The sequence below is a fragment of the Nitratireductor mangrovi genome (assembly GCF_007922615.2).
Lineage (GTDB): Bacteria > Pseudomonadota > Alphaproteobacteria > Rhizobiales > Rhizobiaceae > Mangrovimarina > Mangrovimarina mangrovi.
The window spans coordinates 1349342-1403022 of record NZ_CP042301.2 but is presented as its reverse complement, the minus strand read 5'-3'; the positions used below and the strand labels follow the sequence as shown (position 1 = coordinate 1403022).

Annotated in this window: 62 protein-coding genes (2 of these 62 running past the window's edge); 14 read left to right on the top strand and 48 right to left on the bottom strand. The window is 65.5% G+C overall.

All coding sequences use genetic code 11. The annotated features are described in order from the left end of the window. On the bottom strand, positions 1–242 hold the 5' portion of the coding sequence (locus FQ775_RS06895) for a DUF4031 domain-containing protein (protein WP_146301113.1). It extends 43 nt beyond the left edge of the window; 242 of the gene's 285 nt are visible here — the first part of the coding sequence; its start codon is at positions 240–242; its stop codon lies beyond the left edge, outside the window. 14 nt (positions 243–256) lie between these two features. Further along, complete coding sequence (locus FQ775_RS06890) at positions 257–1069, bottom strand: cell envelope integrity EipB family protein (protein ID WP_146301114.1); 813 nt, start codon at positions 1067–1069, stop codon at positions 257–259. 146 nt (positions 1070–1215) lie between these two features. On the opposite strand from FQ775_RS06890, the gene FQ775_RS06885 reads away from it, so the two are divergent. The 3 genes from FQ775_RS06885 (at position 1216) to FQ775_RS06875 (ending at position 3688) form a co-directional block, all read left to right on the top strand. Beyond that, positions 1216–1680 carry a RidA family protein gene (locus FQ775_RS06885; RefSeq protein ID WP_146301115.1) on the top strand — a complete coding sequence of 155 codons (465 nt, stop codon included), beginning with the start codon at positions 1216–1218 and terminating at the stop codon, positions 1678–1680. Between the two features lie 12 nt (positions 1681–1692). Beyond that, positions 1693–2415: a glycerophosphodiester phosphodiesterase gene (locus FQ775_RS06880; RefSeq protein WP_146301116.1), complete on the top strand. Its 723-nt coding sequence runs from the start codon at positions 1693–1695 to the stop codon at positions 2413–2415. 112 nt (positions 2416–2527) lie between these two features. After that, positions 2528–3688, top strand: a complete 1161-nt coding sequence (locus FQ775_RS06875; protein WP_246730351.1) for a GNAT family N-acetyltransferase — start codon at positions 2528–2530, stop codon at positions 3686–3688. Between the two features lie 98 nt (positions 3689–3786). Here the strand turns inward: FQ775_RS06875 and FQ775_RS06870 are convergent, their stop codons facing one another. After that, positions 3787–4116 carry a DMT family transporter gene (locus tag FQ775_RS06870; RefSeq protein WP_146301118.1) on the bottom strand — a complete coding sequence of 110 codons (330 nt, stop codon included), beginning with the start codon at positions 4114–4116 and terminating at the stop codon, positions 3787–3789. 93 nt (positions 4117–4209) lie between these two features. Between FQ775_RS06870 and FQ775_RS06865 the strand changes: the two genes are divergently transcribed. Then, complete coding sequence (locus FQ775_RS06865) at positions 4210–4644, top strand: HIT family protein (protein WP_146301119.1); 435 nt, start codon at positions 4210–4212, stop codon at positions 4642–4644. A 9-nt stretch (positions 4645–4653) separates the two neighbouring features. Here FQ775_RS06865 and FQ775_RS06860 read toward each other — a convergent pair whose 3' ends face one another. From FQ775_RS06860 to FQ775_RS06835, 6 genes are all read right to left on the bottom strand, one after another. After that, a complete protein-coding gene (locus FQ775_RS06860; RefSeq protein WP_146301120.1) occupies positions 4654–5001 on the bottom strand; it encodes an AzlD domain-containing protein in 348 nt (115 codons plus the stop codon). Then, a complete protein-coding gene (locus FQ775_RS06855) occupies positions 4998–5747 on the bottom strand; it encodes an AzlC family ABC transporter permease (RefSeq protein WP_146301121.1) in 750 nt (249 codons plus the stop codon). The genes FQ775_RS06860 and FQ775_RS06855 overlap by 4 nt, the downstream gene beginning before the upstream one ends. A 44-nt stretch (positions 5748–5791) precedes the next feature. Then, entirely contained in the window at positions 5792–6319 is a 528-nt protein-coding gene (locus FQ775_RS06850; protein ID WP_146301122.1) for a hypothetical protein, read from the bottom strand. A 9-nt stretch (positions 6320–6328) separates the two neighbouring features. After that, a complete protein-coding gene (gene clpA, locus FQ775_RS06845) occupies positions 6329–8800 on the bottom strand; it encodes an ATP-dependent Clp protease ATP-binding subunit ClpA (RefSeq protein WP_146301123.1) in 2472 nt (823 codons plus the stop codon). 8 nt (positions 8801–8808) lie between these two features. Next, on the bottom strand, positions 8809–9159 hold the full coding sequence (clpS, locus tag FQ775_RS06840) for an ATP-dependent Clp protease adapter ClpS (RefSeq protein ID WP_146301124.1): 351 nt from the start codon (positions 9157–9159) through the stop codon (positions 8809–8811). A 249-nt stretch (positions 9160–9408) separates the two neighbouring features. Then, on the bottom strand, positions 9409–9738 hold the full coding sequence (locus FQ775_RS06835) for a phasin family protein (RefSeq protein WP_167812794.1): 330 nt from the start codon (positions 9736–9738) through the stop codon (positions 9409–9411). Between the two features lie 332 nt (positions 9739–10070). On the opposite strand from FQ775_RS06835, the gene FQ775_RS06830 reads away from it, so the two are divergent. Further along, entirely contained in the window at positions 10071–11402 is a 1332-nt protein-coding gene (locus FQ775_RS06830) for a D-alanyl-D-alanine carboxypeptidase family protein (RefSeq protein ID WP_246730286.1), read from the top strand. A 63-nt stretch (positions 11403–11465) separates the two neighbouring features. On the opposite strand, the gene FQ775_RS06825 is transcribed toward FQ775_RS06830, so the two are convergent. The 6 genes from FQ775_RS06825 to FQ775_RS24105 all read right to left on the bottom strand — a co-directional run bounded on the left by FQ775_RS06825 (position 11466) and on the right by FQ775_RS24105 (position 16220). Further along, positions 11466–12161: a DnaJ domain-containing protein gene (locus FQ775_RS06825; protein ID WP_146301126.1), complete on the bottom strand. Its 696-nt coding sequence runs from the start codon at positions 12159–12161 to the stop codon at positions 11466–11468. Between the two features lie 12 nt (positions 12162–12173). Further along, entirely contained in the window at positions 12174–12905 is a 732-nt protein-coding gene (locus FQ775_RS06820) for a VWA domain-containing protein (protein WP_146301127.1), read from the bottom strand. 59 nt (positions 12906–12964) lie between these two features. After that, positions 12965–13900, bottom strand: a complete 936-nt coding sequence (locus FQ775_RS06815) for a division plane positioning ATPase MipZ (protein ID WP_146301128.1) — start codon at positions 13898–13900, stop codon at positions 12965–12967. Positions 13901–14018: 118 nt separating this feature from the next. Next, the gene (locus FQ775_RS06810; protein WP_146301129.1) at positions 14019–14456 is read right to left on the bottom strand and encodes a DUF1489 family protein; all 438 of its coding nucleotides are present in this window, start codon (positions 14454–14456) and stop codon (positions 14019–14021) included. Between the two features lie 73 nt (positions 14457–14529). Then, a complete protein-coding gene (locus tag FQ775_RS06805) occupies positions 14530–15930 on the bottom strand; it encodes an L-serine ammonia-lyase (protein ID WP_146301130.1) in 1401 nt (466 codons plus the stop codon). Between the two features lie 161 nt (positions 15931–16091). Further along, on the bottom strand, positions 16092–16220 hold the full coding sequence (locus tag FQ775_RS24105; protein WP_256378210.1) for a hypothetical protein: 129 nt from the start codon (positions 16218–16220) through the stop codon (positions 16092–16094). A 290-nt stretch (positions 16221–16510) separates the two neighbouring features. Here FQ775_RS24105 and FQ775_RS06800 point away from each other — a divergent pair, with 290 nt between their 5' ends. Further along, positions 16511–17215, top strand: coding sequence for a DUF599 domain-containing protein (locus FQ775_RS06800; protein WP_146301131.1), 705 nt, complete (start codon positions 16511–16513; stop codon positions 17213–17215). Positions 17216–17221: 6 nt separating this feature from the next. On the opposite strand, the gene FQ775_RS06795 is transcribed toward FQ775_RS06800, so the two are convergent. The 7 genes from FQ775_RS06795 to FQ775_RS06765 form a co-directional block, all read right to left on the bottom strand. Continuing rightward, positions 17222–18019 carry a YdcF family protein gene (locus FQ775_RS06795; protein WP_146301132.1) on the bottom strand — a complete coding sequence of 266 codons (798 nt, stop codon included), beginning with the start codon at positions 18017–18019 and terminating at the stop codon, positions 17222–17224. Between the two features lie 6 nt (positions 18020–18025). After that, positions 18026–18655 carry a hypothetical protein gene (locus FQ775_RS06790; protein ID WP_146301133.1) on the bottom strand — a complete coding sequence of 210 codons (630 nt, stop codon included), beginning with the start codon at positions 18653–18655 and terminating at the stop codon, positions 18026–18028. Between the two features lie 106 nt (positions 18656–18761). Continuing rightward, on the bottom strand, positions 18762–20243 hold the full coding sequence (gatA, locus tag FQ775_RS06785) for an Asp-tRNA(Asn)/Glu-tRNA(Gln) amidotransferase subunit GatA (RefSeq protein WP_146301134.1): 1482 nt from the start codon (positions 20241–20243) through the stop codon (positions 18762–18764). Positions 20244–20254: 11 nt separating this feature from the next. Further along, positions 20255–20740: a GNAT family N-acetyltransferase gene (locus FQ775_RS06780; protein ID WP_146301135.1), complete on the bottom strand. Its 486-nt coding sequence runs from the start codon at positions 20738–20740 to the stop codon at positions 20255–20257. A gap of 4 nt (positions 20741–20744) precedes the next feature. Beyond that, complete coding sequence (gatC, locus tag FQ775_RS06775) at positions 20745–21032, bottom strand: Asp-tRNA(Asn)/Glu-tRNA(Gln) amidotransferase subunit GatC (protein WP_146301136.1); 288 nt, start codon at positions 21030–21032, stop codon at positions 20745–20747. Positions 21033–21110: 78 nt separating this feature from the next. After that, positions 21111–21518 carry a hypothetical protein gene (locus tag FQ775_RS06770; RefSeq protein ID WP_146301137.1) on the bottom strand — a complete coding sequence of 136 codons (408 nt, stop codon included), beginning with the start codon at positions 21516–21518 and terminating at the stop codon, positions 21111–21113. 110 nt (positions 21519–21628) lie between these two features. Then, a complete protein-coding gene (locus tag FQ775_RS06765; protein ID WP_146301138.1) occupies positions 21629–22336 on the bottom strand; it encodes a metal-dependent hydrolase in 708 nt (235 codons plus the stop codon). 72 nt (positions 22337–22408) lie between these two features. On the opposite strand from FQ775_RS06765, the gene ruvX reads away from it, so the two are divergent. Further along, entirely contained in the window at positions 22409–22894 is a 486-nt protein-coding gene (ruvX, locus tag FQ775_RS06760; RefSeq protein WP_146301139.1) for a Holliday junction resolvase RuvX, read from the top strand. On the opposite strand, the gene FQ775_RS06755 is transcribed toward ruvX, so the two are convergent. Together FQ775_RS06755 and FQ775_RS06750 are read right to left on the bottom strand one after the other, a co-directional pair. Then, entirely contained in the window at positions 22861–23172 is a 312-nt protein-coding gene (locus FQ775_RS06755) for a DUF6105 family protein (protein WP_146301140.1), read from the bottom strand. The two genes, ruvX and FQ775_RS06755, sit on opposite strands and share 34 nt — an antisense overlap. After that, positions 23172–23729, bottom strand: coding sequence for a hypothetical protein (locus tag FQ775_RS06750; RefSeq protein WP_146301141.1), 558 nt, complete (start codon positions 23727–23729; stop codon positions 23172–23174). Before FQ775_RS06750 ends, FQ775_RS06755 begins: the two co-directional genes overlap by 1 nt. Before the next feature lie 166 nt (positions 23730–23895). Between FQ775_RS06750 and FQ775_RS06745 the strand changes: the two genes are divergently transcribed. After that, complete coding sequence (locus tag FQ775_RS06745; RefSeq protein ID WP_146301142.1) at positions 23896–24834, top strand: AEC family transporter; 939 nt, start codon at positions 23896–23898, stop codon at positions 24832–24834. On the opposite strand, the gene FQ775_RS06740 is transcribed toward FQ775_RS06745, so the two are convergent. Beyond that, positions 24816–26444 carry an acyl-CoA dehydrogenase family protein gene (locus FQ775_RS06740; protein ID WP_146301143.1) on the bottom strand — a complete coding sequence of 543 codons (1629 nt, stop codon included), beginning with the start codon at positions 26442–26444 and terminating at the stop codon, positions 24816–24818. The two genes, FQ775_RS06745 and FQ775_RS06740, sit on opposite strands and share 19 nt — an antisense overlap. Positions 26445–26637: 193 nt before the next feature. Between FQ775_RS06740 and FQ775_RS06735 the strand changes: the two genes are divergently transcribed. The 5 genes from FQ775_RS06735 to FQ775_RS06715 all read left to right on the top strand — a co-directional run bounded on the left by FQ775_RS06735 (position 26638) and on the right by FQ775_RS06715 (position 31334). Next, the gene (locus FQ775_RS06735) at positions 26638–27600 is read left to right on the top strand and encodes an aspartate carbamoyltransferase catalytic subunit (RefSeq protein WP_146301144.1); all 963 of its coding nucleotides are present in this window, start codon (positions 26638–26640) and stop codon (positions 27598–27600) included. Next, a complete protein-coding gene (locus tag FQ775_RS06730) occupies positions 27597–28883 on the top strand; it encodes a dihydroorotase (protein WP_146301145.1) in 1287 nt (428 codons plus the stop codon). The genes FQ775_RS06735 and FQ775_RS06730 overlap by 4 nt, the downstream gene beginning before the upstream one ends. 31 nt (positions 28884–28914) lie before the next feature. Continuing rightward, on the top strand, positions 28915–29529 hold the full coding sequence (gene plsY / locus FQ775_RS06725; RefSeq protein ID WP_146301146.1) for a glycerol-3-phosphate 1-O-acyltransferase PlsY: 615 nt from the start codon (positions 28915–28917) through the stop codon (positions 29527–29529). Continuing rightward, on the top strand, positions 29526–30665 hold the full coding sequence (dprA, locus tag FQ775_RS06720) for a DNA-processing protein DprA (protein WP_146301147.1): 1140 nt from the start codon (positions 29526–29528) through the stop codon (positions 30663–30665). Before plsY ends, dprA begins: the two co-directional genes overlap by 4 nt. Before the next feature lie 126 nt (positions 30666–30791). Then, complete coding sequence (locus tag FQ775_RS06715) at positions 30792–31334, top strand: BA14K family protein (RefSeq protein ID WP_246730285.1); 543 nt, start codon at positions 30792–30794, stop codon at positions 31332–31334. A gap of 60 nt (positions 31335–31394) precedes the next feature. Here FQ775_RS06715 and FQ775_RS06710 read toward each other — a convergent pair whose 3' ends face one another. From FQ775_RS06710 to FQ775_RS06625, 18 genes are all read right to left on the bottom strand, one after another. Then, positions 31395–31727, bottom strand: coding sequence for a hypothetical protein (locus FQ775_RS06710; RefSeq protein ID WP_146301148.1), 333 nt, complete (start codon positions 31725–31727; stop codon positions 31395–31397). A gap of 34 nt (positions 31728–31761) precedes the next feature. Further along, positions 31762–32454: a L,D-transpeptidase gene (locus FQ775_RS06705; RefSeq protein ID WP_246730284.1), complete on the bottom strand. Its 693-nt coding sequence runs from the start codon at positions 32452–32454 to the stop codon at positions 31762–31764. After that, the gene (locus FQ775_RS06700) at positions 32454–33407 is read right to left on the bottom strand and encodes an ABC transporter substrate-binding protein (RefSeq protein ID WP_432420048.1); all 954 of its coding nucleotides are present in this window, start codon (positions 33405–33407) and stop codon (positions 32454–32456) included. The genes FQ775_RS06705 and FQ775_RS06700 overlap by 1 nt, the downstream gene beginning before the upstream one ends. Before the next feature lie 146 nt (positions 33408–33553). Further along, positions 33554–35041 (bottom strand): glycerol kinase GlpK, encoded by a 1488-nt coding sequence (glpK, locus tag FQ775_RS06695; RefSeq protein WP_146301150.1) that lies wholly within the window; start codon positions 35039–35041, stop codon positions 33554–33556. Positions 35042–35140: 99 nt separating this feature from the next. Next, positions 35141–36871, bottom strand: coding sequence for an ABC transporter substrate-binding protein (locus FQ775_RS06690; RefSeq protein ID WP_146301151.1), 1731 nt, complete (start codon positions 36869–36871; stop codon positions 35141–35143). A 160-nt stretch (positions 36872–37031) separates the two neighbouring features. After that, a complete protein-coding gene (locus tag FQ775_RS06685) occupies positions 37032–37313 on the bottom strand; it encodes a DUF2160 domain-containing protein (protein WP_146301152.1) in 282 nt (93 codons plus the stop codon). A gap of 21 nt (positions 37314–37334) precedes the next feature. Then, the gene (locus FQ775_RS06680) at positions 37335–38135 is read right to left on the bottom strand and encodes a carbohydrate ABC transporter permease (RefSeq protein ID WP_146301153.1); all 801 of its coding nucleotides are present in this window, start codon (positions 38133–38135) and stop codon (positions 37335–37337) included. Beyond that, positions 38132–38995 (bottom strand): carbohydrate ABC transporter permease, encoded by an 864-nt coding sequence (locus FQ775_RS06675; RefSeq protein ID WP_146301154.1) that lies wholly within the window; start codon positions 38993–38995, stop codon positions 38132–38134. Before FQ775_RS06675 ends, FQ775_RS06680 begins: the two co-directional genes overlap by 4 nt. Position 38996: 1 nt before the next feature. Then, positions 38997–40067, bottom strand: a complete 1071-nt coding sequence (locus tag FQ775_RS06670) for an ABC transporter ATP-binding protein (RefSeq protein ID WP_146301155.1) — start codon at positions 40065–40067, stop codon at positions 38997–38999. Between the two features lie 11 nt (positions 40068–40078). Then, positions 40079–41155, bottom strand: coding sequence for an ABC transporter ATP-binding protein (locus tag FQ775_RS06665; protein ID WP_146301156.1), 1077 nt, complete (start codon positions 41153–41155; stop codon positions 40079–40081). 13 nt (positions 41156–41168) lie between these two features. Further along, the gene (gene glpD / locus FQ775_RS06660; RefSeq protein ID WP_146301157.1) at positions 41169–42698 is read right to left on the bottom strand and encodes a glycerol-3-phosphate dehydrogenase; all 1530 of its coding nucleotides are present in this window, start codon (positions 42696–42698) and stop codon (positions 41169–41171) included. A 109-nt stretch (positions 42699–42807) separates the two neighbouring features. Beyond that, positions 42808–43572: a DeoR/GlpR family DNA-binding transcription regulator gene (locus tag FQ775_RS06655; protein ID WP_146301158.1), complete on the bottom strand. Its 765-nt coding sequence runs from the start codon at positions 43570–43572 to the stop codon at positions 42808–42810. A 98-nt stretch (positions 43573–43670) separates the two neighbouring features. After that, entirely contained in the window at positions 43671–45089 is a 1419-nt protein-coding gene (locus FQ775_RS06650) for a pyridoxal phosphate-dependent decarboxylase family protein (RefSeq protein ID WP_146301159.1), read from the bottom strand. A 103-nt stretch (positions 45090–45192) separates the two neighbouring features. Continuing rightward, positions 45193–45579, bottom strand: a complete 387-nt coding sequence (locus tag FQ775_RS06645; protein ID WP_146301160.1) for a 5-carboxymethyl-2-hydroxymuconate Delta-isomerase — start codon at positions 45577–45579, stop codon at positions 45193–45195. A 204-nt stretch (positions 45580–45783) separates the two neighbouring features. Next, positions 45784–46515 (bottom strand): proteasome-type protease, encoded by a 732-nt coding sequence (locus tag FQ775_RS06640; protein ID WP_146301161.1) that lies wholly within the window; start codon positions 46513–46515, stop codon positions 45784–45786. 32 nt (positions 46516–46547) lie between these two features. After that, positions 46548–47342: a transglutaminase family protein gene (locus tag FQ775_RS06635; RefSeq protein WP_146301162.1), complete on the bottom strand. Its 795-nt coding sequence runs from the start codon at positions 47340–47342 to the stop codon at positions 46548–46550. A 14-nt stretch (positions 47343–47356) separates the two neighbouring features. Beyond that, positions 47357–48298 (bottom strand): alpha-E domain-containing protein, encoded by a 942-nt coding sequence (locus FQ775_RS06630; RefSeq protein ID WP_146301163.1) that lies wholly within the window; start codon positions 48296–48298, stop codon positions 47357–47359. A gap of 41 nt (positions 48299–48339) precedes the next feature. After that, a complete protein-coding gene (locus FQ775_RS06625; RefSeq protein WP_167812793.1) occupies positions 48340–49755 on the bottom strand; it encodes a circularly permuted type 2 ATP-grasp protein in 1416 nt (471 codons plus the stop codon). 275 nt (positions 49756–50030) lie between these two features. Here FQ775_RS06625 and FQ775_RS06620 point away from each other — a divergent pair, with 275 nt between their 5' ends. Continuing rightward, positions 50031–50450, top strand: coding sequence for a DUF4864 domain-containing protein (locus FQ775_RS06620; RefSeq protein WP_146301164.1), 420 nt, complete (start codon positions 50031–50033; stop codon positions 50448–50450). 18 nt (positions 50451–50468) lie between these two features. Here the strand turns inward: FQ775_RS06620 and FQ775_RS06615 are convergent, their stop codons facing one another. From FQ775_RS06615 to FQ775_RS06595, 5 genes are all read right to left on the bottom strand, one after another. Next, positions 50469–50873, bottom strand: a complete 405-nt coding sequence (locus tag FQ775_RS06615; protein WP_146301165.1) for a DUF2177 family protein — start codon at positions 50871–50873, stop codon at positions 50469–50471. Positions 50874–50941: 68 nt separating this feature from the next. After that, a complete protein-coding gene (gene tgt, locus FQ775_RS06610; RefSeq protein WP_146301166.1) occupies positions 50942–52072 on the bottom strand; it encodes a tRNA guanosine(34) transglycosylase Tgt in 1131 nt (376 codons plus the stop codon). Next, the gene (gene queA / locus FQ775_RS06605; protein WP_146301167.1) at positions 52069–53148 is read right to left on the bottom strand and encodes a tRNA preQ1(34) S-adenosylmethionine ribosyltransferase-isomerase QueA; all 1080 of its coding nucleotides are present in this window, start codon (positions 53146–53148) and stop codon (positions 52069–52071) included. Before queA ends, tgt begins: the two co-directional genes overlap by 4 nt. Further along, on the bottom strand, positions 53145–53540 hold the full coding sequence (locus FQ775_RS06600) for a hypothetical protein (RefSeq protein WP_146301168.1): 396 nt from the start codon (positions 53538–53540) through the stop codon (positions 53145–53147). Before FQ775_RS06600 ends, queA begins: the two co-directional genes overlap by 4 nt. Further along, positions 53540–53681: the final stretch of a peptidylprolyl isomerase gene (locus FQ775_RS06595; protein WP_146301169.1), read on the bottom strand. The gene runs 371 nt beyond the window's last position; 142 of the gene's 513 nt are visible here — the last part of the coding sequence; its start codon lies off the right edge, out of view — the gene reads right to left on this strand; its stop codon occupies positions 53540–53542. Before FQ775_RS06595 ends, FQ775_RS06600 begins: the two co-directional genes overlap by 1 nt.

Sequence of the window (53681 nt, the reverse complement as noted above, 5' to 3'; positions counted from 1 at the left end):
CGAAACACCTCGACGATCTCCTGGCGACCGCAGGCGATCGCGCCCAGCGACAGCGCCCGGCTGCGTTCGAAGCCGGTGATGTCGTAATGCGGCGCCGACGTCTTGGGCGGACCCTGATAGGAAAAGCGCGTGATGCCGAGCCGTGCGGCGAAGCGGTGCAATTCCGCGGTGTCGTCAGCCAGGAGATGGCACCATTTGCGGCCCGCAAGTGGCCACATCGGCCGGTCGACATAGACAGCCACCCTGCCCGCGCCCGTCAGTTGGGGCAGCCTTTCGGCTGCTCGAAGACGGACAGGTCGACCAGCTTGCCGGTCATGGAGAAGTCGCCGTAATCCATGACGAGATCGCGGGTGATCCCGTTCTCGTGCAGCTTGAAGTCGATGCGGTAGTCGGGGATTTCCTCGCCCTCGCTGAGGTCGAAATAGGCGATCGACACCGGCCAGAAGGCTTGCGGCTCGATCGCCTTGGCGACCTGCAGTTCCTCGTCGCCGACATCCGGCATTTCCTCGCGGCCGATGATGACGGTTGTCGTCATGATCCGGTCGGCATCCTCCGAACCGTCGAACAGGCTGGTCTCGTAGAAGGTCTCGCCTGCCCTCGCCTTGCCGATCAGCTCTGCCAGGTGCTGGGTGGGAAACTGGGTCGGCTCCAGTTCGACCGTGTTTTCCTGCGGCTTGTCGATCTCGACCACGATCGCGTCCGCCTGCCGCGTCGCGTGCCCCTTCACCTCGCGGTCGAGCGCCTGATCGACATAGGCCTTGGTGACGAAGTTGAAGGTCTTGCCGTCGGCGTCCTCGTAAGTGGAGGTCTGCTGGTCGGTGAGCCGCGAGGCGTCCGCGGTGTCGATCCGCGTGACGAAGCGGAAATTCACCGTGTAGCCCTCGCAGGCCGAGCCGTTGAACTCGTAAACCATGCGGCCCTTGATCGCCGTGATACCCGAGCGGTCGGACGCCTCGTCCAGGAAGATGTCGTAGACGGCGCGGTGCGGCGCCAGTGACGGCTGCGCGAGCGCCGCCGGCACGAAGGCAAGAGCTGTTGAGGCCAGGAGGGCGGCGCGCGTCAGGCGCATATGGGAAACTCCGTCTGCCGGACCCGTACGGACATGCCGGGCGACCGATTCACGGTCACACTAGTAAAAAAGTCGTGGCGTAAGCGAGACGAAAATAGCACATTCCCGCGCGATCCGCGCCGCATGCACCATCTGGAAGGAACGAGATGAGCGAGACCGCAGAAGAACGCCTGGCCGCGATGGGCATCGAACTGCCGCAAGCCGCCGCACCAGCCGCCAACTATCTGCCCTGGGCGCGGACCGGAAAGCTGCTGCTCACTGCCGGCCAGTTGCCGCTCAGGGACGGCAAGCTGATTGCAACCGGGTTGCTCGGGCGCGACCTGACCACCGAACAGGGCCAGGAAGCGGCGCGCTGGTGCGCGGTCAACCTGCTTGCACAGGCCAGGGCCGCCACCGGCGACCTCGAAAAGGTCGCGCGTATCGTCAAGATCACTGTCTTTGTCGCCTCGGCTGCCGATTTCACGGAACAGCACCTGGTCGCAAACGGCGCCTCCGACCTGCTCGCCACGGCGCTCGGCGAGCGCGGCAAGCATGCCCGCTCGGCCGTCGGTACCGCGTCGCTGCCCCTCAATGCGCCGGTGGAAATCGAGGCGATCTTCGAACTCGCCTGAGCGGAGCGCACAATGTCGGGCCTTTCCTGGCTGGTCGAGCGGCCGATCGCCCATCGCGGCCTTCATGACCTCAACCAACGGAAATGGGAGAACACGCTCTCCGCCTTCGCGGCGGCGGCCGACAAGGGCTACTCGATCGAGTGCGATGTGCACCTTGCCGCCGACGGCGTGCCCATGGTCTTCCATGACCGCGATCTGGAGCGCCTGACCGGACAAAAGGGCAAGGTCTTCGACAAGACCGCGACCGAACTCGGCGCCATGACTGTCGGCGGAACCGGAGATCGCATCCCCACTCTTGCCGAGAGTCTGGCCGAGATCGCCGGACGGGTTCCCGTCGTGATCGAACTCAAGGGTGTCGAAGGCAAGGATGACCGCCTGGTCGCTGCGGTCGCTGCCGATCTCGCCGGCTATCGGGGTCATGCCGCCATCATGTCGTTCGACCATTGGCTGGTGCGCCGCTTCGCCACCGACGCGCCGGGCATCACGGCCGGCCTGACGGCCAGCGGCAACGAAACGGCCGAACTGGAGGCGCATTTTTCCATGCTCGCCCACTCGCCGGATTTCGTCTCCTGGGGCGTCGCCGACCTGCCCAGCCCGTTCGTCGCCTTTGTGCGCGGACGGCTTGGCCTCCCGGTCATCACCTGGACGGTGCTCGAGCCTGCCGACATCCAACGCACATTCGCGCATGCCGACCAGATGACGTTCGAGGGTTTCGAACCGCCGCTCGCGCGCTAGTGACAGGAATTATGCGTCCGGCGCGCCTTGCATCGCTTCCGCCACTTTATATCTTTCGGACATGGCGATGGATGACGGCTGCACCGATGACGTTTCGAGCGATGCATTCGTCATGCGCGTGGCGCCATCCCTCGACGCGTTTTCTTCCGCCGAATGGGCGAACCTCGCCGGCGCTTCCCGCGAAAATCAAGCCACTCCCTATAACCCTTTCGTTTCTCATGCCTTTCTCTCCTCGCTGGAGGATTCGGGTACCACGTCGCCGCAGACCGGCTGGCAGCCGCAGCATCTGCGCCTGGAAAACTCGGACGGCGCCCTGCTCGGCGCGGTGCCCTGCTATCTGAAATCGCACAGCCAGGGCGAATATGTCTTCGACCACGGCTGGGCCGACGCCTTCGAGCGCGCCGGCGGCCGCTACTACCCCAAGCTGCAGGTGTCGGTACCGTTCACGCCGGCGACCGGCCCTCGCCTCCTCGTCGCCCCCGGCCGCGATGCCGGCGCGGTGCGCCAGGCGCTGGGTGCCGGGCTGAAAACCCTGTGCGAGCGGCTCGGGGTTTCGTCGGCGCATGTGACCTTCGCGCCGGAGACCGAGGCGGCGGCGCTGGAAGAGATCGGCTATCTGCGCCGCACCGACCAGCAATTCCACTTCTTCAATCGCGGCTATGCCGGTTTCGAAGATTTCCTCGCCTCGCTCGCATCACGCAAGCGCAAGGCGATCCGCCGCGAACGGCGCGAGGCGCTTGGCGAGGACATCACCATCGAGCGCCTGACGGGTGCCGACCTGACCGAGGCCGTGTGGGACGATTTCTTCCGCTTCTACATGGACACGGGCGGCCGCAAATGGGGCCGGCCTTATCTCAACCGTCGCTTCTATTCGCTGATCGGCGAGCGCATGGCCGACGATATCATGCTGGTGATGGCCCGGCGCAACGGCCGCAACGTTGCCGGCGCGATCAATTTCATCGGCGGCGACACGCTGTACGGCCGCAACTGGGGCTGCATCGAGGATCATCCCTTCCTGCATTTCGAGGTCTGCTATTACCAGGCGATCGAGTTCGCGATCGAGAAGGGCCTGAAGGTGGTCGAAGCGGGTGCCCAGGGCCAGCACAAGCTGTCGCGCGGCTACGTACCGGTGACCACGCATTCGGCGCATTTCATTACCCATCCGGGCCTGCGCGACGCCGTCGCCGACTATCTGGTGCGCGAGCGCGCCGAGGTCGCCCAGATCGGGGCTTACCTGGAAGAGCACGCGCCGTTCAGGAAAGCGCGGGACTAGAGCAATTCCAGGAAAAGTGGACGCCGGTTTTCCGTGCGGAATTGCGGAAAAACAAATGTCTGGAGGCGTTCGGCGATGCTGTGCAACGATGAACGGCTCTAATGCGCCAGCGTCTTCGAGAACAGATTTATCACCAGCACACCGGCGATGATCAGCACGATGCCCGCGACGGCGGCGACGTCCAGTGACTGGCGGAACCACAGCCAGCCTATGGCGGTGATGAAGACGATCCCGACCCCCGACCAGACGGCATAGACCACGCCAACGGGCAGCACCCGCAAGGGCAGCGACAGGAAGTAGAATGCGAGCGCGTAGCCGACGACCGTCGCCAGCGACGGCCACAGCCGCGTCAGACCGTCCGACTGCTTGAGCGCCGTCGTCGCCAGCACCTCGAAGACGATCGCCACCGACAGAAAGAGATAGTTCATGCCGTCCTCCGACGCGGGGCGCGCTGGCCTGTTGACGCGGCCAAGCCTAGCGCCGAAACATGATCGGGACTTCGTGCAGCCTTCGAGGAAGAAATGAGCCAGCCCGCCTACGATCCCGACAACGTCTTCGCCAAGATTCTTCGCGGCGAGTTGCCGTCGCACAAGCTTTACGAAGACGGCGGCACCTTCGCCCTGATGGACATCATGCCACGCGGCGACGGTCACTGCCTGGTAATCCCGAAAAAACCGTCGCGCAACATCCTCGATGTCGAACCCGACGACCTCGCCGCCGTGATGGTGACGACTCAGAAGCTCGCAAGGGCGGTGGTCAAGGCGTTCGGCGCGGACGGCGTCACGATCCAGCAGTTCAACGAGCCGGCCGGCGGCCAGGTGGTGTTCCACCTGCATGTCCACATCATCCCTCGCTTCGACGGCGTCAAGCTGCGCCCCCACACTGGCGAGATGGCCGACCAGGGCGAACTCGCAGCGAATGCTGAGAAGATCCGCGCCGCGCTGGCTGAAATGTAGTCGCGGTCCCTACCCGGCCAGCATGCCGGCCAGCAGCACCGCCTCGCCGGCGAGAATGCCGACAATGACGCGCTTGCCCCCGGCAAGGTAGGCCGCGAAACCGATCGCCGCCGCGCCGACCCGCAGCCAGAGCGGGGTCTCGGCCAGCGCGCCATTCGGGAACACCACCAGATTGGCGATGACCGCTGCAACCAGCGCCGTCGCCACGGCTCTCACCAGCACCAGGATGTCGGCGTCCTCGGAAATCCTGCCGCCCAGGAACACGCCGAGGAAGCGCCAGACATCGGTGGCCAGCCAGCCCGCGACGAGGATGAAGAGATAGGGCCACCACCAGGCGTCGATCGCGTCGAAGGTCATGCGCGGCGGTTCCTGCCGGCGAACCGGTGCCAGCAATAGGCAAGGCCGCCGCCGATGACGCCGGCGGCCAGCAGGTCGACGCCCGGCAGCAGGACATGGAAAAGCGGCCCCAGCCCCAGGCCCAGCACCATCGCGACATGCGCTGCCTTCTCGCGCGCTGAGCCCCATAGCGAAGTGAGGAAGTACATCGGGGTCAGCAGGAACAGCGCCGCCGAGGCGGTCGGCGGCAGCGAAGGCGCGACAAGATAGACCGCCGACACCACCAGCATGTTGCCGGCGACCAGTGTTCCGCCGAGGCCTGCGTAGAAGCTGGTGCGCATCTCGCGCGGAACGTTGCGGAAGCGCTCCAGCGCCACCACCCAGGACGTCACCGCCACGAAATGCGCCAGCGCATAGGGCACCCATCTGCGCGTCTTCGGCGTGCGCATCTCCGGCACCAGCGCCACCACCATGGGCATCAGCCGGACCGACGACAGCGCGACGGCGAAGGCTGCCGCGAACAGACCGGTGTTGGAGAGGATCGCGCCGACCAGCACCACCTTGGCCGGCAGGGCCCAGACGATCGCCACCATGAATACGGTCTCGGCCATCGACAAGCCGGCCTCGCGCGCCAGCCCGGCGAAGCCGACAAAGGCGCTCGCGAGGATCAGTCCGGGGATCGAGAACGCGGCCAGCGCGCCGCGCCCGAACCAGCGGCCAAGACTGCGGCCACCCCTGCCCGCCTGCTCGTTCTCGTCATCTGTCATCGGATGGCGACTAGCACAGCGGGGCCCGTTTCACGACGCCAGTTTCACGCCAGCCGTTGAACCAGCTTCGTGAGCCGCCGCGCCCTTGCTGACAGCGCCTTGCGCGACGAATCGAGCGCGGTCTGATGCAACGCACGGATGCGCTCTGCCGGCACCAGCCCCTTGCCGGCAAGATCGACCAGTGCGGAAAGCGCCGAAGCGGCGGCAATATTCGAGCGGTCGTCCAGCTTCGCCGCCAGGATGTCGGTCAGTTCCTCGGCCTGTCGCCCGGTCAGTCGAAGCCGCGCCAGGATCTTCGGCAATTGCTCGCCCAGTTCCCATGCCGCGCCTTCGCGCAGGATCGCGATCAGGCGGTCGGCCATCTCGTCGAAGTAATCGATCCTGTCGAGCGAGACCTGCATTGCCGCGTGCGCGGCATGCGCGACCACGGTCGGATCGTCGTCTTCGAGGCCGTCGATCAGCGGCAGCAAAAGCCCGGGATGGTCGATGACCTCCCGGGCGATTTCAGTCGCGTTGGCGATTTCGCCGCGCGCGCCTGTTGCGAGGCGCCGGCGCAACGCGTCGGCCGCCATTTCGGCGCGTCAGCCCTTGCGCGGCATCTGTGGCACGAGGCTGCGCTTCGGCGGCTCCTTGCCTTTGGGCGAAGATTTCGGCTTCTTCGCCGCCGGCTGGCTGGTGCGCGCCGCCTTGGCTTTGACCTTTTTCGCCGGCTTGCGCTTCGGCGGCTCTTCCTTCTTCGGCTTCACCGGCACGGTATCGGCAATCGCCTCGAGCTTCAGGCCGGGCTCGCCGTCCTCCTTGCTCTCGACCGTGACGCGCACCGTACCGCCCTTCTTGAGCTTGCCGAACAGCACTTCCTCGGCGAGCGGCTTCTTGATGTGCTCCTGGATCACGCGGGCCAGCGGCCGCGCGCCCATGCGCTCGTCATAGCCCTTGTCGGCAAGCCAGGCGACCGCCTCGTCGGAAAGGTCGAAGGTCACGCCACGCTCCGAAAGCTGGGCTTCGAGCTGCATGACGAACTTCTGCACCACCTTGTGGATCACCGGCACCGGCAGCGAGCCGAACGGGATCACCGCGTCGAGCCGGTTGCGGAACTCCGGCGTGAACATGCGGTTGATCGCCTCGGTATCGTCGCCCTCGCGCTTGGAGGAGCCGAAGCCGATCGCCGGCTTGGCAAGGTCGGCCGCGCCCGCATTGGTGGTCATGATCAGGATCACGTTGCGGAAGTCGATCTGCTTGCCGTTGTGGTCGGTCAGCTTGCCGTGGTCCATCACCTGCAACAGGATGTTGAACAGGTCCGGATGCGCCTTCTCGATCTCGTCGAGCAGCAGCACGCAGTGGGGATGCTGGTCGACGCCGTCAGTCAGAAGCCCGCCCTGGTCGAAGCCGACATAGCCGGGAGGCGCGCCGATCAGCCGCGAGACGGTGTGGCGTTCCATGTATTCCGACATGTCGAAGCGCAGCAGCTCGACGCCGAGCGAGGACGCGATCTGGCGCGCCACCTCGGTCTTGCCGACGCCGGTCGGACCGGAGAACAGATAGGCCCCGATCGGCTTTTCGGGTTCGCGCAGGCCGGCGCGGGCGAGCTTGATCGACGACGCCAGCGCGCTGATCGCATTGTCCTGTCCGTATACGACGCTCCTCAGCTCGGTCTCGAGATTGGCGAGCACCTTTTCGTCGTCGGCCGACACCGTCTTCGGCGGAATGCGCGCCATCGTGGCGATCGTGGCCTCGATCTCCTTGACCGAGATCGTCTTCTTGCGCCGCGTCTCCGGCAGAAGCATCTGCGAGGCGCCGGTCTCGTCGACGACGTCGATCGCCTTGTCCGGCAGCTTGCGGTCGTTGATGTAACGCGCCGAGAGCTCGACGGCGGCCTTGATCGCGTCGTTGGTGAAACGGACCTTGTGGAACTCCTCGAAATAGGGCTTCAGCCCCTTCATGATCGCGATGGCATCATCGACCGACGGCTCGTTGACGTCGATCTTCTGGAACCGGCGCACCAGCGCCCGATCCTTCTCGAAGAACTGGCGGAACTCCTTGTAGGTGGTCGAGCCGATGCAGCGGATCGCCCCCGACGACAGCGCCGGCTTGAGCAGGTTCGACGCATCCATCGCGCCGCCGGAGGTCGCCCCGGCGCCGATCACGGTGTGGATCTCGTCGATGAACAGGATCGCGCCGGGATAGTCCTCGAGCTCCTTGACGACCTGCTTCAGCCGCTCCTCGAAATCGCCGCGATAGCGGGTGCCGGCCAGCAGCGTGCCCATGTCGAGGGCGAAGATCGTCGCGTCCTCAAGCACGCTGGGCACGTCGCCCTCGACAATTCGCTTCGCAAGGCCCTCGGCGATGGCGGTCTTGCCGACGCCGGGATCGCCGACATAGAGCGGGTTGTTCTTGGAACGACGGCACAGCACCTGGATGGTGCGGTTGATCTCGCTCTCGCGGCCGATCAGCGGGTCGATCTTACCCGAGCGCGCCTTGGCGTTGAGGTTGACGCAATAGGCACTCAGCGCATCCTGCTGCTGTTGCTTCTTCTTGCCGCCCTCCTCGGCCTCGCTGCCGGGTTGGCCCTGCTCTTCCTCCGCTCCGCGCGGCGCGCGCGTCTCGGTGGCGCCGGGGCGCTTGGCAATGCCGTGCGAGATGTAGTTGACCGCGTCGTAGCGCGTCATCTGCTGTTCCTGGAGGAAATAGGCGGCGTGGCTTTCGCGCTCGGCGAAGATCGCAACCAGCACATTGGCGCCGGACACCTCCTCGCGACCCGACGACTGCACGTGAATCACCGCGCGCTGGATGACTCTCTGGAAGCCGGCCGTCGGCTTGGAATCCTCGCCGTAGCCGGTGACCAGATTGTCCAGTTCGGTGTCGACGTAGCCGAGCACGGTCTGCTTGAGTTCGTCCAGATCGACATTGCAGGCGCGCATGACGGCGGCCGCATCCGGATCGTCGATCAGGGCGAGCAGCAGATGTTCGAGCGTCGCATATTCGTGGTGGCGCTCATTGGCGTATGTGAGCGCCTGATGCAGCGCCCGCTCGAGGCCTTGCGAGAAAGCCGGCATTCAGAACCTCACTTCTTCTCCATCACGCATTGTAGCGGATGCTGATGCTGACGGGCAAAATCCATCACCTGTGATACCTTGGTCTCTGCCACCTCGAACGTGAAAACGCCGCATTCGCCCACGCCGTGATTGTGCACATGAAGCATGATGCGTGTGGCAGCTTCGCGATCCTTCTGGAAAAAACGCTCCAGCACGTGAACGACGAACTCCATCGGGGTGTAGTCGTCGTTCAGGATCAGCACGCGATAGAGGCTCGGCTTCTTGGTCTTGGGCTTGGTGCGGGTGATGACCGCTGTGCCGCGACCCGGGGTCCCGGTGCCGCCTTCATCGCCCTGCATCCGCCTCGCCTGGTCTCGCATGGCTGGCCCACCCATACCCAACTTCGAATTTTCCTTTCCCGGTCGCCGCAGAGAACGCCCAATGTAGTCACTCATCGTGCGATTTTAAGGCCTTCTGTAGCGCTGACAATACGAGCCTGCCCGTAAGAGCAGGCATTTTCGGTCACGATTGCACCGCGCACGCCGCACAAAAGAAAAACCCGGCCGCACTTTAGCGACCGGGCCTTTCGGCAGGCTGGTGGCCCGCGAGAAATTTCGTATCGAAGGGGCTCAGGCAGCCTTGGCCACGATCGATTCGAACGGCTTGTAGGCGTCCTTGGCCATGTCGGCATAAAGATCGCCGAGCTTGGTCGCCTCGGCGACGAACGATTCGTAGGCCTGCTTGGCGTAGTCCGACTGGACCTCGACGGCCTTGTCGAGCGACTTGGCGGCGACCAGGCTCTCGAACGCGGCGGTGGCGGTTTCGAACTGCTTCTTGGAATATTCGGTCGCCTCGGCGGCGATCGCCTGGAAGCCCTTGGACAGCGCGGCGGCGCTCTTCAGGCTGGTGTCCATATATTCCTTGCCGAATTTTCCGGCGTCTTCGAAGGTGTTCATCATCGTGGTTTTCCCGGGGAAGTTGGATGCGCGGGCAGCGCGGTTGTGCAATGCACAAAATTAGTTTGCACCGCAACCAGTGTCAAGACGGCGTCCGGTTCGGGAGGCAACCGTGACGCCCGGCAGACACACGGCCCGCACAACCGAACCTGCGCTGCTGGCTTCCAGATTGCTCAGCGGCATTGATCGCTCGCATTCAAAACAAAAGCGACCGGGACGGTGAAGATTCCGGTTACCATAAACGGATTGGTAACGGCGGCGCCGATACTCTTTCTGGAATTGCAATGCGGGCGGGGGCGCTCCGTACATCCGTTGCAGAACCAGAAGGTAAGACAGTGCGTAGGGCGAGTTTCGGTTCTTCTTCGTTCGGGATTGTTTCCCGGTTCCTCACCATCACCCTGATAGCGTTCGCCTTTTGCGGGGCCACCTCCGCCAGCGCGTCGAAATACGCCGCGATCGTGGTCGACGCGAATACGGGCAAGACGCTGTTTGCGTCCAATGGCGATGCGCCGCGCTATCCGGCGTCGCTGACCAAGATGATGACGCTCTACATGATCTTCGAGGCGATGGATGCCGGCAAGGTCAACAAGAACACGCGCATCCCCTTCTCCGCCCATGCTGCCTCGCGCCCGCCAACCAAGCTCGGGGTCAGGGCCGGCGGCTCGATCACGGTCGAAACCGCGATCTATGCGCTGGTCACCAAGTCGGCCAATGACGCCTCGGCGGCGGTCGCCGAATATTTTGGCGGCACGGAATCGGGCTTTGCCCGCAAGATGACAGACAAGGCGCGCGCGCTCGGCATGAGCAAGACCACATTCCGCAACGCTTCCGGCCTGCCCGATTCGGGCCAGCGCACGACGGCACGCGATATGGCCACGCTGGGCATCGCGCTCCGCGAGCACTTCCCTCACCATTATCACTATTTCGCGACCCGCTCGTTCAAGTTCGGCAAGTCGCGCATGGGCAACCACAACAAGCTGCTCGGCCGAATCAAGGGCGTCGACGGCATCAAGACCGGCTATATCCGCGCCTCGGGCTTCAACCTTGTCTCGTCGGTGAAGACCGGCGGCCGCAGCATCGTCGCCGTCGTCATGGGCGGGCGCACCGGGCGCAGCCGCGATGCGCACATGGCCGAACTGATCCGCGAATATCTGCCGAAGGCGTCGACGCGCGACCGCGGCCAGTTGATCGCGCGCCCGTCGGGCAGTAAGGGCGCAGTCGTCGCCGGCATGATCACGTTGCCGCGCCGCGATATCCCCACCCCGAAAGCGCGGCCGGAGGAAGAGGTCGAAGTCGCCGCTTTCGCGCCCGAGCCGGCCAAGCGGCCGCGCGCCGAGGTGGCGCAGGCGTCGGACGCCGCCACCGAAATCCGCAACTCGGTCAACGGTGTCGATCCGGTCAAGACCGCGTCGACCGTGGTGCCCGGCTGGACAGTCCAGGTCGCGTCGTCGCCGAACCAGCAGGAAGCACTCTCAGCCCTCTCCCGCACCCGCGAAAAGGCCGGCGATATCCTGTCAAAGGCCTCGCCCTTCACCGTGCCGTTCGAACTTGACGGCGTCGTCTATCACCGCGCGCGCTTTGGCGGCTTCAACACCAAGACCGCTGCCTGGAACGCCTGCGCGGCACTCAAGAAAAAGAAGATCGACTGCTACGCGGCAGAGCAGTAGCCACCAGCCGCCGCCCGTGGTCGGCGGGCGGCCCTCCCGGAATGTAACGTGTCGACGGAGACCTCATTCATGACCATCCAAGAGAACGTCGCGAGCTTCGTTGATACGCGCGGCAAGAAAGGACGAACCGCCGAGGTCGGGGTGCAGGCGCTGCATCAGGCGGCGATGCGCCTCGCGGATGTCCGCCGCGCTGGCACCCGCTTCAAGACCAAGGACCTTGTAGGCCTCCTCCTCAGTCATGGGGCCAGAGCGTGGCGAAGCTCGCTGCCGCCGGTCCGTGTCACCGTCCGTGCTTTCACGCCAACCGGGGAACCGGCCGTCAAGATAGGTTTCAAGCAACTGTAGGCTCTCGCCGTCCTCGCCCAGCGCGGTGTGAAGTTCCAGAAGTTCGTCCCTGTCAAGCGCCGACAGCATGCGGCCCTCGAAGCGGCCTGCCAGCACCATGCCCTCCAGCCCGCCCGAATCGTGATCGAGTTCCATCTCGAGAGCGGCCGTGCGCACGGTCGAGATGCGGCCGGGTGAGCGCCGCACCGCGCGCCGGTTGCGGTAGGAAAGATACCAGGCGGCGGCCATCGAGAAGGCCACGCCGGCAAGCCCGACGCGCCCCATCACCAGAAGCCCGATGCCGGCAAGCCCCGCCAGCAGCGGTCCCGTGGCATGAATGGCGGCAGCAAGCCGCGCCGGGCTGGCGCGCACGAAAACCAGCGTGCCGAGAGCACCAAGCAGCACCAGCGCGGCCAGATAGAAGGGCACGGTCATGGCGTTTTCCTGCTACCGCCCCTTGCCGAGATGTTCGATCAAGAGCCGGTCGCCGGCACGGTCGCGCGCCTTGAGCGCCTTCAACCCGCCGGTCGCGTAAATCGCGATCGAGGACAGGAGTTCGGCGAGCTTGCCGGCGGCGTTGCGATCGAAGCGGAACCAGGCGCCGCGCGAAAGCCGGGCGATTTCGCGAAAGGCGGTCTCGGCCGCGCCGTCCCCGCCCTCCTGGAACAGGAACACCGGCACGCCGTGAAGGCCGAGTTGCCCAGCCTTGTCCGCCAGTTCGTCGACATCCTCTTCCATCGCATCGCCGATATAGACCAGCGCGTCGATCTTCTCGCGCTCGTTCTCCTTGATGGCATGGGCGAGCACCTTGCCGATCTGCGTCCGCCCGCCACGGCAGTCGATCCGCGTCATCAGCCGCGTCAGTTCGTCGGTGTCGAGCACGAATTTCGACGCACGGCATTCGCCGAAGCCCCGGAAATAGACCAGTTGCACCCGTAATTTGCCGGTCTTGCCGGCGGCCGCGAACATCTCGCCTTGCAGCCGGCAGGCCAGATCCCAGGTCGGCTGGCGGCTCATCGTCGCGTCGAGCGCCAGCACCAGCCGCCCGCGCGCGGTGCCCGACACGGCGCGCAGCGCCTTGGCGTGTTTCAGGAAGGCGTCAACCTCGCCGCGCGAGGATTGCGCGTCGCCGGTCGGCGCGACCTCGTTGCGCGCACGTGGTGTGTCCGGTTTGCTCATCAATGTGGAAAATGTGGCCCGGAAGCGAAACTTGCAAGTCCGCCGGCGGCCGCGCGCGCTCAGTTGGCGAAAATGTCCGGCAGGTCGAGCGGCTTTTCGGTCGCCTCGGCGAACTTGCGGCGCATGTCCATGCGCCGGCGTCCATGGTCGCTGGTCGGCAGGCGCAGCGCGGCGAGCAGTTGCCGGATTTCCTGCCGTGCGGCCAGATGCGACAGGGTCGGCTGCGTACCGAGCACGTGCTCGTCGAAATCGTCGAGCGCGGTCAGGCCGATCGGGAAGAACTCGCGGAAGATGACGCGTTCGGAAATGCCGTCGGCGATACGGAAACCGAGCTTCATGGCAAGGTTCTTCAGGCTGGCATCGACCTTCTGCTCGTTGCGCGAGGTGAAGGACGACATTCGGTTGCGCACCACCACCCAGTCGAGGATCGAGTTGTCGGCCTGGCGTCGTTCGCGGCGCGCGTCGCGCACGGCCGAGGCATATTGCGAAAGCTCGATGATGTCGTGGCTCAGCGGATCGATGCGGGCCAGCACGTCGAAATCGATGAAGCTGTCGTTCATCGGGGTGACCAGCGTGTCGGCGATGCGGTGCGCCAGACGGTTGAGGAAGGTATCGGAGCCGGGCGTGTCGATGACCACGAATTCGTGGTCGTTCTCGATGTCGCCGAGACCTTCGGTGAACTTGCGGAACTCTTCGCTTTCGGCGTCGCTGATCGTGTCCCGGCGTGCCGGCGGCACCGAAAAGTGGTGCGGCGCGGCCAGCGAGATGCCCGCCTTGCGCGCCCAGCGGCGGCGGTTTTCGACATAACGGGTCAGTGAAAGCTGGCGGCCGTCGAGGTCGACGGTAGCGACCGAGTAGCCGGAACGAAGCAGCGCGACGGCGATGTGCATGGCCGTCGTCGACTTGCCCGAGCCGCCCTTTTCGTTGCCGCAGACGATGACGTGGGCGCCATGTTCGCGCCGCCCGTCCGGGCCTTTCAGTCCCGACAAGAACATCGTCGCCACTCCCCACGGCCAAATTGCCGCTTTTCGCCCAAAGCATCAAGCTTCACGCGATTTGTAGCGGAAAAACCGTTCTTTTTGGTAAAGCGCCTTGGTAAAGGCCTCGCCGTTACTAGAGCAGGCCAAGCTCGGCGAGTTCGCGGCGCAGTTCCGGCGGCAGCGCCTGCCAGCCGGCGCTGGCGTCCTTGATGTCGCGCGGCGCGTCCTTGCCCTGCAGGTAGCGCCAGCCCTGGAAGGCGCGGCGCGGCTGCCACTCGGTCGGGACAATTTCCGGCTCGAACACCAGATGGCAGCGATCGATGCCCTCATTGTCGGTGAACGGCCGGATATCGGCCAGCACCTGCCGGCACTGTACATTACCCTTGATTACCCAGTAGAGCGAACCGCCGTCGAGCAGTTCCTCGCGCCGTCTCGGTGTCATGCGGGTGGTGTGGAAATGCTCGGGCGTCTCGCCGGCGCGGCGCATGCGCTCAAGGCGGGCCGCGATCCAGCCCTGAAGGTCCTCGACGCTCTCGGCGCCCACGCACAGCTTGACCAGGTTGAGGGTCATGGTTTTGGTGTAGCGCGTGGAAGGCGCCGGTCAAGACGGCGCCGCGCTTCTCCACAGCGTGCCGGGCGCCGGCTCAGCACTCCACCACGTTGACGGCCAGCCCGCCCTGGCTGGTTTCCTTGTAGCGCTCGTTCATGTCGAGGCCGGTCTGGCGCATGGTCTCGATGCAATTGTCGAGCGGCACGAAATGCTTGCCGTCGCCCTTGATCGCCAGCGAGGCTGCCGTCACCGCCTTGACCGCGCCAAGCGCGTTGCGTTCGATGCAGGGCACCTGGACGAGTCCGCCGACAGGGTCGCAGGTCATGCCGAGATGATGTTCGAGCGCGATTTCTGCCGCGTTCTCGACCTGCTCGGGGGTGCCGCCCATGACTGCGGCAAGGCCCGCCGCCGCCATCGCCGACGCCGAGCCGACCTCGCCCTGGCACCCGACCTCTGCCCCCGAGATCGAGGCGTTGTGCTTGATGATGCCGCCGATCGCGGCTGAGGTGAGCAGGAAATCGCGGATGCCATGCTGGTCGGCATCGACGTGGAACTTCAGCCAGTAGCGCAGCACCGCCGGCACCACGCCGGCAGCGCCATTGGTCGGCGCGGTGACGACACGACCGCCGGCGGCGTTTTCCTCGTTGACCGCCATGGCGAAGACCGCCAGCCAGTCATTGGCCAGCAGCGGGTTGGGACGGTTCTCGCGCCAGTCGCTCTCCAGCCGGTCATGCAGCACGCGGGCGCGGCGGCGCACCTTCAGCCCGCCCGGCATGATGCCGTCCTTCGACAGGCCACGCTCGATGCAGCCGTCCATCGCCTTCCAGATTCGGTCGAGCCCGTCGACCAGTTCTGCTTCCGGCATGCGGGTCGCCTCGTTGGCAAGCTTCATCTCGGCGATCGACAAGCCGCTCTCGGCCGCCATGCGCAGCATTTCGGCGGCGGACCTGAAAGGATAAGGCACGTCCGGACCGGGCGGCGGTACGCCCTTCGCCTTCAGCCGCTGCAACTCCTCCTCCGACACCACAAAGCCGCCGCCGATCGAATAATAGACGCGGCGCAGCAGCACCCGGTCATCGGCATCGAGCGCCGAAAACGCCATGCCGTTGGCGTGGCCGGGCAGCGGCGCCGATTTGTCGAGCACCAGGTCGGTGGCCGGGTCGAACCGGTATGCCGGGTGGCCGGGCGGGCGCACCGTCTTGTCGGCTGCGACCTGCGCAAGGATCGCCTCCATCCCGTCCGGGTCGACCGTCGTCGGGTTTTCGCCGGCGAGCCCGAGGATCACGGCGCGGTCGGTGCCATGACCGACCCCGGTAAAGGCCAGCGATCCGTGAAGGCTCGCCGCAAGTCGTGTCACCTGCGTGCCCGTCGGGCGTGGCCAGTCGCCGTTCAGGATCTCGTCCAGAAAGCGCCCGGCCGCGCTCATCGGGCCCATCGTGTGCGAACTCGAAGGGCCGATGCCGATCTTGTAGAGGTCGAAAACGGAAAGGAACATGATCGCCACCAGGTCTTTCGCAGCGTTGTCGGCCCTTTGCCGCCAGCCGGCTTTTCGTACGCCGACGTTAAACCGTCCCGGCGCGACATGCACCCGCGACAAACGAAAAGGGCGCGGCCTTTACGCCGCGCCCCTTGAAGGTCTCAGGATTGTTCTCTTCGTCAGCCGGACGTCACGACGGCGGCGGTTTCAGCGCCACCGACCAGCCATGCAACGAGAATGACGAACGCAAAACCCGCTATTGCCTTGGCAGTTACGCCCCAGCACGACTTCTGAACGCTGTCGTCCATGTTTATCCGTATTTTTCCGAATCTCGATGTTGCCCCCGGCGCGCCCCAGACGGGTGTCCCGCACGCCGCTTCACGGGCAGGGGATGTAGCGCTTCCCCTTTCGCACCGCAACAGGAAAAGCGGCATAAATGCGGCAGAATGCGCCACTGACACCCCATCGACGCATCTAAACGACGTGATTTCAATGGGTTGCGCCCCGACTATAGATAACCGGTTTTCAACTGTTTTGTCGAAAGCAAGACCAAACCCATCGCTCTGGCAATCGCCTGCGCGGCGCCTATCCTGTCGCCATGGGAACTGATTCCTTCACCACGGGCGACCTTGCCGCGATCGGTTTTTTCCTCGCCTGCTGGGTCGCGTTTTCGCACGCCACGTCGGGGCGATTCGTCTCGCGGCGTTCGCTGACCGAACTCATGAATGTCCAGCGCACTGCCTGGGTGACCAACATGGCGCGCCGCGAACTGCGTATGATCGACACCGCGATCATGCTCGGCCTGCAACAGGGCACGGCCTTCTTCGCCTCCAGCGCATTGATTGCGCTCGGCGGCTGCTTCGCCCTGATCCAGGGCTCGGACGCGGTGATTTCGATCCTGGTCGACGTGCCCTACTCCGCCCCGCCGGTGCGCGCGGCCTACGAGGCCAAGGTGCTCGGCCTGATGACCATCCTGGCCTACACCTTCTTCAAGTTCGGATGGGCCTACCGGCTTTTCAACTACTGCTCGATCCTGATCGGAGCGGTGCCGATGCAGCGCGACGAGCACGCGGCGGCGGAATTCGACCTCGCGGTCGAGCGTGCCGCACGCATGAACGTGGTCGCCGGCCGTCATTTCAATGCGGGCCTGCGCGGCATGTTCTTCTCGATCGGCTATCTCGGCTGGTTCATCGGGCCATTGGCCTTGGCGCTCACGACGCTGTTCGTGCTCGCGGTGCTGGTGCGGCGCCAGTTCTTCTCGCAGGCGCGGCGGACCCTGCTCGACGAGCCGGCGGCGTCATAGAGGCGCTCAGCGCGGCGCCGGCAGCACGGTTTCGATGCGGCCGGTCATGTAATAGGCCGCCAGTCCGATCCATTCGCGAATGCCGATCGACATGTTGCGCAGGCTGTCGAAGGCGTTGTCCTGCGCAAGGCCCAGCCCCTCCTCGCCTGTCGTGCGGTAGTCGACGGACCAGGCGATCACCTCGAAGCCGGCCTTGCGGAACAGCGCCATCGAGCGCGGCATATGGAAGGCCGACGTCACCAGCAGCCAGGCCTCGCCAGGTTGCGGATCGACAAGACGCCTGGAGAATTCTGCGTTTTCATAGGTATTGCGCGATTCGTTTTCGAGCAGCAGCCGGTCGCGGGCTATTCCCAGCGCCTCGAACAGTCGCGGTGCCGTATCGGCGTCGCCCTCGCCGTCGAGCATCAAGGCGCCCTGCCCGCCCGAAATGAGGATGCGCGCATCCGGAAACCGCCGCCCGAGCACCGCCCCGGCAACGAAGCGGTCGCCGGCACTGTTGAGTTCGTAGCCGCCTCGCGCCTTGTTGACCGCGCCCTCGAGGCCGCCGCCAAGAACGATGATGCCGGCGATCGCTTCCGGAAGGTCCTGCGGACGCGGAAAGCGCTCTTCCAGTGGTTGCAGGATCAACGCGCCCGCCGTCGTCCAGCCGCCGATGACAAGGATGAGAAAGGCAAAAATTGTCGCTGTAGTCGCGGTTCGGCGCCAGCCGATCACGGTGGCGATCAGCGCCGCGATCAGCGCCAGCACCGACAGGCTGAGCGGGTTGGCGACGACCCAGAAGACTTTCGACAGCAGATGAAACACGACTGCCTACTCCGCGTCGCGAACCGCTGCAGCGGACGGCACTTCTTCGTCAGGCGATTCGGTCACCGCGCCTTCACCATCCGAATCGAGGAAATCCCTCAAGACACGCAGCACCGCGCTGGCCTCGTGCTCGTCGAGGCCGATGCCGAACGTCCAGGTCTTGCCGCCGGACTCGAACGCGACACGGCCGCTGGCGAAAACATTCCTGGCGTCGTTGGGCTTCACGGTCGACAAATGCGGGTTGGTCACTTCCGAAACCGGAAAAATGTGCTTGCGGTGGAAAAAGCCGAAGCCGCGTTCGGTCACGATCGCGCCTTCGCTCACCAGGAACAGCTTCTCGACCCCGAACAGTTGCCACAACAGCACCATCCAGACGGCAATCCCGCCCAGGGTCCAGAAGATCAGCCAGATGATCAGGAAGGCATCGACGACAAACGGCGCGCCGCTGAGTACTTCCCAAATGACGAAAAACTCGCCCACGGACCACCCTGTGAGCCAGAACATCATGAAGGCGATCATCGGCCAGGATCGTTTCGAGGGGTTGTAGACGCCGATGCCGTCGGCGGTCTCGCGGATGAGGATACGCCCGCTGCCGGGCAGGTCGCGCTGTTGCGCCGTCTCGTCGCCTTCGCCCATGGCTATCCCTCGCCCCGCATTCGCATCTGAAAGCTAGCAACCGGGGGATGACAGGGCAATTTGGCGGATATACGGTTTTCGAAGCCGCGCGGCGTGACGAGTCCTCTCACCACCAGCGCTCGGGAGCGAACCGTCCGGCGGCCTGCTCGATCACATGGCCGGTCCGGAACAGCGTCTCCTCATCGAACGGCTTGCCGATCAGTTGCAGGCCGAGCGGCAGCCCGCGCCCGTCGAGCCCGGCGGGCACCGCGATGCCGGGCAGGCCGGCCATGTTCACGGTCACCGTGAAGATGTCGTTCAGGTACATCTTGACCGGATCGGCGGCCATGTCCTGGTCGGCGATGCCGAAGGCGGCCGACGGCGTGGCGGGCGTCAGGATGGTATCGATGCCCGCGGCGAAGGCGTCCTCGAAATCCTTCTTGATGAGCGTCCTGACCTTCTGCGCGCGCACGTAGTAGGCGTCGTAATAGCCGGCCGAAAGCACATAGGTGCCGATCATGACCCGCCGCTTGACCTCGCGGCCGAAACCAGACGCCCGCGTCTTTTCATACATGCCGAGGATGTCGCCGCCCGACTGGCGCAGCCCGTAGCGCACGCCGTCATAACGCGCCAGGTTCGACGAGGCTTCGGCCGGCGCGACGATATAGTAGGCGGGCAAGGCATATTTGGTGTGCGGCAGCGAGATGTCGACGATCTCGGCGCCGGCGTCACGCATCCAGTCGATGCCCTTCTGCCACAGCGCCTCGATCTCCTCGGGCATGTTGTCGACGCGATATTCCTTTGGAACGCCGATCTTCATGCCCTTGATCGAGCCGCCGATGCTGGCCTCGTAGTCGGGCACCGGGTGGTCGACCGAGGTGGTGTCCTTCGGATCGACAGAGGCCATCGATCTCAGCAGGATCGCCGCGTCGCGCACGTCGCGCGCGATCGGTCCGGCCTGGTCGAGCGAGGAGGCGAAGGCGACCGTCCCCCAGCGCGAGCAGCGGCCGTAGGTCGGCTTGATGCCGACCGTGCCCGTGAAGGCCGCCGGCTGGCGGATCGAGCCGCCGGTGTCGGTCGCGGTCGCTCCGGCACACAGGAAGGCCGAGACCGCGGCTGCGGAGCCTCCCGACGAGCCGCCCGGCACCAGGTCGAGGTTGGAGCCTTTGGCCCGCCACGGGTTCTTCACCGGGCCGTAATAGGAGGTTTCGTTGGAGGAGCCCATGGCGAACTCGTCCATGTTCAGCTTGCCGAGCATGACCGCGCCATCGGCCCACAGGTTGGCGGTAACCGTCGATTCGTAGCGCGGCAGGAAGCTGTCGAGGATGTGGCTGCAGGCCTGGGTATGAACGCCCTCCGTGGCGAACAGGTCCTTGATGCCGAGTGGGATGCCTTCGAGCGCACCCGCCTCGCCGCGCGCCAGCCGCTCGTCGGACGTAGCCGCCATCTGTCGCGCCTTGTCATGGGTCACCGTGACATAGGCGTTGAGCTGCGGGTTGGCGGCATCGATCGCCGCCAGATAGGCATCCGTCAGTTCCGCGGCCTTGATTTCCTTGCCGCGCAGTTTGTCGCGGGCTTCGGCAATGGTGAGATGCGTCAGATCGGTCATGAAAAATCCATTCAGGCTGCCGTCTCGCGGCTCAGCGTCTTCTCGTAGAAGATCGAATAGGGATTGTCGGGATAGTCGGCGAAGGGACCGCGGCGAACGTAGCCGTTGCGCTCGTAAAGCCGCCGCGCCGCCGCATAGCCCTCGCCGCCGGTTTCCAGTGCGATCCGCCGTATGCCCTCGGCTTCGGCCCGGTCCTCGATCGCCCGCAGGATGCGGCCGGCAACTCCAATGCCCCGCGCGGCCGGACGCAAAAACATGCGCTTGACCTCGCCGAGCTCGTTTGAATGGCGGAGCAGCGCCGCGCAACCGACCGCGACGCCGTCGACACGCGCGACCCACACCGTCGTTTCCGGCCTGGCCATCTCTTCCGCCGTCATGCGGAAATTGAACGCCTGCGGCGTCTCCGGCTCCTGGGCGTCGATCGCATCGTTGAGATCGGCGATCAGCGCCCGCACATCGTCCTGCAGCGGCGTCTCGACGGCAATTTCGAGCGCCATCGCCCTACTCCACCACCTTCGGCACCAGGAAGAAGTTCTGGTCGGAAGACGGCGCATTGGCGACAACGTCGTCCGCGCGCCCGCCATCGGTGACGACATCGGCGCGCTTCTTCATCTCCATCGGGATCACCGAGGTCATCGGCTCGACATTGTCGACATCGACTTCGTTCAGCTGCTCGACGAAACCGAGAATGACATTCAGTTCGCCGGTCATGCGGTCCGCATCCTCGTCGGTGACGGCTATGCGGGCGAGACGCGCGACGCGCTTCACGGTGGCGATATCGACGGACATGGTGATCTCCGGTTCTCCGGCCGACCGGCCGCTCCGCGCTATAGCGGGCGCATGCGGCTCACGCAACTCCGCAAGCCGTCAGGGCAGCGCCACGCCCTCGCAGAGATGGAAGGTGCCGGAGTTGCCGCCGCCGCTTTCATCGCCATTGTCGCCCTGCGCGGTGAGCTGGAGCTGGCCTTCGGCGCGCGGGAAGATGGCGATCGTGTCCGGAAAGGCGTAACCCGGCTCCTCGCACAGCGCCAGCACGACATGGCCGGGGGTGCGGGTTCCCTTCACGACCTGGACGAAATCGCAATGATATTCATAGCCGTCGATGCCGCGCGCGCTCAGTACCACATTGCCGCCCTCAAGCACGGCGCCCAGACCCTCGCCCCTGGCCTTGGCGCAAAGTTCGGGCGTTTCGGCGTAGACCCCGGAAATGAACTCCTCCGCCCTAAGCGGCAGTGTCGCGGCCAGCAGGGCGGCGGCTGCAAGAAACGCTTTCATGTTTGAGACCTCGCAAGGAGAAAGGCCGCGGAGTGCGGCCTTGCTTTCCCAGCACGGGCCCGGTCGGCGCCGCAGGGGTAGCCGCGCACCGGCGATCCTGCAAAACGCGGTCAGACGTCGGTGGCCTTTCCGACCTCCGGAACGAGCACCTTGACCCCGGATCCCTCCAGGCCGGCGACGAACTTGTCGGCGGTCTGGTCGATGATCGGGAACGACCCGTAGTGGCACGGGATCACCGTCTCGAACTTGAAGAAGCGCTGGCAGGCAAGCGCCGCCACCGCCCCGCCCATGGTGAAGCGGTCGCCGATCGGCACCAGGCCGATCTGCGGAGCGTGCAGTTCGTTGATGAGGGCCATGTCGGAAAAGATGTCGGTATCGCCCATGTGATAGAGGGTCTTGTCGTCGGGAAAATGCAGCACGAGCCCCATGGGATTGCCGAGATAGGTGTTCTTGCCGCCTTCGCCTGCAAAGGAGGAGGAATGCAGCGCGTTGACGAAGGTGGTCGTGAAGCCGCCGCAATCCACCGTGCCGCCATGATTGCCCGGGTTGATCTTGCCGTCGTCGACGCCCTGGCCGACGAGATACATGCAGACCTCGAAGCTGGAGACGAGCATCGCCCCGGTCTTCTTCAGGATTGGGACGGCATCCCCGACATGGTCGTTGTGGCCATGGGTCAACAGAACATGCGTCGCGCCGGCGGAAAGCTCTTCCCAGCCCGCCGAGAGCGACGGATTTCCGGTCAGGAAGGGATCGATCATGATCGTGGCGCCGCCCGCCTCCACGCGAAACGCCGAATGTCCGAGCCAGGTGATCTTCATCTCGTTCCTCCATTATGATCGGTTGGCGCACGATAGACCGTGACCGCGCCGGGATGAAAGGACAGCAACCAAATGCCGGTGATTTTGATCGAGGAACTGGCGGCCGCGCTCGGTCCCGGGTGTACGCTCGCCGCTCTCGACCTCGGCGACAAGACGATCGGCGTCGCCGTCTCCGATCGCGGACTTTCCTTCGCCCATCCGCGTAACGTCATCACGCGCAAGAAGTTCACCAGGGACGCCGAGGCGCTGCTCGCGTTGTTCCAGGCGGAGAACGTCGGCGCCGTCGTGATGGGGCTGCCGGTCAACATGGACGGGTCGGAGGGTCCGCGCGCTCAGGCAAGCCGTGCCTTCGTGCGCAACATGGCGCGCCTTACCGACATGCCGTTCCTGTTCTGGGACGAAAGGCTGTCGACAGTGGCTGCGGAGCGCGTCCTGATCGAGATGGACGTTTCGCGCAGGAAGCGCGGCGAGCGGATCGATTCGGCCGCCGCCGCCTTCATCCTTCAGGGCGTCCTTGACCGGCTTCAGGCCCTCGGAGTGGCGGCCTCGCCCGAGTAGCGCTGGCGCTGCACCGCGATCCAGGCCGCGATATCGCGGCGGCGACGGAAGGCGAAGATGCCGAAGATCAGGAAGGTATCGACGATGCAGGCACGGGCGATCAGCGCCGGCAACGCGTCCGGCGCAATGCCGGTGATATGGCCGTAGACCATGAAGACGCGGTCATAGAGCTCGCGGCTCAGGAACAGCATGCCGAAGCTGATGTCGTTGTAGGCGAGCAGGAACCAGGACCAGAAGAAGCCCATCGGCAGTGCCCAGAAGACGAGAATGTAACGCATCAGAGACCCCGCGTTCCGCCGTCCGGACGGCCTGAAAGTTTCGAAAGCATGGAACTGTGGGCCGCGCCCAGCGCCATCATGCGCGCCGCCCCGATCCCGTCATCCTCGTCCTCACGCGCCGCGATCGGCAGCGAACCCTCGGCGCGGATGGCGACATAGGAGACCAGCAGTGCGACGACCTGCACCGAGGAGGCGAAGAAGGGACCGCTGCCGCCATAGACGGCGCCGGCGATCATCAGCACCGTGGCAAGCCCTATCGCCACCGCGAAGGCCAGCCGGGCGATCTCGTCCGTATCGCCGTCGTCGATCGGGTTGCCGAACAGCGTCGCGATCAGCGTCCAGATGAACAGCACCGCGCACAGGCTGTAGCCGAAGGCGAGAACCGTCGCCACGACGGTCGACTGCAGCGGCGACATCGTGCTCGGCCAGCTTTCGATCTGCCAGGCCTCGAAGGCGAAGCCGGTCCCGCCCCCGACGCCGGTGAGCGCGGCAAAGGCCAGGACGCCGAAAAACGCCGACCAGTAGGCCAGGACAAAGAGGCCGAGTACCCGTTTCATATCGTTTCCGCTTGCATCGCGTCACAGTGCCGGGGTGGCCCGCCGCCCGCAATGGAAACCATTCGTTAAGGTTAACGGCTGCGCCCCGGCTGCCGCTTTACAGCGGCGTGTTCGCCGCCTAAGCCGAACCTTCCTGCCTCAAACGCCCCACAGCCTCCTCCCACCCATGGTCGCGACCTTCGAGAGCATCCTGCCTATCTTCCTGCTCATCGTTGCGGGAAATCTTCTGCGCCGGCTGCCGATCGTCGACGACGCGGCCTGGCCCGGACTGGAAAAGCTCGGCTATTGGTTCCTCTATCCTGCGCTGCTCTTCATCACGATCCTGAACGCGGACTTTTCCGGGCTGAGCCTCGATGCCATGCTGGCCGCGCTCATCCTGGGCATCCTGCTGATGGGCGCCATCACACTGGCCTCGTGGCCGTTGCTGCGCGCCGCTGGCTGGGCGAGCGCAGCCGAATATTCCTCGATCTTCCAGACCTCGGTGCGCTGGAACGGCTTCATGGCACTGGCGGTCGCCGAGCGCATCTTCCCGGCTGCCGGCGCCGCCGTGGTCGCCCTGGTGATGGCCGCCATCATCGTCCCGGTGAACGTCATGTCGGTTGCCGTCGTGACCCGCTTCGCCGACCGCAACGCGGATTGGGGCCACGTCGCGGCGGCGATTGCGCGCAATCCGCTCATCCTGTCGGCGCTGGCCGCGCTTTTTGTGCGGGCGTTGCCATGGGAGCTCTACCCTCCCCTCAACCAGACGCTGAACCTGGTCGGACGCGCCGCACTGGGCATGGGTCTGCTGACCATCGGCGCCGGGCTCAGGCCGGCGGACATGCTCAAGGCCCGTACGGCGATGTGGGTACCGGTGTTCATGAAGCTGGCGGTGTTTCCGGTGCTTCTGATCGGCCTCGGTCTGGCCTGCGGCGTCGGCGGCGAGGAGTTGCGTTATCTCGCCCTCTGCGCGGCGGTGCCGACGGCCATGAACGGCTTCCTGCTCGCCCGCCAGCTCGGCGGCGATGCCGAGCTCTACGCCGCGGTGACCACGCTGCAGACGGTGGTGGCCTTCTTCTCGATTCCGGCCGTCCTTGCCGTCACCGGCTACATCATGTCCGGATAGAGCGTATCGACGATCATGCGCGCGTCATGGCGCGCATCGAGCATGCCGTAAGTGCTGCGCCACTGGCCCGCGAGCCGCGTCTCCACGAAGGCGTCCGCGATATGGCCGGCGCCGAGCCGGCGCAGTTCGGCCGCTGCCGCCGCCAGCGCCAGTTGCTCGGCGAGGATGCGCCCGGCCCCCTCGTCGGTGCGCGCCACGCCGATGGCCGCCCGCAACACCTCGGCCGTGCCGCTGCCGCTCGGCCCGAGATCGGTCTGGATGTCGTCGAGCACGGCGTCGAGCAGGTTCGGCGCCTGCTTCAGCACCCGTAGCAGGTCGAGCGCCATGACGTTGCCGGAGCCTTCCCAGATCGCGTTGAGCGGCGCTTCGCGGTAGTGGCGGGCAAGCGGCGCCTCCTCGACATAACCGTTGCCGCCCAGGCACTCCATCGCCTCGTAGACGACGCTCGGGCAGATCTTGCAGACCCAGTATTTGACCACCGGCGTCATGGCGCGGGCAAAAGCGGCCGCGCCGCGGTTTTCCGCTGCCTCATCGAACGCCCGCGCCAGGCGGAAGGCGAGCGCGGTTGCGCCGGCGACCTCGAGCGCCAGGTCGGCCAGCACCCGGATCATCAAGGGCTTGTCGACCAGCATCGAGCCGAACACCTTGCGGTGCCGCGTATGGTGCACGGCCTCGAACATCGCGGCCCGCATGATCCCGGCCGAGGCCAGCGAGCAGTCGAGCCGCGTCAGCGTCACCATGTCCATGATCGTGCGTATGCCGGCGCCCGGCTCGCCGACCAGTTCGCCGATCGCCTGCACGAATTCCACCTCCGACGACGCATTGGAGCGGTTGCCGAGCTTGTCCTTCAGCCGCTGGAAGCGGAACCCGTTGACCTTGCCGTCGGCCAGGATGCGCGGCACCAGGAAGCAGGAGAGCCCCTCCGGCGCCTGCGCCAGCACCAGGAAGGCGTCGCACATCGGCGCCGACATGAACCATTTGTGGCCGGTGATGCGGTAGAAATTCTTGCCGGCCGGTTCCGCCGTGGTCATGTTGGCGCGAACGTCGGTGCCGCCCTGCTTCTCGGTCATGCCCATGCCGAGCGTCAGGCCGGCCTTTTCCGCCGGCGGCTTGTGCGACTGGTCGTATTTGCGTGTGGTGACGCGCGGCGCCCATTCGCGAAACAGTTTCGGTGACGCCATCAGCGCGGCCAGCGATGCGCTGGTCATGGTGATCGGGCACAGGTGCCCGCATTCCAGCCCCGCCGTCAGAAAGAAACGCACGCCGCGCACCTGGTGACGGCGGCCGGCCTCGCTCTCGCTGTTTTCCCAGATCGAGGAGTGCAGGCCGTTGGCGACCGAGCGCCGCATCAGGGCGTGGTAGGCGGGATGGAACTCGACCTGGTCGAGGCGCCGGCCCTGCCGGTCATGGGTGCGCAGATGCGGCGTCTCGGCATTGGCGAGCCGCGCCAGATCCTGCGCTTCCGCCGACATGACGAAACGGCCAACGGCGTCGAGATCCTTGCGCACCTCGGGGGAAAAATCCTCGCAAAGCTGCACCAGCAACGGGTCGCCGCGCCACGCATTCGTTCCCCAGAGCGAGGGCGGCTGATTGGTAACCTCGTGCGTCAATGAAGAATCCCCTCACCGCAATGACCGAGCGGTTATAGCTTAGCTTGCCGCAGCCACGCGAACACTATTCGTCGCCGAGCGCAACCGCTGCCGCGACCGCGGCGCCCCGCCCACTTGGCTGGGGAGAACGCCCGCCCGCCGTGCCGGGCGCGCTTGCCGTGGGTGATCGTTGTGCCTATAGCAGCGGCTTGAGATGACCCAGCAAACGGACCTTCCGCTCTTCCCGCACCGCCATCTGCTGGGCATCCGGGACCTTTCCCCACAGGACATCACGCTGTTGCTCGACCGCGCCGACCGCGCCGTTGCGCTGTCGCGTCAGCCCGAAAAGAAATCGGCGACCCTGCGTGGCCGCACCCAGATCAACCTCTTCTACGAGGCCTCGACCCGCACCCAGTCCTCCTTCGAACTGGCCGGCAAGCGGCTCGGCGCCGACGTCATGAACATGGCCGTCGCCAGTTCCTCGGTGAAGAAGGGTGAGACGCTCATCGACACTGCGATGACGCTCAACGCCATGCGGCCCGACATCCTGATCATCCGCCATGCCTCGGCCGGCGCGGCGGCTCTCCTGGCCCAGAAGGTCGGCTGTTCGGTCGTCAATGCCGGCGATGGCGCCCATGAGCACCCGACCCAGGCGCTGCTCGATGCGCTCACCATCCGCCGCGCCAAGGGCAGGCTCGAACGCCTGACGGTAACGATCTGCGGCGACATCCTGCATTCGCGTGTCGCGCGCTCCAACATCGTCCTCCTGAACGCCGTCGGCGCGCGTGTGCGCGTGGTCGCGCCGTCGACGCTGCTGCCGGCCGGCATCGAGCGCATGGGCGTCGAGGTCTCTCGCACCATGGCGGAGGGCCTCAAGGGCGCCGACGTGGTGATGATGCTGCGCCTCCAGCGCGAGCGCATGGCCGGGGCGCTGGTGCCGTCGATCCGCGAATATTTCCGCTATTTCGGCCTCGACGCCGAGAAACTCAGACTTGCCAACGACGATGCGCTGGTCATGCATCCGGGGCCGATGAATCGCGGCGTCGAGATCGCGTCGGCGATTGCCGACGGCCCGCAGAGCGTCATCGAGGAGCAGGTCGAGATGGGCGTCGCCGTGCGCATGGCGGTGATGGAAGCCCTGCTCGACCCGCGCCGCAACGAGAGCGAGGCGCGATGACGGTCACCGCCTTCACCAATGCGCGGGTGATCGACCCGTCGCGCGGCCTCGACGAACGCGGCACCGTGATCGTCGACGGCGACACGATCGCCGCCGCTGGCGCCGGCGCGGCCAACCAGGGCACGCCCGACGGCGCCGAGATCGTCGACTGCCGCGGCCGCGCCGTCATGCCCGGCCTGATCGACGCCAAGGTCTTCATTTCCGAACCGGGCGCCGAGCACCGCGAGACCATGGCCTCGGCGAGCGCGGCGGCCGCCGCCGGCGGCGTCACGTCGCTCGTCATGATGCCGGACACCGATCCGATCATCGACGACGTGTCGCTGGTCGAGTTCGTGCTGCGCACCGCCCGCGACACGGCCAGCGTCAACATTCACCCGGCCGCGGCGATCACGCGCCATCTCGAGGGGCGCGAGATCACCGAGTTCGGGCTGCTCTCGGCGGCCGGTGCCGTCGCGCTTTCCGACGGCCGCCGCACCATCGCCAATTCGCTGGTCATGCGCCGGGCGCTGACTTACGCCAGCGATTTCGGCATCGTCGTCTCGCACATGACGCAGGACCGCGACCTCGCCGCCGCCGGCGTCATGAACGAAGGGCTTTTTGCCAGCTGGCTCGGCCTGCCCGGCGTGCCGCGCGAGGCTGAGGCGATCCCGCTCGAGCGCGACCTTTACCTCGCCCGGCTTACCGGCGCCTCCTACCATGCCGCCTCGATCTCGACCGCGCTTTCGGCGGCCGCGATCGCCCGCGCCAAGCAGGACCATGCCGACGTGACCGCCGCGGTCACCATCAACCACCTTTCGCTGAACGAACACGACGTCGGCGAATACCGGACCTTCTTCCGCATGTCGCCGCCGCTGCGGGCCGAGGAGGACAGGCTGGCGATGATCGAGGCCGTGCGCGAGGGAACGCTCGATATCATCGTTTCCTCGCATGACCCGCAGGATGTCGACACCAAACGTCTGCCGTTTGCCGATGCCGCCGACGGGGCGATCGGGCTGGAAACCTTGCTTGCCGCTGCCCTGCGGTTGCATCATTCCGGCGACGTGCCGCTCATGCGCCTGGTCGAACTGCTGTCGACGGCGCCTGCGAAGCGGTTCGGGCTGCCCGGCGGCTCGCTTGCACCCGGCGCGCCGGCGGACCTCATCGTCGTCAATCTCGACGAACCCTGGATCGTCGAGGAGGCCGGCATTCGATCGCGCTCGAAGAACACGTCGTTCGAGGGCGCGCGCATGCAGGGTCGGGTCTTGCAAACTATGGTGGCAGGCCGCACAGTGTTTACAACCTGATACCGGGCGACGGCCCAGACAGGATTATCCGATGCCCGATCCGATCAGCTGGCAACTCGCCCTTCCCTACCTCATCGCAGCGCTTGTCTTCGGCTACCTGCTCGGCTCGATCCCGTTTGGGCTCATTCTAACGCGCGCCGCTGGCCTCGGCGACGTGCGCAAGATCGGCTCCGGCAATATCGGCGCCACCAATGTCCTGCGCACCGGCAACAAGGGCCTTGCCGCCCTCACCCTGCTGCTCGACGCGCTGAAGGGCAGCGCCGCCGTCCTCTTGGCCGGCCTCTACGGGCCCGACCAGGCGGTCGTGGCCGGCCTCGGCGCCTTTCTCGGGCATCTTTTCCCGGTCTGGCTCGGCTTCAGGGGCGGCAAGGGCGTGGCGACCTATCTTGGCGTGCTGGTCGCCATCGCCTGGCAGGGCGCGCTCGCCTTCGCCGTCGCCTGGCTCGGGGTCGCGCTCGTCACGCGCTATTCCTCGTTGGCCGCGCTGGTCGCCGCGGTCGCGGTACCGGTTGTGCTTTATCTCCTGAACTTCGTCCAGGCCGCCGAACTCTTCACGCTGATGAGCGTGATCGTCTTCTTCAAGCACCGGGCCAACATCGGCCGGCTGCTGAACGGTACCGAGACCCGCATCGGAGCGAAGGGGTGAACGCCGGCGGGGCCGCGGGACAGCGTCGCCTAAGCGACCGCCAGAGGCTCAACTGGCTCCGGCTCATCCGCACCGAAAATGTCGGCCCGGCCACCTTTCGCGACCTGATCAACCGCTTCGGTTCGGCCGACGCGGCCCTCGACGCCCTGCCCCGCCTGATGCGCAGCGGCGGCGCGTCCCGTCCCATGAAAATCTGCACCGAGGAGGATGCCGAGGCGGAACTTGCCGCCCTTGCCCGGTTCGGTGCACGGCTGATCGCCCTCGGCGAGCCCGGTTATCCGCCGCTGCTCAAGGTCATGGAGCATCCGCCGCCGCTGATCGCGGTCAGGGGCGAACCCGCCGTCTTCGATCTGCCGGCCGTTGCCATCGTCGGTGCCCGCAACGCCTCGTTGTCAGGCATCAAGATCGCACGAAACATGGCCGCAGCACTCGGGAGCGAGGGCTTCGCGGTAGCCTCCGGTCTGGCGCGCGGCATCGACGCGGCCGCCCATCAGGGCGCATTGCCTACCGGCACGATCGCCGTCCTGGCAGGCGGGATCGACAGGCCCTATCCGCCGGAAAATCGCGCGCTCTACGACGAAATTCCGGAGCGTGGCGGCGCCATCGTCACCGAGATGCCGTTCGGCTGGGAACCCCGCGCCCGCGACTTTCCGCGCCGCAACCGCCTCATTGCCGGCAGCGCCCATGCCCTTGTCGTGGTCGAGGCGGCGTTGCGCTCCGGCTCGCTGATCTCGGCGCGGCTCGCCGGCGAGATGGGCCGGCTGGTCTGCGCCGTGCCCGGCTCGCCGCTCGATCCGCGCGCGGCCGGCACCAACGGGCTCCTGAAGGATGGCGCGCTCCTGGTCACCGAGGCGCGCGACGTCATCGAGCAGGTGGCGCCCTTGCTCGGCCGGCCGCCGCCGCCGTCCGAGGAATTCGATGAGCCGCCGGACTTTGCCGCGACGCCGCCGCCCGGCGACGATGATCGCGCCCGCGTCATCGAGACGCTCGGACCGACGCCCGTGCCGGTCGACGACATCATTCGCCACACCGGCCTTCACCCGGCGCAGGTTTTCATGGTGCTGCTCGAGCTCGACCTTGCCGGCCGCATCGAGCGCCATCCGGGCAACATGGTCTCGATCCTTTTTTCCGATTAGCGATCTCCGCGCCGGCGCCTTCGCGGAAGCGTTCGTCTCCCTGCCTGAGGTTGTTCCTGCGGAACCAGCCTGCCCGCCAGCCGTTTCGATGCGAAGGGACACGACAACCTTGCCCAGGAGATGATGATGAAAACGCTCTTCAAATCATGGCTTGCCGGCGGCGTGGCGCTTGCCATCGCCGGTTCGAGCATCGTTCCAGCCCAGGCGGCATCGATGAACTTCGCGCCGCGTGCGCCCGAAAGCGCGGTGACAACCGTGCAGGGTCCGGACGCGTTCATTCGCCGCCACCGTGGCGGCCGCAACTTCGATGGGCGCGACTTCCGTCGTGACCGCCGCGAGTTCAGGCGCGAGTTCCGCCGCGATCGCCGCGAGGCGCGCCGTGACCATCGCCGCCTGCATCGCCGTGGCGATCACTTCTACCTCAACGGCCATCGCGGCTATCGCCACCGCCGGCCCGGCTACCGCGAATATGACGGCTGGTGGTTCCCGGCGGCCGCCTTCATCGCCGGCGCCATCATCACCGGCGCGATCAATGACGGCCCGCGCACGCAGCTGAACGAGGCGCATGTCGACTGGTGTTTCGACCGCTACCGGTCGTACCGGCTGCGCGACAATAGCTTCCAGCCCTATGAGGGCCCGCGCCGCCAGTGCATCTCGCCCTATTATTGAGGAAACGATGAAAGTCCGGGGCGCATCGCGCCCCGGACTTTCTGGCTTTCAAAGGCCTTGTCAGGCCGGCTGGACAGACTTCACGTTGCCGTCGGTATCGACGATGCAGGAGGTCTTCTGGCCGGCGGCATCGACGTCGACCTGATAGTTCTTGCTGTCGAGCTGGCGCGAAGCGACCGGCAAGGTCTTGTCGCTGTCGGCGCCCATCGCCTCGGCTGCGGCACTGGCGCACAGAAGCTGCAGGTCGGCCGGCGCGGTGTTCAGCGTATTGCGCGCCTGTTCCTGGGGCGCCGGCGTCGACATGCAGCCGGCAAGCGGCGCGATCGCCATGGCAGCGACCACGAGCAACGCCGCGCGCTTTGTGGTGGCGGTTTCCAATCTCGATGACGGCATTGCTTCCCCTTCCAGCTTGACGGCTCCCGCTGCCTCAGACGCCCTTGTAGAGCGCGGCCCCCTGCATGAGCACGATCACCTTGGCTCCGACCTGGATGCGCTCGTGCAGATGCACGACGTCGTCATTGTTCATGCGGATGCAGCCTGACGACACGTCGAGCCCGATCGTCCACGGCTCCGGCGTGCCATGAATGCGATAGATGGTGTCTTGGCCGCCTTCGTAGAGGTAAAGCGCGCGCGCGCCGAGCGGATTGCTTGGGCCGCCCGGCATGCCGCCGGCCCATTTGGCCGCATTGGGATCACGCGCCACCATCTCGGCCGGCGGCGTCCATGTCGGCCACTCCGCCGTGCGCCCGATCTTGACGATCCCGGCCCAGCCGAAGCCCTCGCGGCCGACCCCGATGCCGTAGCGGATCGCCTTGTGGCCGGGCTGCACGAGGTAGAGGAAATGCTGGTTGCCGTCGATGATGATCGTGCCCGGCTTTTCCGCCGTGCGGAACTTGACGAGCTGGCGGCGGAAGGCCTCCGGCACCTGGCCGTGCGCGGCGTAGTATTGGTGCGCCTTCTTGCGGTCGTAGTCGATCCAGGTCCGCGTCTTGGGATCGAAGATCTGCGTGCCCGCGGCGAGCGCCGCCACGGTGCCGAGCCCCAGAGCCGTCGCCACCAAAGCGAGGGAAAGCCTGCGTCGTGCCGGCCGGCCGGCGCGGCCCTGCATCTTGTCAGCCATCATTTCGCCCACCCGCGAACCCTTTCCTCATGCGCGGCGACCCATTGCTCGGCATAGGCGGCCGGTTCCTTGCGATCGACCGAAAGAGCGTAGGTCATCTCGGTGATTTCCGCCGGCGTGAAGTCGACCTTTTCCAGGAAGGCGGCCACGTCCGGACGCTCCTCGGCAAGGCTCGACGCATAGGCGATGTGGAAGTGCGCGATGTTCCAGCCTGTCGATGCTGTCGACTTCGAAATCCACAACGGGTCGTCGGCAGCCGACACGATCTGCCATTTGGCGCGGTCGTATTCCGGCTCCTCCAGTCGTACCACGTCGTGCAGCTTGAACACGTGATGCGGCGCATAGCAGGCGAACACCATCGGGCGGCTTGTCGCCACGGCGGCATCGACCGCGGCCATCGCCACCTCTTCCTCGGCCTCGACCAGCGTCATGTGGGGCGCGTATCCGTAGCTGTTGGCGCGGACGCGCTCGATCCCGGTCGACGACCAGGTTGGCGCGCCGATCCACAACTCGCCCAAGCCGTCGCCATCGGTATCGAGCATCGCCGTCTTTTCCGGATCGGTGAGATCGGAGACGGCGGTGATGCCGGAAAGCGCCGCCTCCGGCGTGGCGCACAGGCCTTGCCATGCCGGCACGCCGAATATGCTCAGGGTGACCGAGCCGCGGTCGACGGCATAGCGCTTGATCAGATCGTCGAGGTTGGGCCGCCACACCTCGGGGTGGATGTCGATTTCACCGGAATCGAGACCGGCGAAGGCGGTCAGCGTGCCCAGTTCGCGCACTTCGACCGAAAGCCCGAACTGCTTCTCGACGCTTTCCTTGAGAATGTTGGCGGTCGCCTGGCCCGACGGCCAGTTGGGCATGGCGATGACCAGATCGGCCGCAGCAGCCGCGCCAGCACCTTGCAGGCTCGCCATCGCGATGATGCCTGCGGCAATGATCGCATTCCGCATCGTACCGTTCCTCCTACCGCAAGCAAAACGTACCGACTGCCAAGAAGAAAAGTCAAGCTGCGCAGGATGATAGCCGTTTCGGCATCGGCTCGACCAACCCCTCTTCGGCTGGCTGGCCGTAAGTATTCCCGCCGAAAGCGACGATGCTAGGACAATGTCCGGCGGACCGCGTCGCGCCAGCCCCTGACCTTGCGCTTGCGCTCGGCCGCCGACATTTCCGGCTCGAACCGCCGCTCGAGTGCCCATGATTTGGCGAATTCGGCCTGCTTCGGCCAGACGCCGGCCTTGGAGCCGGCGAGCCACGCCGCTCCGAGCGCCGTCGTTTCCAGGATGTTCGGCCGGTCCACCGGCGCGTCGAGGATGTCGGCCAGGCATTGCATGGTCCAGTCCGAGGCGACCATGCCGCCATCGACGCGCAACACCGTTCTGGCGGCGCCGGACTTCCAGTCCTTCTTCATCGCATCAAGCAGGTCGCGGGTCTGGAAGGCCACAGATTCCAGCACCGCCCGGGCGAACTCGGCCGGGCCGGAATTGCGCGTCAGCCCGAAGATCGCGCCGCGCGCATTGGCGTCCCAGTGCGGGGCACCGAGGCCGACAAAGGCCGGCACCAGATAGACCTGCTGGGTCGGATCGGCCCTTTCGGCCAGAACGCCCGTCTCTTCGGCCTTGCCGATCGTCTTCAGGCCGTCGCGCAGCCATTGCACCGCCGCGCCGGCGATGAAGATCGAGCCTTCCAGCGCATAGGTGGTCTTGCCGTTGAGCCGGTAGGCGATGGTGGTCAGCAGCCGGTTTTTCGACCTGACCATGTCGGTGCCGGTGTTGAGCAGCGCGAAGCAGCCGGTGCCATAGGTCGATTTCATCATGCCGGGCTTGAAGCAGGCCTGGCCGATGGTCGCCGCCTGCTGGTCGCCGGCGACACCCCGGATCGGGATTTCGGCGCCGAACAGGCCCTTCTCGGTGACGCCGAAATCGTCTGCGCAGTCCTTCACCGCCGGCAGCATCGCAGCCGGGATATCGAGTATCTTCAGGAGCTCGCCGTCCCATTCGTTGCTGGCGATGTTATAGACCAGAGTGCGCGACGCGTTGGTGGCGTCGGTGGCGTGCAGCTTGCCGCCCGTCAGCCGCCAGATCAGGAAGGTGTCGATCGTGCCGGCCAGCAATTCGCCTTTCGCCGCCCGCTTGCGCGAGCCTTTCACCTTGTCCAGCAGCCAGGCGATCTTGGTGCCGGAAAAATAGGGATCGAGCAACAGCCCGGTCTTTTTGGTGAACTTCGCCTCCAGCCCCTTCTTCTTGAGCTTTTCGCACATCTGGGCCGTGCGCCGGTCCTGCCAGACGATGGCGTTGTGGATCGGCTTGCCGCTCGCCTTGTCCCAGATCACCACCGTCTCGCGCTGGTTGGTGATGCCGATCGCGGCGATGTCGGCAGCCGTCAGCTTCGCCTTCTTCAGCGCCTCCTTCACGGTCGCGACGACGGTCCGCCAGATGTCCTCCGGGTCATGCTCGACCCAGCCCGAGGCGGGGTAGTGCTGGGGGAATTCCTGCTGGCCCACGGCGACGATCTTCATCTCGCCGTCAAAGACGATCGCCCGGCTCGACGTCGTGCCCTGGTCGATCGCGAGAACATGGCCTGCCATGCGTCCTCCCCCCGAAAACGGTCCTTCTTGCAAAAGGGAGACGGCCGTGGCCGTCTCCCCTGATTGTGGCGCGGGAAAACCCTCCCGCCAAGCGCCGGCTTACTGCCAGCGCTTGATGATCTCCTCATATGCCACCGTCTCGCCCTGCGGCTTCTCGTTGTCGAGCTTTGCCTTGGCGCCGCCCTTGCCGAGCCACTCGGAGGGATCCTTTTCCTCGTTGAGGCGCGGGCCGCAGCCGCCATAGACATTGGCGGCCTCGTCGGCGGCCTGCATGCGGGCCATGGTCTGGTCCATCTCGGAAGCAAGCCGGTCCATCGCCTCCTGAGGCGTAAAGGCGCCGGAGTTCACGTCACCGATCTGCTGCCACCAGATCTGGGCCAGCTTCGGATAATCGGGCACGTTGACGCCGGTCGGCGTCCACATGACGCGGTCGGGCGAGCGGTAGAACTCGACCAGGCCACCCAGCTTCGGCGCGCGTTCGCTGAAGGATTCATGGTTGATGGTGGAGTCGCGGATGACGGTCAGGCCGACATGGCTCTTTTTCACGTCCACGGTCTTGGAGGTGACGAACTGCGCATAAAGCCAGGCCGCCTTGCGGCGCTCGACCGGGGTCGACTTGAACAGCGTCCACGAACCGGCGTCCTGATAGCCGATCTTCATGCCCTCTTCCCAATACGGGCCATGCGGGGACGGCGCCATCTTCCATAGCGGCGTTCCCTCGTCGTCGACGGTGTTGTTGCCGTCCGCCTTCGACTTCACCATGTCCGCCGTGAACGCCGTGTACCAGAAGATCTGCTGGGCGACGTTACCCTGGCTGAGCGCCGGCAGCGACTGGTAGAAGTCGAGGTCGGCCGCACCCGGAGGCGCGTACTGACGCAGCCACTCGTCCCATTTGCGGATCGCGTAGACCGCGGCCGGGCCGTTGGCGGCGCCGCCACGGCTGACCGAGGCGCCGGCCGGATTGCACGAACCCTCTTCCATGCGGATGCCCCACTCGTCGATCGGGCGTCCGTTCGGCAGGCCCTTGGAGCCGGCGCCGGCCATCGAAAGCCAGGCGTCGGTCATGCGCCAGCCAAGGTCGGGGGCGCGCTTGCCGTAGTCCATGTGGCCATAGACGCGCACGCCGTCTATCTCCTTGACGTGCTCGGAGAAGAACTCGGCGATATCCTCATAGGCCGACCAGTTCACCGGCACACCGAGGTCGTAACCGTACATCTCCTTGAACTTGTCCTTGATCTCGGGCCGGTCGAACCAGTCCTTCCGATACCAGTACAGGTTCGCGAACTGCTGGTCCGGCAGTTGCCAGATCTTGCCGTCCGGTCCGGTCGTGAACGAGATGCCTATGAAGTCTTCGATGTCTAGGCCAGGATTGGTTACGTCCTTGCCCTCGCCCTCCATCCATTCGCTCAGATTCACCGCGCTCTGCAGACGCGAATGCGTGCCGATCAGGTCGGAGTCGTTGACATAGGCGTCGTAGAGGTTGCGGTTTGTCTGCATCTGGGTCTGCACGGCCTGGACGACTTCGCCCTCGCCGAGCAGCTGGTGGTTGACCTTGATGCCGGTGATCTCCTCGAACGCCTTGGTCAGCACCTCCGACTCATAGGTGTGCGTGGGGATCGTTTCGGAAAGGACGTTGATCTCCATGCCGGCAAACGGTTCGGCGGCCTTGATGAACCATTCCATCTCGGCCTTCTGCTCGTCCATCGAGAGTGTCGAGGGCTGGAACTCGTCATTGATCCATTTCTCGGCCGCCGCCATGTCCGCCCACCCCGGAACTGTCGTTCCGAGCAGGGCGAGAGCGGCAACGGATGCCATAAGCTTCGTTCGCATTGCTATCCTCCCAACAAAGTTGCGGTTTCGATCGAAACCTTCGAGTGACGATCCTCTCCCTCCATGCGCGTATGGAAGGCGATTTTCGCCGGTGGCGCCTTCGGCGGCGGGCGGGACCAGGGCCCGTATCCGCCATCGAAGGCGATTCATCGCAAACGCCTCAGACCCAGCGGAACACCGCCAGGGCAAAGACGATCGCAACGATGGTGGCACCCCACAGCGGCGCGCCGGTGAAGGCGAGCCATGCGAGGTGGATGTAGGCGCTGCCGAGCAGCGAAATGAACAGCCGGTCGCCCCTGGTCGTCTCGAGACCGAGGACGCCATGGCGCGGGCCGCCGCCCGGCCGCGCCCATTCCCACAGCGTCATGGCGCTCAGCGCCAGCGCGATGAAGGCGAAGAAGGCCGCCGTCTGCCAGGTCCAGGCCATCCATGTGAGGTCCATGATCCGTCCTCCTTGCAGCCGTCAGACGCGGCCCAGGGCAAAGCCCTTGGCGATGTAGTTGCGCACGAAATAGATGACCAAGGCGCCGGGCACGATCGTCAGCACGCCGGCGGCCGCGAGCAGGCCGAGTTCGTAGCCCGATGTCGACGCCGTGCGTGTCATCACCGCCGCGATCGGCTTGGCGTCGACCGCCGTCAGCGATTTGGCGAGCAGCATCTCCACCCACGAGAACATGAAGCAGAAGAAGGCGGTGACGCCGATGCCCGACGCGATCAGCGGCATGAAGATCTTCACGAAGAAGCGCGGCCAGGAATAGCCATCGATATAGGCGGTCTCGTCGATCTCCTTCGGCACGCCCGACATGAAGCCTTCCAGGATCCAGACCGCCAGCGGGATGTTGAAGAGGCAATGCGCCAGCGCCACAGCCAGCGGCGTGTCGAACAGTTCGATCGCCGAATAGAGCTGGTAGAAGGGCAGCGCGAACACCGCCGGCGGCGCCATGCGATTGGTCAAGAGCCAGAAGAACAGATGCTTGTCGCCGAGGAAGCGGTAGCGCGAGAAGGCATAGGCCGCCGGCAGTGCCGCGGCGACCGAAATCACCGTGTTCAGAACCACATAGCTGATCGAGCTGATGTAACCGTTGTACCAGACCGGGTTGGTGAGGATCTCGACATAACTGTCGACGGTGAAGTTGCGCGGCCAGAAGCTGAAGCCGCCGAGAATCTCGTTGGTGGTCTTGAACGACATGTTCAGGAGCCAGTAGATCGGCAGCATCAGGAAGATGATGTAGACGGTCGGCACGATCCAGCGGAACGACCTCATTGTTCCTCTCCCCGCATCATCAGCGTGTAGAAGACCCAGCACACCAGAAGCGTCATCAGGAAGTAGATGATCGACATGGCGGCAGCGATGCCGAGGTTGAACTCGCCGAGCGCGGCCTTGACCAGGTCGATCGAAAGCAGCGTCGTGGCGTTGCCGGGCCCGCCGCCGGTGAGCACGAACGGCTCCGTGTAGATCATGAAGGAATCCATGAAACGCAGCAGCACGGCGATGGTCAGCACACGCTTCATCTTCGGAAGCTGGATGTAGCGGAACACCGACCAGGACGACGCGCCGTCGATCTTGGCCGCCTGGTAATAGGCGTCGGGGATCGAACGCAGGCCGGCATAGGCCAAAAGCACCACCAGCGAGGTCCAGTGCCAGACGTCCATCAGCACGATGGTGAACCAGGCCGAGAATGGCTGCCGGGTGAAGTTGTAGTTGATGCCGAGTTCGCGCAGCGTGTGGCCGAGCAGGCCGATGTCGGGCAGTGCCATGATGTTCCACATGGCGCCGACCACGTTCCACGGGATCAGCAGCGGCAGCGCCATCAGCACCAGGCAGACCGAGACCCAGCGGCCCTCGCGCGGCATCGTCAGCGCGATCGCGACGCCGAGCGGGATCTCGATCGCGATGATGATGAAGGTGAAGGCAAACTGGCGCAGCAGCGAGGCGTGGAAGCGTTCGGACGCCAGCACCTCGCGGTACCACTTCACGCCTTCGAAGAAGAACAGATTGTTGCCGAAGGTCTCCTGGACCGAATAGTTGACCACCGTCATCAGCGGGATGATGGCGTTGAAAGCCACCAGCGCCAGCACCGGCAGCACCATGAACCAGGCCTTGTTGTTCCAGGTCTTGGTCATCTCAGCGCTCCATCTCGACGCGCCACGAGCCGGCATAGATGTTGATGCCGTCCGGATCGAAGCTGACATGCGCCTCGGAGGGGATGTCGCCGCCCTCGGGAACCACCGCCGCGATGCGTTGGCCGTTGACGACCGCGCGCACGATCTTCTGGCGGCCGATATCCTCGACCTTGTCGATCGTCGCCGGCATGCCCTCGCGGCCGATGCGCACGAATTCGGGCCTGATGCCGAGTTCGATGGCCCCGCCCATCGGCGTCTGCGGCACACCCGGCAGTTCGATCGTCTGGTCGCCGAACTTCGCTTCGCGCCCGGCAATCGACACCGGTACGACATTCATGCCGGGCGAGCCGATGAAATAGCCTACGAAAGTGTGCTTGGGCCGTTCGAACAGTTCGCCCGGTGTGCCGATCTGGACGATCTCGCCCTCATACATGACGACCACGGCATCGGCGAAGGTGAGCGCTTCGGTCTGGTCGTGGGTGACATAGACCATGGTGTGGCCGAAGCGCTTGTGCAGCAGCTTCAGTTGCGAGCGCAGCACCCATTTCATGTGCGGATCGATGACCGTCAGCGGCTCGTCGAACAGGATCGCATTGACGTCGGAACGCACCAGGCCGCGGCCGAGCGAGATCTTCTGCTTCTGGTCCGCGGTGAGCCCTTGCGCCTTGCGGTTCGACCAGGCGGCGAGGTCGATCATCTCCAGTGTCTCGCGCACCTTGCTGTCGACCTGCGCCTCCGGCACGCCGCGGTTGCGCAGCGGGAAGGCCAGATTGTCGTAGACGGTCATCGTGTCGTAGACGACAGGGAACTGGAACACCTGGGCGATGTTGCGCGCCTCGGTCGAATAGCCGGACACATCCTCGCCGTCGAAAAGCAGCCGGCCTTCGGAGGCATGCAGCAGGCCGGAGATGATGTTGAGCAGCGTGGTCTTGCCGCAACCAGACGGCCCGAGCAGCGCGTAGGCGCCGCCATCCTCGAAGGTGTGATGCACCTCCTTCAGTGCGTAGTCCTCGTCGCGCGAGGGATTGGCGAGGTAGGAGTGCCGGATGTGATCGAGATCGATGCGTGCCATACCCCTCCCCCTCAATCCGCCTTGCCGGCGGGCGCGACCGAGCGTCCGGCCGCGTCGAAGACCAGCAGGTGCCGGCTGTCGATGAAGACCTGCACCTCGGCCCCGGCCTCGAAATCGTGGATGCCGGGCGCCAGCATGACCCAGCGCCGGTCGGCGAAGTCGAGATGCACGAAGCTCTCCGACCCGGTCAGTTCCGTCACCGAAACGCGCGCTGAGATCGGAACCGCGCCGGCAACCGGGCTTTCGAGCGTCAGATGGTGTGGTCGGAAGCCGACCGTGTAGCTGCCGTCGGCTATGCCCGCGAGCCTTTCCGGCAGCGACAGCCTGACCCCGCCGATCTCGAAGCCGTCGCCGCGCTTTTCGAGCTCGATCGTGTTGAGCGGCGGGTCGGAGAAGGTGCGGGCGGTGATCAGGTCGACCGGGTCGCGGAAGACCTCGATGGTCGAACCGAACTGCGTCACCCGGCCTTCCGACAGCGTCGCCGTGTTGCCGCCCAGAAGCAGCGCCTCGTGCGGTTCCGTGGTCGCATAGACGAAGATCGCCCCGGATTCGGCGAATATCTTCGGCAATTCGTCGCGCAGTTCCTCGCGCAGCTTGTAGTCGAGATTGGCCAGCGGTTCGTCGAGCAGCACCAGTCCGGCATTCTTGACGATCGCCCGGGCAAGCGCGGTGCGCTGCTGCTGGCCGCCGGACAGGCTGAGCGGCGTGCGGTCGAGATAGGGTGTCAGCCGCAGCAGTTCGGCCGCGCGGCGCACCTCCTTGTCGATCGCCTCGCGTGCCGCGCCCGCCACGCGCAGCGGCGAGGCAATGTTCTCGTAGACGGTCATCGCCGGGTAGTTGATGAACTGCTGGTAGACCATGGCGACGTTGCGCTTCTGCACCGGCATGCCGGTCACGTCCTGGCCGTCGAAGAACACGCCGCCCGATGTCGGCACGTCGAGGCCCGCCATCAGCCGCATCAGGCTGGTCTTGCCCGAAAGCGTCGGCCCGAGCAGCACGTTGAGCGTGCCGTGATCGAGCGCAAGCGAGACGTCGCCGATATGCGTCTCGCCTCCCACGACCTTCGACACGTTTCTCAGTTCGAGCATTCCGGTCCCCGCCCTATTCCGCAGCCGCCGTCGAGGCGTCGCCGCCCGCCGAGCGCATGTATTTGTCGAGCGTCGCCGCCTCCGCCTTCGAAAGCCGCAGGCCACGCTTGGTGCGCCGCCACAGCACGTCCTCGGCCGTGCGCGCCCACTCCCGCCCCATCAGGTGCCTGACCTCGCATTCGAACAGGTCGGCGCCGAACCACTGGCCGAGATCCTCGCGCGACTTCGCCTTGCCGAGGATCGTCCGCGCGTCGGTGCCGTAGAGGCGCACCAGCCGGCGCGCATGGGTCTTGTCGAGAAAAGAAAAGTCGGCGCTGAGCCGCGCGACCTCCGCCTCATAGCCATCGGCCGGAAAATTGCCGCCCGGCAGCGGCGCCCTCTCCGTCCACGGCGCGCCCTTGCGGCCGAGGAAACCCTCGATCTTCTCAAGCATCGCCTCGGAAAGCCGCCGGTAGGTGGTGATCTTGCCGCCGAAGATGTTGAGCAGCGGCGCCTCGCCGTCGCCGCCTTCCGACTTCAGCACGTAGTCGCGGGTCGCTTCCTGCGCCTTGCTGGCGCCGTCGTCGAAAAGCGGCCGCACGCCGGAATAGGTCCACACGATGTCCTCGCGGCGCACCGGCTCGACGAAATATTCGCTCGCCGCCTCGCACAGATAGTCGATCTCGGGATCGGTGATCGTGACGTCGCCCGGGTCGCCCTCGAAATCGTGGTCGGTGGTGCCGATCAGCGTGAAGTCGTCCTCGTAGGGGATGGCGAAGATGATGCGGCCGTCGCGGTTCTGGAAGAAATAGGCGCGCGGATCGTCGAACTTCTTGCGGATGACGATATGGCTGCCCTGCACCAGCCGTACGTTGTCGACGCTGTTGCGGCCGAGCGCCGTCGCCAGCACCTCGTCGACCCAGGGCCCGGCCGCATTGACGATCAGGCGCGCCTTCACCGTCTCGACCGCTCCGGAGACCCGGTCCTCGAGTTCGGCCGTCCACTGCCCGTCCTCGCGCCGCGCCCGCGCCACCTTGGTCCGGGTGCGGACAACAGCGCCGCGGTCGGCAGCATCGCGCGCGTTGAGCACGACGAAGCGGGCATCGTTGACCCAGCAATCGGAATATTCGAAGGCACGCGAGAAGAGCGGTTTCAGCGGGGCGCCGGCCTTGTCGCGGCGCATGTTCAGTGTGCGCGTCGGCGGAAGCTTCCTGCGTCCCCCGATGTGATCGTAGAGGAACAGGCCGAGCCGCAGCAGCCAGGCCGGACGCAGGCCCTTGTGATGCGGCAGCACGAAGCGCATCGGCCAGATGATGTGCGGCGCATTGGACCACAGCACCTCGCGCTCCATCAACGCCTCCCGCACCAGTCGGAACTCGTAGTACTCCAGATAGCGCAGGCCGCCATGGATCAGCTTGGTCGACCACGACGACGTGCCGCTGGCGAGATCGTTCATTTCGGCGAGAACGACGGAGAAGCCACGCCCGGCCGCGTCGCGCGCGATGCCGCAGCCGTTGATCCCGCCGCCTATGACCAGAATGTCGTAGAGCTGCTCGCCGCCCAAGAATTCCTCCCGCTTTCGCAATGCAGCATTCTACGGCTGCCGAAAGCGGCGAGAGAAATAATTCGAAAACCAAGCGAATGTCAAACGAAATTGATAAGGCGGTTTGCGCCTAGCGCACGGTCTCCATCAGCTTCACTTCGGCTTCGTCGCAGATCTTGCGGATATTCGCGATCTCGCAGCGGTCTGTGATGAAGGTATCGACCTGCGAAAGATGGCCGATGCGCACCGGCGCGGTACGCTCGAACTTGGTCGAATCGGAGACCAGGATCACGTGCCGTGCGTTGGCGATAATCGCCTGCGCGACCTTCACCTCGCGGAAATCGAAATCGAGCAAGGCGCCGTCATGGTCGATCGCCGAGGCGCCGATGACGGCGTAATCGACCTTGAACTGCCGGATGAAGTCCACCGCCGCCTCGCCGACGATGCCGCCATCGGAGCCGCGCACGACCCCGCCGGCGATCACCACCTCGATCGTCGGATAGACGCGCATCCTGTTGGCAACATTGATGTTATTGGTGATGACCATCAGGCCATTGTGGTCGAGGAGCGATTTTGACACCGCCTCGGTGGTGGTGCCGATATTGATGAACAGCGACGCGCCGTCCGGGATCAGGCGCGACGCCGCGCGTCCGATCGCCTCCTTCTCGTCCGAGGCGATATTGCGCCGCGCCTCGTATTCCATGTTCTCGATGCCGGAGGGAAACAGGGCGCCGCCATGAATGCGCGTCAGCATCCGCTGGTCGCACAGATCATTGAGGTCCTTGCGGATCGTCTGCGGCGTCACGTCGAAATGCGCGGCCAGGTCCTCGACCAGCACCCTGCCCTGCGCCTTGGCCATTTCGATGATCGCCGTATGGCGAGGCGAAAGATACATGACGGCCTCCCGTTTTCGTTTTTGTTTCTTGTAAGGAAAAACGAAAACGGGAAAAAAGCAAGGCCGTCAGCGTCGGCAAACGGTGCTGATCACTGCCTTCAGGCGGTTTGCAACTCTTTGACGCCGGCGCGGATCGCTTCGAAGGCCGCCGCCACGTCATCCTCGGTGGCCGAAAACGCACCCGCTTGGAAGCGGATCGCCACCTTGCCGTCGATCCGCGTCTGCGTCAGGTAGATCGCGCCCCGGTCGTTGATGGCCCGCACCAGGTCGAGGTTGTGCGCGTCGGCATCCTCGCCCTCCGGCGGAAGGCGTCGGAAGGTGAACAGCGACAGCATCGGTTCGGTCACGATCTCGAAATCCGGCTCCTCCGCGATGCGCCTTGCCAGCGCGCCGGCCCATTCGACGTGGTTGCGGATCATGCCGCGCAGCCCGTCGAGCCCGTGGGCACGGATCAGGAACCACAGCTTGAGTGCCCGGAAGCGGCGGCCGAGCGGGACCGTCCATTCCGAATAGTTGATGATGCCGTCGCGGCCATGCGTTTTCAGATATTCGGGCTGGATCGCCAGCGTCTTCACCAGGCTTTCCGGATCGCGCACAAAATGCGCCGAGCAGTCGAACTGCGCCCCGAGCCATTTATGCGGGTTGAGCACGATCGAGTCCGCTGCCTTCACTCCCTCCCAGAAATGCCGGAACTCGGGGCAGATCATCGCCGAGCCTGCCCAGGCGGCATCGACGTGGACATAGAGCCCGTGCCGCTTCGCCACCGCGCAGACCGCCGCGATCTCATCGGTCGCCCCGGCGCTGGTGCCGCCAACGCAGGCGATGATGCCGGCCGGCAGGTGGCCTGCCGCCTTGTCGTTTTCGATCGCCGCTTCCAGCGCGGCAATATCCATCGCTCGCAATGCGCCGCCGGAGGGAATGCGGACAAGGTTCTCCTCGCCGATGCCCGACACCCAGATCGCCCGGTCGATCGAGGTGTGCACCTCGCGCGAGGCATAAACGCGCAATTGCTGCTGGCGGGCGAGCCCTTCGCTGTTGCCCTTCCAGCCGAGGGCGCGCTCGCGCATGACCAAGACCGCCGAAAGCGTCGCCGAGGAGGCCGAATCCTGGATGACGCCGGCAAAGCCATCCGGCAGGCCAAGCGCCTGCCGGAGCCAGTCCAGCACCCGGGTCTCGAGCTCGGTCGCGGCCGGCGATGTCTGCCACAGCATGCACTGCGCGCCCATCGCGGTGACCAGATATTCGGCGATCACCGAGACCGGCGCCGCATTGGCCGGGAAATAGGCGAAGAAGCGCGGATGCTGCCAATGCGTCATGCCCGGCAGGATCGTCCTTTCGAAATCGGCGAAGATCGCTTCCAGAGGCTCGCCGGCCTCGGGCGGCGCGGCCGGAATGGCGGCGGCGATTTCGCCCGGCGCGGTCTGGGCCCTGACAGGGCGCTCGCGCAAGGTCTCGCGATAATCCGCGCCCCAGTCCGCGGCCCGGTGCGACCAGTGCCGAAAGCTCTCTTCATCCATGGGCTATCCCCAGCTTTCCCTTGCCAGCATCTAGGACGACGCGCTCCCCGTCATCAAGGCGAGCCGGCCCTTGCACCGTCGCGGGTTGCAAGGGCCTCTTCCCTCATGTCTGCCGCAGACGCGGATGGATACTGTTCCGGCGCCAGCTCAGTTCGGGATCGATCTCGCGGATCTCGAACGACAGCGCGAAATTTGGCGTCGCAAGCAGCGGCGCCAGGAAATCCTCCACGGCCCGGAACACCGTTTCGCCAGCCTGTTTTCTGGTCTCGACCGATCGGCCCGTGCCCATGCGCAGAGAAAGGTCGACAAATGCGTTCTCAGGCAGGTCGTCGGCGATCGCGAAATGCTCGCAGCGCACGGTGCGAACGCGCACCGCACCGGTCTCGAAGACGCCGGTCGACAACGCGGCCTTCAGGATCGTCCGGCACAGCGCGTCGAGATCGACCTTGCCGTCCAGATTGGCCGAGTATTCGATCGTGAAATGCGGCACGGCCTCCTCCCCTCGGACCGTTGCTGCGGCCTGCAAGATATATTTAACATGTTAACATTGAAGCTATAGCTGTCAAGATCGCAACCGGCGGTCAGCTGACGTCCGGAAAACCGCGCCGGCGAATTCCGAACTGGAAACAAGGTCCAGCCGTGACTGCGTCTAGGTCCTGCCCGACATGCTGCACGTGCTATTGGCCCGCCGGCCTCACGACATCGGAAAGTCCGGCAAGCTCTTGAACGCGGCGCGCAGCGCATCCGACCAGCCGCTCGAAATCGTCCGGTAATAGGCGTTGTCTGCCGTGATGCGCTGCTGGAAGCCGATCTCGAAACTGTCGCGCTCGTAAAACAGGAGGTCGAGCGGCAACCCGACCGACAGGTTGGCCTTCACGGTTGAATCGAACGACACCATCAGCAGCTTCGCCGCCTCGGCAAAGCTCATCTCGGGGTCGTAGGCGCGGATCAGGATCGGCTTGCCGTATTTGACCTCGCCGATCTGGAAGAACGGCGTGTCATCGCCCGCCTCGACGAAATTGCCTTCGGGATAGATCATGAACAGCCGCGGCTCGGTGCCCTTGATCTGGCCGCCAAGGATAAAGGAGGCGCCGAAAGCATCCTGGCTCTGCCCCGCCGGGGCCGAGCCTGTGATCACCTCCTTGAGCAGATTTCCGACCACGCGGGCGGTCTGGTACATGGACGGCGTTTCAAGCAGCGACGGCGAACGGTCCTGCGGCGCCTTGGCGCGCTCGTCGAGCAGGCTCACAACGGCCTGGGTTGTGGCCAGATTGCCGGCCGCCAGGAGCACGATCACGCGCTCGCCCGGCTTGGTCCATGAGAACATCTTGCGGAAGGTGGCGATGCTGTCGACGCCCGCATTGGTGCGGGTGTCCGACATGAAGGCCATGCCGCGGCCAAGTTTGAGCCCAACGCAATAGGTCATGCAGCGAATCCGCCAAAACCAGTCCCGGCAGATTACTGCTCGACAGTGACGCGAACCGCAAGCTGTTCTTCACCGGTTCCCTGCCTGATGCCGGAAATCGGGCTGGCGTCGCGATAGTCGAGCCCGACCGCGACGCGCACATAGCGTTCGTCCGGCGAGATGCCGTTGGCCGGGTCGAAACCAACCCAGCCGAGATCGTCGACATGCGCCTCGGCCCAGGCATGGCTCGCCGCCTGCTCGTCGGTGCCGGCCATATGCAGGTAGCCACTGACATAGCGTGCCGGAAAGCCGGCCTTGCGTGCCGCGGACACGAAGATGTGGGCGTGGTCCTGGCAGACCCCGCTGCCGCGCGTCAGCGCCTCCTCGGCCTCGGTCGCCGCATCGGTGGTGCCCGTCATGTAGGTGACGCGCTCGGCCACCGTCGCCATCAGCCCGTGCAGCCGCTCGAGCCCATCCTTCTCCTTCATCTCGGCCGCGAGCTTGCGGATGCCCGCGCCCGCCGTCGTCAGCGGCGTGGAGCGCCGGAACAGCCAGAGCGGCGCGAAGCCGCGATGGTCGCCGACGACGCCCGCGGTATCGAATGTCTCGACCTCGCCCGACGCCTCGATCGAGATCGCATGCGGCTCGCCTTCCGCGCTGATCAGCACCGTCTCGTTGGCGAACTGGTCCCGGAAGCGCACCTCTTCGCGCGCGCCGACGATCTGAAGGTCCCAGTTGCCCACGGCCTGGTTCTTGCTGTCGACAGGAATGAGCCGGAGCCGCTGCAGCGCATAATGCAACGGCGCGTCGTAGCGGTATTCGGTGTGATGGGTGATCCTCAGCCGCATGGTCGCCAGCGTCCTCAGTAGAACCGGTAGTTCTGGGCGATCTCGTTGCCGAGACGGTTGTTCTCGCGGATGAAGTCGGTGAGATATTCGTGCAGCCCGACGTCGAAGATCTTCTCGGCCGAGTTGCCCTTGATCTTGCCGAGGGTGGAATCGACGATGTCGTGGCAGGGATGGCGCACACCGTACTCGGCGGCCAGAAAATTCAGGCTCTCGGAAATGTTGCGGTAGCAGAAGGCGAGCGAGCGCGGCATGCGCCCGTTGAGGATCAGGAAGTCGGCGATGTTCGTCGCCTTGTAGTCGCCTTCATAGACCCAGCCATAGGAGCGGTAGGCGGCGACCGAGCGCAGGATCGATTCCCACTGGTGGTTGTCGAGCGTCGAGCCGACCCAGGAAAGCGACGGCAGCAGCACGTAATATTTGACGTCGAGGATGCGGGCGGTGTTGTCGGCGCGCTCGACGAAGGTGCCGATCTGCGCGAAATCGAAGATCTCGTTGCGCAGCATGGTGCTGTAGAAGGCGCCACGGATCAGCGCGGTCTGGCGTTTCACGGCGCCCAGCACCTTGGGCAGGTCGCGCGCGTCGACCGGCCGGGCCAGCATGCGCTTCATCGCCATCCACGCTTCGTTGATGCTTTCCCAGGTCTCGCGGGTCAGCGCCGTGCGCACCATGCGGCCATTGTTGCGCGCCGCCTCGATCGAGGCCATGACGCTCGACGGATTCGACATGTCGCGCAGCAGATATTCCGACACCGTCTCGGTCGTGAACTCGTCGTGACGCTGGCGGAAATCCTGCTCCGCGCCGGCGCTGACGACGACCGAGCTCCACTCCTCGGCCGGCGCGGTGGTGCGGGTCAGCGCCAGCCGCAGCCCGGCATCGACCAGCCGCGCCATGTTTTCGGCCCGCTCGATGTAGCGGTTCATCCAGTAAAGGCCGTTGGCGGTGCGACCGAGCAGCATGTCAGGCCGCTCCGCGGCGCAGGTTCTTGCGCTTTGCGGGCCTAGTCATCCAGCACCCACGTATCCTTGGTGCCGCCGCCCTGCGAGGAATTGACCACCAGCGAGCCCTTCTTGAGCGCCACCCGCGTCAGCCCGCCCGGCACGATCTGCACCTTGTCGGAGACCAGCACGAACGGGCGCAGATCGACATGGCGCGGCGACAGGCCCGACTTGGTGAAGATCGGGCAGGTCGACAGCGACAGCGTCGGCTGCGCGATGTAGTTGTTGGGCTTGGCCTTCAGCTTTTTGGCGAAGGCCTCTCGGTCCTTCTTGGTCGCCGCCGGCCCGACCAGCATGCCGTAGCCGCCGGAGCCGTGAACCTCCTTCACCACCAGTTCGTGCAGGTGCTCGAGCACGTATTTCAGGCTGTCGGGTTCGGAGCAGCGCCAGGTCGGGATGTTGCCGAGGATCGGCTTGCGCCCGGTATAGAACTCCACGATCTCAGGCATGTAGGAATAGATCGCCTTGTCGTCGGCGATCCCCGTTCCGGGCGCATTGGCGATCGTGATGTTGCCGGCGCGGTAGACATCCATGATCCCCGCCACGCCTAGTGCTGAATCCGGCCGGAAGGTCAGCGGATCGAGGAAGCCGTCATCGACGCGCCTGTAGAGCACGTCGATCTCCTTGTAGCCCTCGGTGGTGCGCATCGCGACGCGACCGTCGACAACGCGCAGATCGGAGCCCTCGACCAGTTCGACGCCCATCTGGTCGGCCAGGAAGGCATGTTCGAAATAGGCCGAATTGTAGATGCCGGGCGTCAGGACGGCGACCCGCGGAGAAGCCTTGCGGCATCCCTCGGGCTGCACGCGGGCAAGCGACTGCCGGAGGAGCTGCGGATAATTCTCGACCGGCTTGACCTTGATCGCCTGAAACAGCTCCGGGAAGAGCTGCATCATGGTCTCGCGGTTCTCCAGCATGTAGGAGACGCCCGAAGGCGTGCGCGCATTGTCCTCCAGCACAAAAAAATCGTTCTCGGCCGTGCGGACGATATCGACGCCGATGATGTGGGTGTAGACGCCGGCCGGCGGCCTGACCCCGATCATCTCGGGCTGGAAGGCCTCGTTCTCGGCGATCAGTTCCTTGGGGATGCGCCCCGCCCTCAGGATTTCCTGGCGGTGGTAGATGTCGTCTAGGAAGGCGTTGAGCGCCATGACGCGCTGTTCGATGCCCTGCGTCAGGCGTCGCCATTCTTGCCCGGAGATGATGCGCGGCACGATATCGAACGGGATCAGCCGCTCGGCGGCCTCGGCCTCGCCATAGACGGCGAAGGTGATGCCGGTCTTGCGGAAGACCTGTTCGGCGTCGCCCGCCTTTTCGACAAGACGCGCCGCATCCTGTGCGTTGAGCCACTTCTCGTAGTTCGAATAGGGCCCGCGGACCGTGGATCCGTCGGGCCGCATCTCGTCAAATGCTACCACGCGGCAGTTCCCCTGTGCCGTCCATTTCAAAGCCTTCACCGAAGGAAATCAAGCGCGGAGACGAGAAATTTCAAGCGCTTCGCGGCCAACCGCCCCAGCCTCACCCCATCTCGTGCCCGGAGCGTGGGCAGTTTGCACACCGGATCGGCAATGCTCCGGCCCGCGCCATTGGCACCGGGGTGAAACCCCAACGCGCCCGAAGCCGTATCTGCTAGAATAGCGAAACAGGCGCGATGCCGTGTGCGGCGTCCCGCCGTCAACAGGGAGCGGGAAACATGCGGAAAACCCTGAGTTTGGCGATCGTTCTGGCCGGCCTCGCCGCCGCACCGGCGGCAGCCGGCGACGCCGAGATATCGGCCGCGCAGTCGACCATCGACCAGCAGCTGCAGGCCTTCCTCGCCGATGACGAGGCCGCCGCCTACAGCCTCGCCGCGCCCAGCATCAAGCGCATGTTTCCGTCCGTCGAATCCTTCATGGCCATGGTCGAGGGCGGTTACATGCCGGTGCGCCGGCCGCAGAGCTACGCCTTCGGCAAGACCCACGAATTGAGCCCGACATCGATCATCCAGCAGGTGCTGCTGGTCGGCCCCGACGGCAAGAACTACGAGGCGGTCTACACGCTCGAACTGCAGGAGGACGGGGTCTTCCGCATCACCGGCTGCAGCCTGCGCGCCTCGAGCGCGCTCAGCACCTGACCCGAGCGGCGGGTCCGGTCAGGAGGGCGCGAAGGCTTGCAGGACCAGCACGGTTGCGCCGGCGACGAATCCGCTGAGCACCGTGCCCCACAGCGTGTCGACGATCGCCACCACCGGGTCGTAGCCGGCAAGTGTGGCATAGTTGGTCGCGTCATAGGTGAGGTAGCAGAAGAAGCCGAACAGCGCGCCGTTGAGCGCCGCGGTCTGCCAGGACCCGTTCGCCAGACCCGCGCTGACAGCGAAATAAACCAGCCCGGCGACATAGACCGCATAAAAGATCACGGCGACCCCGGCACGCGGTTGCGGCAGCAGGAGTTCGCCCAGTCGCGAGGCATAAAAGCCGCGCGCCACCAGCCCGATCCAGACCAGATCGATGGCGAGGAAGATGGTTGCGGCGATACCGTAGGCGGCGAGAAATCGCATGATGTCGTGGGCTCCTCTTCATTGCGCAGTCAAAAGAACTACGCAACAAGGCCCCGTCCGGTTTCGCCTCAGCGCGGAGGAATGTCGCCGCGCTCCCAGCCTTCGGACAAGGCAGCAGCATGGTCGGTCAGCCTTGCCGTCTCGATCGCGTCGCGCAGCCCCTGCATCAGCGACTGGTAGTAGGAAAGATTGTTCCAGGTCAGGAGCATGCCGGCGAGTGCCTCGCCCGACTTCACCAGATGGTGCAGATAGGCGCGGCTGTAGTCGCGCGCCGCGGTACAGTCGCTCTCCTCGTCGAGCGGCCGCGGGTCCTCGGCGTGGCGCGCATTGCGCAGGTTGATCTTGCCACGCCTGGTGTAGGCCAGCCCGTGCCGCCCTGCCCGCGTCGGCATCACGCAGTCGAACATGTCGATGCCGCGCATCACCGCCTTGACGATGTCGTCAGGCGTGCCGACCCCCATCAGGTAGCGCGGCTTCTCCTTCGGCAGCACCGGGCAGACGACATCGAGCATGTCGAGCATCACCGCTTGCGGCTCGCCGACCGCCAGCCCGCCGACGGCGTAACCCTTCAGGCTCATCGCCTTCAGCGCCTCTGCCGAGCGCTCGCGCAGCGCGGGGCGGTCGCCCCCCTGCACGATGCCGAACATCGCCTTGCCGGGCTGGTCGCCGAAGGCTGCTTTGCAGCGCTCGGCCCAGCGCAGCGAAAGCTCCATCGCCTTTTCGATCGCCGTTTCCTCGGCCGGCAGCGCCACGCATTCGTCGAGCTGCATCTGGATATCGGAATCGAGCAGGCCCTGGATCTCGATCGAGCGCTCCGGCGTCAACTCGTATCTGGCCCCGTCGACATGCGACTTGAAGGTCACGCCCTTCTCGGTCAGTTTGCGCAATTGCGCCAGCGACATCACCTGGAAGCCGCCGGAATCGGTCAGGATCGGGTAGGGCCAGCGCGCGAAATCGTGCAGTCCGCCAAGCCGCGCCACGCGTTCGGCGCCCGGCCGCAGCATCAGGTGGTAGGTGTTGCCGAGGATGATGTCGGAGCCGAGCGCGCGCACCTGGTCGAGATACATCGCCTTGACCGTGCCGGCGGTGCCGACCGGCATGAAGGCCGGGGTGCGCACCGCGCCGCGCGGCATCGAGACGAGCCCGCGCCGCGCCTTGCCGTCGGTGGCCAGGACCTCGAAGGAAAACCGGTCGCTCAACCTTCGCTTCCCCGAAACAAAAGACAGGCATCGCCATAGGAATAGAAGCGGTAGCCGCGTTCGATCGCATGGCCATAGGCGGCCCGCATCGTCTCCAGCCCCGAAAACGCCGAGACCAGCATGAACAGCGTCGAGCGCGGCAGGTGGAAATTGGTCATCAGCACGTCGACCGCCCGGAACCTGTAGCCCGGCGTGATGAAGATGTCCGTCGCGCCCGACCAGGCCGACAGCGTCCCGTCCTCGGCCGCGGCACTTTCCAGCAGCCGGAGCGAGGTCGTGCCCACCGAGACGATCCGCCCTCCCCGCGCCCGCACCGCGTTGAGCGCCGCCGCCGTCTCTGCCGAGACATGGCCGAATTCGGCATGCATGACATGGTCGGAGGTGTCTTCTGCCTTGACCGGCAGGAAGGTGCCGGCCCCGACATGCAGCGTCACGAAATGACGCTGGATGCCCGCCTCGTCCAGCGCGGCAAACAGTCCCTGCGTAAAATGCAGTCCCGCCGTCGGCGCGGCGACAGCCCCTTCCTCGCGGGCGTATATGGTCTGGTAGTCCTCGCGGTCGCGCGCGTCCTCGTCGCGCTTCGAGGCGATATAGGGCGGCAGCGGCACATGGCCCGCCGCCTTCAGCGCCTCGTCCAGTGCCGCGCCGGCAAGGTCGAAGCGCAGCAATGCTTCGCCCGCCTCGCCCTTTTCCTCGACCGTCGCGTCGAGCGATCCGAGCAGGCAGAGATTGCCGGTATGGCCGAAACTGATGCGCTCGCCCTCGCGCACCCGCTTGGCCGGGCGCAGGAAGGCCTTCCAGGCATCCGGCGCGACCCGCATATGCAGCGTCGCGTCGATCTGGGCGACCGCGCCGTCGCGGCGCCTCAGCCCCGACAGTTGCGCCGGGATCACCCTGGTGTCGTTGAAGACGATGGCATCGCCCGAACGCAGCAGGCCGGGGAGATCACCGACCGAGCGGTCTTCGAGGTCTCCGCCCGCGCCAACGACCAGTAGCCGCGCCGCGTCGCGCGGCTCGACCGGGCGCAACGCGATCCGCTCCTCCGGTAGCTCGAAATCGAAAAGCTCGACCTTCATCCCCGTTCGGAACAGTCGACCACGAAAGCGCCCTCGCCCCGGAAGGAAAACACGCCCCCGGAGGCGAAATGGTCCCCCTCGTCCAGCGAGAAGGCGCGCAGACGGGCGGCGATGATCTCGCCGGCCGGTTCGTCGGTGAGGTCGACCAGCAGCCGCCCGTCGCCCTCGAAAGCCTGGCCGAGGGCGATCGGCATGCCCGGCACGGCGTCGGGCTGGCTCGACCAGGACTTGTCGCCGATCGTCACCGTCGCCCGCAGCACCGACAGCGCTTCGGCGCGGCCGACGAGCAGATGCACGTTGACGCCCTCGCCCGTGCAATAGATCTCGCCCGTCGCCCAGGCCGGTGTCGACGCCAGCAAAAGGGCGGCCGCGGCAAGGGCGGACCGGCGCATCAGGCGGCGTCCGCCGCCACGCGCATGGAGATGATCTTGTCGGGGTCCTGCACCGGCTCGCCGCGCTTGATCTTGTCGACATGCTCCATGCCTTCGACGACCTGACCCCAGACCGAATATTGGCGGTTCAGGAAGGATGCA

Coding starts and splice junctions, on each gene's coding strand:
- FQ775_RS06850 (WP_146301122.1), bottom strand. CDS start 6,319: ATGGCGGCCGACGCGTTGCGCCGGCGCCTCGCAACAGGCGCGCGCGGC.
- FQ775_RS06875 (WP_246730351.1), top strand. CDS start 2,528: ATGCGCGTGGCGCCATCCCTCGACGCGTTTTCTTCCGCCGAATGGGCG.
- FQ775_RS06675 (WP_146301154.1), bottom strand. CDS start 38,995: ATGACCAAGACCTGGAACAACAAGGCCTGGTTCATGGTGCTGCCGGTG.
- FQ775_RS06745 (WP_146301142.1), top strand. CDS start 23,896: ATGGTCGCGACCTTCGAGAGCATCCTGCCTATCTTCCTGCTCATCGTT.
- FQ775_RS24105 (WP_256378210.1), bottom strand. CDS start 16,220: ATGGACGACAGCGTTCAGAAGTCGTGCTGGGGCGTAACTGCCAAGGCA.
- FQ775_RS06685 (WP_146301152.1), bottom strand. CDS start 37,313: ATGGACCTCACATGGATGGCCTGGACCTGGCAGACGGCGGCCTTCTTC.
- FQ775_RS06820 (WP_146301127.1), bottom strand. CDS start 12,905: ATGAGCAAACCGGACACACCACGTGCGCGCAACGAGGTCGCGCCGACC.
- queA (WP_146301167.1), bottom strand. CDS start 53,148: ATGAAGGTCGAGCTTTTCGATTTCGAGCTACCGGAGGAGCGGATCGCG.
- FQ775_RS06730 (WP_146301145.1), top strand. CDS start 27,597: ATGACGGTCACCGCCTTCACCAATGCGCGGGTGATCGACCCGTCGCGC.
- FQ775_RS06630 (WP_146301163.1), bottom strand. CDS start 48,298: ATGCTGCTCGGTCGCACCGCCAACGGCCTTTACTGGATGAACCGCTAC.
- FQ775_RS06690 (WP_146301151.1), bottom strand. CDS start 36,871: ATGCGAACGAAGCTTATGGCATCCGTTGCCGCTCTCGCCCTGCTCGGA.
- FQ775_RS06710 (WP_146301148.1), bottom strand. CDS start 31,727: ATGCCGTCATCGAGATTGGAAACCGCCACCACAAAGCGCGCGGCGTTG.
- FQ775_RS06735 (WP_146301144.1), top strand. CDS start 26,638: ATGACCCAGCAAACGGACCTTCCGCTCTTCCCGCACCGCCATCTGCTG.
- FQ775_RS06835 (WP_167812794.1), bottom strand. CDS start 9,738: ATGATGAACACCTTCGAAGACGCCGGAAAATTCGGCAAGGAATATATG.
- FQ775_RS06670 (WP_146301155.1), bottom strand. CDS start 40,067: ATGGCACGCATCGATCTCGATCACATCCGGCACTCCTACCTCGCCAAT.
- FQ775_RS06860 (WP_146301120.1), bottom strand. CDS start 5,001: ATGACCTTCGACGCGATCGACGCCTGGTGGTGGCCCTATCTCTTCATC.
- FQ775_RS06865 (WP_146301119.1), top strand. CDS start 4,210: ATGAGCCAGCCCGCCTACGATCCCGACAACGTCTTCGCCAAGATTCTT.
- glpK (WP_146301150.1), bottom strand. CDS start 35,041: ATGGCAGGCCATGTTCTCGCGATCGACCAGGGCACGACGTCGAGCCGG.
- FQ775_RS06870 (WP_146301118.1), bottom strand. CDS start 4,116: ATGAACTATCTCTTTCTGTCGGTGGCGATCGTCTTCGAGGTGCTGGCG.
- clpS (WP_146301124.1), bottom strand. CDS start 9,159: ATGCGAGACCAGGCGAGGCGGATGCAGGGCGATGAAGGCGGCACCGGG.
- FQ775_RS06825 (WP_146301126.1), bottom strand. CDS start 12,161: ATGACCGTGCCCTTCTATCTGGCCGCGCTGGTGCTGCTTGGTGCTCTC.
- FQ775_RS06800 (WP_146301131.1), top strand. CDS start 16,511: ATGGGAACTGATTCCTTCACCACGGGCGACCTTGCCGCGATCGGTTTT.
- FQ775_RS06780 (WP_146301135.1), bottom strand. CDS start 20,740: ATGGCGCTCGAAATTGCCGTCGAGACGCCGCTGCAGGACGATGTGCGG.
- FQ775_RS06815 (WP_146301128.1), bottom strand. CDS start 13,900: ATGTTCTTGTCGGGACTGAAAGGCCCGGACGGGCGGCGCGAACATGGC.
- FQ775_RS06615 (WP_146301165.1), bottom strand. CDS start 50,873: ATGCGATTTCTCGCCGCCTACGGTATCGCCGCAACCATCTTCCTCGCC.
- FQ775_RS06750 (WP_146301141.1), bottom strand. CDS start 23,729: ATGAAACGGGTACTCGGCCTCTTTGTCCTGGCCTACTGGTCGGCGTTT.
- ruvX (WP_146301139.1), top strand. CDS start 22,409: ATGCCGGTGATTTTGATCGAGGAACTGGCGGCCGCGCTCGGTCCCGGG.
- FQ775_RS06640 (WP_146301161.1), bottom strand. CDS start 46,515: ATGACCTATTGCGTTGGGCTCAAACTTGGCCGCGGCATGGCCTTCATG.
- FQ775_RS06765 (WP_146301138.1), bottom strand. CDS start 22,336: ATGAAGATCACCTGGCTCGGACATTCGGCGTTTCGCGTGGAGGCGGGC.
- FQ775_RS06855 (WP_146301121.1), bottom strand. CDS start 5,747: ATGACAGATGACGAGAACGAGCAGGCGGGCAGGGGTGGCCGCAGTCTT.
- FQ775_RS06655 (WP_146301158.1), bottom strand. CDS start 43,572: ATGTATCTTTCGCCTCGCCATACGGCGATCATCGAAATGGCCAAGGCG.
- gatA (WP_146301134.1), bottom strand. CDS start 20,243: ATGACCGATCTGACGCATCTCACCATTGCCGAAGCCCGCGACAAACTG.
- FQ775_RS06790 (WP_146301133.1), bottom strand. CDS start 18,655: ATGGGCGAAGGCGACGAGACGGCGCAACAGCGCGACCTGCCCGGCAGC.
- FQ775_RS06665 (WP_146301156.1), bottom strand. CDS start 41,155: ATGCTCGAACTGAGAAACGTGTCGAAGGTCGTGGGAGGCGAGACGCAT.
- FQ775_RS06650 (WP_146301159.1), bottom strand. CDS start 45,089: ATGGATGAAGAGAGCTTTCGGCACTGGTCGCACCGGGCCGCGGACTGG.
- FQ775_RS06880 (WP_146301116.1), top strand. CDS start 1,693: ATGTCGGGCCTTTCCTGGCTGGTCGAGCGGCCGATCGCCCATCGCGGC.
- FQ775_RS06715 (WP_246730285.1), top strand. CDS start 30,792: ATGAAAACGCTCTTCAAATCATGGCTTGCCGGCGGCGTGGCGCTTGCC.
- FQ775_RS06705 (WP_246730284.1), bottom strand. CDS start 32,454: ATGGCTGACAAGATGCAGGGCCGCGCCGGCCGGCCGGCACGACGCAGG.
- gatC (WP_146301136.1), bottom strand. CDS start 21,032: ATGTCCGTCGATATCGCCACCGTGAAGCGCGTCGCGCGTCTCGCCCGC.
- FQ775_RS06600 (WP_146301168.1), bottom strand. CDS start 53,540: ATGCGCCGGTCCGCCCTTGCCGCGGCCGCCCTTTTGCTGGCGTCGACA.
- FQ775_RS06700 (WP_432420048.1), bottom strand. CDS start 33,407: ATGCGGAATGCGATCATTGCCGCAGGCATCATCGCGATGGCGAGCCTG.
- FQ775_RS06885 (WP_146301115.1), top strand. CDS start 1,216: ATGAGCGAGACCGCAGAAGAACGCCTGGCCGCGATGGGCATCGAACTG.
- FQ775_RS06620 (WP_146301164.1), top strand. CDS start 50,031: ATGCGGAAAACCCTGAGTTTGGCGATCGTTCTGGCCGGCCTCGCCGCC.
- FQ775_RS06770 (WP_146301137.1), bottom strand. CDS start 21,518: ATGAAAGCGTTTCTTGCAGCCGCCGCCCTGCTGGCCGCGACACTGCCG.
- clpA (WP_146301123.1), bottom strand. CDS start 8,800: ATGCCGGCTTTCTCGCAAGGCCTCGAGCGGGCGCTGCATCAGGCGCTC.
- FQ775_RS06805 (WP_146301130.1), bottom strand. CDS start 15,930: ATGTTCCTTTCCGTTTTCGACCTCTACAAGATCGGCATCGGCCCTTCG.
- FQ775_RS06890 (WP_146301114.1), bottom strand. CDS start 1,069: ATGCGCCTGACGCGCGCCGCCCTCCTGGCCTCAACAGCTCTTGCCTTC.
- FQ775_RS06680 (WP_146301153.1), bottom strand. CDS start 38,135: ATGAGGTCGTTCCGCTGGATCGTGCCGACCGTCTACATCATCTTCCTG.
- plsY (WP_146301146.1), top strand. CDS start 28,915: ATGCCCGATCCGATCAGCTGGCAACTCGCCCTTCCCTACCTCATCGCA.
- FQ775_RS06635 (WP_146301162.1), bottom strand. CDS start 47,342: ATGCGGCTGAGGATCACCCATCACACCGAATACCGCTACGACGCGCCG.
- FQ775_RS06755 (WP_146301140.1), bottom strand. CDS start 23,172: ATGCGTTACATTCTCGTCTTCTGGGCACTGCCGATGGGCTTCTTCTGG.
- FQ775_RS06810 (WP_146301129.1), bottom strand. CDS start 14,456: ATGACCCTCAACCTGGTCAAGCTGTGCGTGGGCGCCGAGAGCGTCGAG.